Annotated in this window: 39 protein-coding genes and 10 pseudogenes (1 of these 49 only partly in view); 26 read left to right on the plus strand and 23 right to left on the minus strand. The window is 68.4% G+C overall.

Features of this window, described 5'->3' with window-relative positions; translation table 11 throughout:
- From ACFY0K_RS06025 to ACFY0K_RS06040, 4 genes are all read right to left on the minus strand, one after another.
- Positions 1-589, minus strand: the 5' portion of a protein-coding gene (locus tag ACFY0K_RS06025) for a DUF899 domain-containing protein (protein ID WP_390638788.1). The gene continues 179 nt to the left of window position 1, outside the view; the window shows 589 of its 768 coding nt (coding positions 1-589); the start codon lies at positions 587-589; the stop codon falls past the left edge of the window.
- A 68-nt stretch (positions 590-657) separates the two neighbouring features.
- Positions 658-1,326 (minus strand): DUF2182 domain-containing protein, encoded by a 669-nt coding sequence (locus tag ACFY0K_RS06030; RefSeq protein WP_390638789.1) that lies wholly within the window; start codon positions 1,324-1,326, stop codon positions 658-660.
- Positions 1,327-1,352: 26 nt separating this feature from the next.
- Positions 1,353-1,703, minus strand: a complete 351-nt coding sequence (locus ACFY0K_RS06035) for a metalloregulator ArsR/SmtB family transcription factor (protein WP_351231065.1) — start codon at positions 1,701-1,703, stop codon at positions 1,353-1,355.
- The gene (locus ACFY0K_RS06040) at positions 1,690-3,033 is read right to left on the minus strand and encodes an ATP-binding protein (RefSeq protein WP_390638790.1); all 1,344 of its coding nucleotides are present in this window, start codon (positions 3,031-3,033) and stop codon (positions 1,690-1,692) included. Before ACFY0K_RS06040 ends, ACFY0K_RS06035 begins: the two co-directional genes overlap by 14 nt.
- A 37-nt stretch (positions 3,034-3,070) precedes the next feature.
- On the opposite strand from ACFY0K_RS06040, the gene ACFY0K_RS06045 reads away from it, so the two are divergent.
- Positions 3,071-3,547, plus strand: a complete 477-nt coding sequence (locus ACFY0K_RS06045; RefSeq protein ID WP_390638791.1) for a hypothetical protein — start codon at positions 3,071-3,073, stop codon at positions 3,545-3,547.
- A 12-nt stretch (positions 3,548-3,559) separates the two neighbouring features.
- Here the strand turns inward: ACFY0K_RS06045 and ACFY0K_RS06050 are convergent.
- Positions 3,560-5,040 (minus strand): annotated as a pseudogene (locus tag ACFY0K_RS06050) (transposase).
- A 234-nt stretch (positions 5,041-5,274) separates the two neighbouring features.
- On the opposite strand from ACFY0K_RS06050, the gene ACFY0K_RS06055 reads away from it, so the two are divergent.
- Together ACFY0K_RS06055 and ACFY0K_RS06060 are read left to right on the plus strand one after the other, a co-directional pair.
- Positions 5,275-5,958: a maleylpyruvate isomerase N-terminal domain-containing protein gene (locus tag ACFY0K_RS06055; protein ID WP_390638792.1), complete on the plus strand. Its 684-nt coding sequence runs from the start codon at positions 5,275-5,277 to the stop codon at positions 5,956-5,958.
- A 109-nt stretch (positions 5,959-6,067) separates the two neighbouring features.
- Positions 6,068-6,328 (plus strand): annotated as a pseudogene (locus ACFY0K_RS06060) (transcriptional regulator); the annotation flags it as partial.
- Positions 6,329-6,418: 90 nt separating this feature from the next.
- Here the strand turns inward: ACFY0K_RS06060 and ACFY0K_RS06065 are convergent.
- The 4 genes and pseudogenes from ACFY0K_RS06065 to ACFY0K_RS06080 all read right to left on the minus strand — a co-directional run bounded on the left by ACFY0K_RS06065 (position 6,419) and on the right by ACFY0K_RS06080 (position 8,795).
- A complete protein-coding gene (locus tag ACFY0K_RS06065) occupies positions 6,419-6,853 on the minus strand; it encodes a LysE family translocator (protein ID WP_390638858.1) in 435 nt (144 codons plus the stop codon).
- Positions 6,854-7,029: 176 nt separating this feature from the next.
- Positions 7,030-7,688: pseudogene (locus ACFY0K_RS06070) on the minus strand (IS5 family transposase); the annotation flags it as partial.
- A 117-nt stretch (positions 7,689-7,805) separates the two neighbouring features.
- Positions 7,806-8,039 (minus strand): hypothetical protein, encoded by a 234-nt coding sequence (locus ACFY0K_RS06075; RefSeq protein WP_390638793.1) that lies wholly within the window; start codon positions 8,037-8,039, stop codon positions 7,806-7,808.
- A gap of 132 nt (positions 8,040-8,171) precedes the next feature.
- Entirely contained in the window at positions 8,172-8,795 is a 624-nt protein-coding gene (locus ACFY0K_RS06080) for a TetR/AcrR family transcriptional regulator (protein WP_351961843.1), read from the minus strand.
- Positions 8,796-8,919: 124 nt separating this feature from the next.
- Here ACFY0K_RS06080 and ACFY0K_RS06085 point away from each other — a divergent pair, with 124 nt between their 5' ends.
- The 5 genes and pseudogenes from ACFY0K_RS06085 (at position 8,920) to ACFY0K_RS06105 (ending at position 14,313) form a co-directional block, all read left to right on the plus strand.
- Complete coding sequence (locus tag ACFY0K_RS06085; RefSeq protein ID WP_390638794.1) at positions 8,920-9,594, plus strand: DUF998 domain-containing protein; 675 nt, start codon at positions 8,920-8,922, stop codon at positions 9,592-9,594.
- Positions 9,595-9,664: 70 nt separating this feature from the next.
- Positions 9,665-9,877, plus strand: coding sequence for a DUF4287 domain-containing protein (locus tag ACFY0K_RS06090; RefSeq protein WP_351961845.1), 213 nt, complete (start codon positions 9,665-9,667; stop codon positions 9,875-9,877).
- Between the two features lie 143 nt (positions 9,878-10,020).
- A pseudogene (locus ACFY0K_RS06095) lies at positions 10,021-10,350 on the plus strand (transposase); the annotation flags it as partial.
- 668 nt (positions 10,351-11,018) lie between these two features.
- Positions 11,019-11,720, plus strand: coding sequence for a transposase (locus tag ACFY0K_RS06100; RefSeq protein WP_390638859.1), 702 nt, complete (start codon positions 11,019-11,021; stop codon positions 11,718-11,720).
- 967 nt (positions 11,721-12,687) lie between these two features.
- Entirely contained in the window at positions 12,688-14,313 is a 1,626-nt protein-coding gene (locus ACFY0K_RS06105; protein WP_390638795.1) for a hypothetical protein, read from the plus strand.
- Here ACFY0K_RS06105 and ACFY0K_RS06110 read toward each other — a convergent pair.
- Positions 14,273-14,752: a hypothetical protein gene (locus ACFY0K_RS06110; RefSeq protein ID WP_390638796.1), complete on the minus strand. Its 480-nt coding sequence runs from the start codon at positions 14,750-14,752 to the stop codon at positions 14,273-14,275. The two genes, ACFY0K_RS06105 and ACFY0K_RS06110, sit on opposite strands and share 41 nt — an antisense overlap.
- An 886-nt stretch (positions 14,753-15,638) precedes the next feature.
- On the opposite strand from ACFY0K_RS06110, the gene ACFY0K_RS06115 reads away from it, so the two are divergent.
- A complete protein-coding gene (locus ACFY0K_RS06115; RefSeq protein ID WP_351560326.1) occupies positions 15,639-15,890 on the plus strand; it encodes a hypothetical protein in 252 nt (83 codons plus the stop codon).
- 782 nt (positions 15,891-16,672) lie between these two features.
- Here ACFY0K_RS06115 and ACFY0K_RS06120 read toward each other — a convergent pair.
- Both ACFY0K_RS06120 and ACFY0K_RS06125 read right to left on the minus strand, forming a co-directional pair.
- Complete coding sequence (locus tag ACFY0K_RS06120; RefSeq protein WP_390638797.1) at positions 16,673-16,987, minus strand: helicase associated domain-containing protein; 315 nt, start codon at positions 16,985-16,987, stop codon at positions 16,673-16,675.
- Between the two features lie 229 nt (positions 16,988-17,216).
- A pseudogene (locus ACFY0K_RS06125) lies at positions 17,217-17,864 on the minus strand (helicase associated domain-containing protein); the annotation flags it as partial.
- A 383-nt stretch (positions 17,865-18,247) separates the two neighbouring features.
- On the opposite strand from ACFY0K_RS06125, the gene ACFY0K_RS06130 reads away from it, so the two are divergent.
- From ACFY0K_RS06130 to ACFY0K_RS06150, 5 genes are read left to right on the plus strand one after another with little or no spacing between them, the layout of a single operon-like run.
- A complete protein-coding gene (locus ACFY0K_RS06130) occupies positions 18,248-19,255 on the plus strand; it encodes a DUF6192 family protein (RefSeq protein ID WP_390638798.1) in 1,008 nt (335 codons plus the stop codon).
- A gap of 3 nt (positions 19,256-19,258) precedes the next feature.
- Positions 19,259-19,669 carry a hypothetical protein gene (locus ACFY0K_RS06135; RefSeq protein ID WP_390638799.1) on the plus strand — a complete coding sequence of 137 codons (411 nt, stop codon included), beginning with the start codon at positions 19,259-19,261 and terminating at the stop codon, positions 19,667-19,669.
- Positions 19,670-19,707: 38 nt separating this feature from the next.
- Positions 19,708-20,595 (plus strand): IS5 family transposase, encoded by an 888-nt coding sequence (locus tag ACFY0K_RS06140; protein ID WP_390638800.1) that lies wholly within the window; start codon positions 19,708-19,710, stop codon positions 20,593-20,595.
- A gap of 29 nt (positions 20,596-20,624) precedes the next feature.
- Complete coding sequence (locus tag ACFY0K_RS06145) at positions 20,625-21,227, plus strand: winged helix-turn-helix domain-containing protein (RefSeq protein WP_390638801.1); 603 nt, start codon at positions 20,625-20,627, stop codon at positions 21,225-21,227.
- Entirely contained in the window at positions 21,224-22,507 is a 1,284-nt protein-coding gene (locus ACFY0K_RS06150; protein WP_390638802.1) for an MFS transporter, read from the plus strand. The genes ACFY0K_RS06145 and ACFY0K_RS06150 overlap by 4 nt, the downstream gene beginning before the upstream one ends.
- Positions 22,508-22,519: 12 nt before the next feature.
- Here the strand turns inward: ACFY0K_RS06150 and ACFY0K_RS06155 are convergent, their stop codons facing one another.
- Positions 22,520-23,518, minus strand: a complete 999-nt coding sequence (locus ACFY0K_RS06155; protein WP_390638803.1) for a recombinase family protein — start codon at positions 23,516-23,518, stop codon at positions 22,520-22,522.
- 194 nt (positions 23,519-23,712) lie between these two features.
- The gene (locus tag ACFY0K_RS06160; RefSeq protein ID WP_390638804.1) at positions 23,713-24,723 is read right to left on the minus strand and encodes an Lrp/AsnC family transcriptional regulator; all 1,011 of its coding nucleotides are present in this window, start codon (positions 24,721-24,723) and stop codon (positions 23,713-23,715) included.
- 97 nt (positions 24,724-24,820) lie between these two features.
- Between ACFY0K_RS06160 and ACFY0K_RS06165 the strand changes: the two genes are divergently transcribed.
- Entirely contained in the window at positions 24,821-26,296 is a 1,476-nt protein-coding gene (locus ACFY0K_RS06165) for an MFS transporter (protein ID WP_390638805.1), read from the plus strand.
- Positions 26,297-26,411: 115 nt separating this feature from the next.
- On the opposite strand, the gene ACFY0K_RS06170 is transcribed toward ACFY0K_RS06165, so the two are convergent.
- Entirely contained in the window at positions 26,412-29,378 is a 2,967-nt protein-coding gene (locus tag ACFY0K_RS06170; RefSeq protein WP_390638806.1) for a Tn3 family transposase, read from the minus strand.
- A gap of 519 nt (positions 29,379-29,897) precedes the next feature.
- On the opposite strand from ACFY0K_RS06170, the gene ACFY0K_RS06175 reads away from it, so the two are divergent.
- On the plus strand, positions 29,898-30,740 hold the full coding sequence (locus ACFY0K_RS06175) for an IS5 family transposase (RefSeq protein WP_390638807.1): 843 nt from the start codon (positions 29,898-29,900) through the stop codon (positions 30,738-30,740).
- 55 nt (positions 30,741-30,795) lie between these two features.
- Here ACFY0K_RS06175 and ACFY0K_RS06180 read toward each other — a convergent pair.
- The 5 genes and pseudogenes from ACFY0K_RS06180 to ACFY0K_RS06200 all read right to left on the minus strand — a co-directional run.
- A pseudogene (locus tag ACFY0K_RS06180) lies at positions 30,796-31,056 on the minus strand (transposase family protein); the annotation flags it as partial.
- Between the two features lie 132 nt (positions 31,057-31,188).
- Complete coding sequence (locus ACFY0K_RS06185; RefSeq protein WP_390638808.1) at positions 31,189-31,506, minus strand: hypothetical protein; 318 nt, start codon at positions 31,504-31,506, stop codon at positions 31,189-31,191.
- A gap of 100 nt (positions 31,507-31,606) precedes the next feature.
- Positions 31,607-31,748: pseudogene (locus ACFY0K_RS06190) on the minus strand (ATP-binding protein); the annotation flags it as partial.
- Positions 31,749-31,887: 139 nt separating this feature from the next.
- Positions 31,888-32,442 (minus strand): dihydrofolate reductase family protein, encoded by a 555-nt coding sequence (locus ACFY0K_RS06195; RefSeq protein WP_390638809.1) that lies wholly within the window; start codon positions 32,440-32,442, stop codon positions 31,888-31,890.
- 95 nt (positions 32,443-32,537) lie between these two features.
- Entirely contained in the window at positions 32,538-33,173 is a 636-nt protein-coding gene (locus ACFY0K_RS06200; protein ID WP_390638810.1) for a helix-turn-helix domain-containing protein, read from the minus strand.
- 486 nt (positions 33,174-33,659) lie between these two features.
- Between ACFY0K_RS06200 and ACFY0K_RS06205 the strand changes: the two genes are divergently transcribed.
- From ACFY0K_RS06205 to ACFY0K_RS06235, 7 genes and pseudogenes are all read left to right on the plus strand, one after another.
- Entirely contained in the window at positions 33,660-34,229 is a 570-nt protein-coding gene (locus ACFY0K_RS06205) for a transposase (RefSeq protein ID WP_390638860.1), read from the plus strand.
- A gap of 85 nt (positions 34,230-34,314) precedes the next feature.
- Positions 34,315-35,328: an IS30 family transposase gene (locus ACFY0K_RS06210; protein ID WP_390638811.1), complete on the plus strand. Its 1,014-nt coding sequence runs from the start codon at positions 34,315-34,317 to the stop codon at positions 35,326-35,328.
- 24 nt (positions 35,329-35,352) lie between these two features.
- A pseudogene (locus tag ACFY0K_RS06215) lies at positions 35,353-36,102 on the plus strand (IS256 family transposase); the annotation flags it as partial.
- 27 nt (positions 36,103-36,129) lie between these two features.
- Positions 36,130-36,956 (plus strand): IS5 family transposase gene (locus ACFY0K_RS06220; RefSeq protein WP_390638861.1). Its coding sequence is split into 2 segments (ribosomal slippage): positions 36,130-36,481 and positions 36,481-36,956, totalling 828 coding nucleotides; the frame shifts between segments, so codons are not numbered across the junction.
- A 297-nt stretch (positions 36,957-37,253) separates the two neighbouring features.
- A complete protein-coding gene (locus tag ACFY0K_RS06225) occupies positions 37,254-37,580 on the plus strand; it encodes a hypothetical protein (RefSeq protein WP_390638812.1) in 327 nt (108 codons plus the stop codon).
- A gap of 136 nt (positions 37,581-37,716) precedes the next feature.
- Entirely contained in the window at positions 37,717-38,031 is a 315-nt protein-coding gene (locus ACFY0K_RS06230) for a hypothetical protein (protein WP_390638813.1), read from the plus strand.
- Between the two features lie 138 nt (positions 38,032-38,169).
- Entirely contained in the window at positions 38,170-39,093 is a 924-nt protein-coding gene (locus ACFY0K_RS06235) for a S41 family peptidase (RefSeq protein WP_390638814.1), read from the plus strand.
- Between the two features lie 72 nt (positions 39,094-39,165).
- On the opposite strand, the pseudogene ACFY0K_RS06240 reads toward ACFY0K_RS06235, so the two are convergent.
- Together ACFY0K_RS06240 and ACFY0K_RS06245 are read right to left on the minus strand one after the other, a co-directional pair.
- Positions 39,166-39,471: pseudogene (locus tag ACFY0K_RS06240) on the minus strand (transposase); the annotation flags it as partial.
- Between the two features lie 48 nt (positions 39,472-39,519).
- The gene (locus tag ACFY0K_RS06245) at positions 39,520-39,786 is read right to left on the minus strand and encodes a nucleotidyltransferase family protein (protein WP_390638815.1); all 267 of its coding nucleotides are present in this window, start codon (positions 39,784-39,786) and stop codon (positions 39,520-39,522) included.
- On the opposite strand from ACFY0K_RS06245, the pseudogene ACFY0K_RS06250 reads away from it, so the two are divergent.
- Positions 39,780-40,845: pseudogene (locus ACFY0K_RS06250) on the plus strand (MerR family transcriptional regulator). The gene ACFY0K_RS06245 and the pseudogene ACFY0K_RS06250 sit on opposite strands and share 7 nt — an antisense overlap.
- Positions 40,846-40,888: 43 nt before the next feature.
- Here ACFY0K_RS06250 and ACFY0K_RS06255 read toward each other — a convergent pair.
- Positions 40,889-42,135 (minus strand): IS3 family transposase gene (locus ACFY0K_RS06255; RefSeq protein ID WP_390638816.1). Its coding sequence is split into 2 segments (ribosomal slippage): positions 40,889-41,794 and positions 41,797-42,135, totalling 1,245 coding nucleotides; the frame shifts between segments, so codons are not numbered across the junction.
- 91 nt (positions 42,136-42,226) lie between these two features.
- Here ACFY0K_RS06255 and ACFY0K_RS06260 point away from each other — a divergent pair.
- Positions 42,227-42,736, plus strand: coding sequence for a hypothetical protein (locus ACFY0K_RS06260; protein ID WP_390638817.1), 510 nt, complete (start codon positions 42,227-42,229; stop codon positions 42,734-42,736).
- Positions 42,733-43,734 carry an IS481 family transposase gene (locus ACFY0K_RS06265; RefSeq protein WP_390638818.1) on the plus strand — a complete coding sequence of 334 codons (1,002 nt, stop codon included), beginning with the start codon at positions 42,733-42,735 and terminating at the stop codon, positions 43,732-43,734. Before ACFY0K_RS06260 ends, ACFY0K_RS06265 begins: the two co-directional genes overlap by 4 nt.
- Positions 43,735-43,881 lie beyond the last annotated feature (147 nt).

Raw genomic sequence — 43,881 nt, forward strand, 5'->3', positions numbered from 1 at the left:
CTCGCCGGTACGTCTGCCAGTCCGTGTCTACGATCGACTGGGTGAAGGCGTCGCGGGAACCCTTCTCGTCGGCCGTCGCCGGCCGCAGGTCCTGCTCACCGAAGTTGTACGCGACGGCTCCCGCTTCCCACTCCTGCTCGGTGTGTGCCACCCCGAAGTCGAAGTTGAAGTCGCTGCCGTGGGACGACGCCCACGGGAAGCCCCAGCCCATCCGCTGCCGGTACGCGTGGAGCTTGGCGAGCGGGGCCCGTGACACCGCCCAGAACGCGACGTCGTGATGGGTGAGATGGACCACGGAGCCGTCGAAGCCGTCGGCGATCGCCGAGCAGGACGGGCATCCGGCGGTGTAGTCGGGCCCGAACATGAAATGGTAGACGAGCAGCTGCGAGCGTCCCTGGAACAGGTCGGCGAGTGACACCGTGCCCTCGTCGGTCTCGAAGCGGTAGTCCTTGTCCACCCGGACCCAGGGCAGCTCCTGGCGTTGCCGGGCCAGCTCGTCACCGCGCCGGGTCAGCTCCTTCTCCGCCTTGAGCAGTTCCAGCCGCGCGGCCAACCATTCCCCGCGTGTCCCCGTCTTATGAGTCGTCATCGTCTGTCTCCTTATCTTGTTTCTTGTTTCTTGTTTCTTTTCGATGCACTTGTCTTGCTTTCCTGCCGTCACATCGGTGGTGGTGCGAGCCCCGGGACCAGGAAGGGGGCGATGACGACCACCAGTCCGAGCCCGATGATCGCCAAGGCCGCCGGAACGTCGATCGCGCTCTTCGCGGGCAGCAGCTTCTGGGCGCACATGAGGACGGCGACCACCGACATCCACAGCGGGCTCATCACGTCCAGTGCCAGCAGCATCGCCATCAGCCCGATGCCGGAGCCGACGCAGTACAACCCGAACCTGAGTCCGCAACCGGCGTCCTCGTGGCAGCGTTGCCGGAAGTGCCGCTTGACCGGCGTGAGTTCATAGGCGCCCGCCGCGATCACCACCACGCCGGCGGCCGCCGACCCGTGTGGCCGGTCCAGCGCGTACGCCACCACGCCTGCGAGTACCCAGAGGGCCAGGTAGGACCCGGTGAACGCCAGCGCACCACGCAACCCGCCGTTCCGGCGGACACGCCTGGCGAGGGCCGGGGCCGCGCCTGGCAGCATCATCGCCGCCATCATCGTCGTCCACGTCGCGGCGAAGAGCCCCGACGACCCGGGCCTGGTCGCGAGCCCCATGTCCATGCCGCGCATCAGCCAGAGCGAGACCGCCCAGCAGGCCGCGGCGAGCCCGAGTGCCACCCCCGCCGCGATCGCCGGCTCGGCCGGCCGCTGGGATTCGGCGTGCGCCATCGGATCTCCTTCCGCGCCGGTCCCGGTCACGTGGATCCGCGCGCCTGGTCGTCGAGGTGGTCCTTCAGCGCGCCGAGCGGGCCGTCCCAGTCACGCGCCAGCGCGGCCAGGAACTGTTGCGCCACCTGCATCGGCGCGGAGCACAGCCGGTACCGCACCCGGCGCCGCTCGCCCGGTTCGGCCGTCACCAGGCCGGCCTCGGCCAGCAGGGCCAGGTGTTTGGCGATCGCCTGCCGGGTGATCGGCAGCCGCGCGGCCAGGTCCGTGGCCGTGGCCGGCCCTCCCGAAGCCAGCGCGGCCAGGATGGCGCGCCGGCTCGGGTCGGCCAGGGCGGCGAAGACCTGTTCGGCGATCGCCTCGGTGTCAGGCCGCGGCATCGAGGTGGTCGACCAGTTCGCCCAGTTCGTGCTTCCAGCCCTTGGTGTGGTCGTCGTACTCCTTGCCGCGGACCTCGTCCGGGAGCTGAGCGAAGCCGGTCTCGACCACCGTCAGCCGGGTGCCGGAGGCGACCGGTTCGAGCGTGAACTCCACATAGGTGCGGCGCGGGTCGTCCTCGGGCAGCCCTGGGACCTTCCAGGTGTAGCCGAACACCGTCGGCTCCTCCACCCGTTCCACCCGCATGTCGGCGGTGTGGCCGCCGTCCCATTTCATCCAGGCCGAGCCGCCCGGGCGCAGATCGATCCCCGCCTGCTGGCCGAACCAGGCGCTCAGTCCCTCGGCCGTGGTGAGCGCCGCCCACACCTTGGCCGGTGCGTGCGCGATCTCGATGGTCCGCTCGATGCGATCAGGGAATGCCATGACTACCTCCATAGGTATAGCAACCACCTGGTTGCGATGGTATGGCAACCAGGTGGTTGCGTCAACCTGGACCGGCGTGCGCGGGCGGAGCCCCGTCGCGGCTGCCGGGCGGCTGTCGAGGGTGTGTGCTGCGGGAAACCCGCGACATGATCGGCTGGACATCGCGGAGCCATGCCCGCTGGCTGACCGGCACGCTGAGCCGCCTGTGTCAAGGGACAGTAGGACTCCCCCGGGGGCGGACTTTTGATCTCCCCACCGGCGGACAGCAGATGTCCCCGGTGGACAGATGATCTCCCCGGTAGGGGGTCGGCCGAGCGGCACGACGCCTCGACCGGTGGTGGCCTCTGCGAGACGGTGGCTGTCGCCCTGCGTGACGACCACGTGGGCGTGATGCAGGAGCCGGTCGACGGTGGCCGTGGCGAGGGTCTTCGGCATGATCTCGTCGACTCCTGAGGGGTGCAGGTTGCTGCTGACGGCGAGACTACGGCGTTCGTATGCGGCATCGACCAGGCGATAGAAGCCTTCGGCCGCGTCGGGCGAGACGGGCAGGAGCCCAATGTCGTCAACGATGATCAGGTCGGTTCTGGTGATCCGGCTGATGGCCTTCGAGACGGAGTCGTCGACTCGGTGTCGTCGCACAAACGCGCTGAGGTTCTCGATGGTGAACCAGGTCACGGTCATCCCGGCGTCCACGGCTGCCTGTCCGAGCGCCTCGCAGAAGTGCGACTTCCCGGTGCCGGACGGCCCGACCACGCAGAGGTTCTCTCTCCGGCCGACCCACTTCAGCGTCCGCAGGGAGCGCCGTGTCAGGGCGATCGCCTCGTTGAACGCGGCACCGGTTGCGGCCGCGACGGCGGAAGCCGGGGCAGCCAGCCTGCGCCGGGCAGGTGCGGTTGCGGTGTCAGTCATCAAGGACTCCTTCTCTGCGGTTGGCTAGATTGAGCGAGTGTTCGAACGAGTCGGCGCTGACGAGTCCGCAGCCCTGGAGGCGCTCGCCCGGAAAGTCCGCAACGAGCTGGCGGCCGCGGGGCTGCCCGTGCTTTCCCCGGGGCTGGACCCGGTCCTGGCCGGTGGCGCCGAAGTGGACATCGACGACGGTGCGGACGCGGCAGGCGGCGTGTTCGTGGCCTGGCAGGCAAGCCCTCGCCTGCGGGCCTGCGCGCGCCGCGCGTTCGGGCTGAAGCAATTGGACGAACCGGTCCTGCGGCACTCCAGTGCGGTCGGGGCCGCGATGATGCAGGCGATGGCCGCGGTGTTGGCCTCGGCGGGCTTCAATGTCGAGGACGCGCGCGACGAATACCGCCCGCAGCAGTTGCGGGTCCTTGCCGGACCGTCGTCCAAACAGCAGCCGATCTGGTCGATTCGCGACGACGAGCTGGCCTTGCCCGGCTGGCAGGACACTCCCACCGGCGGTGCCGACTGAGACCACCGCGGATCACGGTGTCGTGAACCCCGACCAGGCGGAGGTGCCCGGCTGCAGGCTGTGGGTCTCACCGTGGCAGATCGGCTCGACCCGGTCGTGCTCACCCTGATGGTGCAGGATCGACAGCAGGTCGCCTTCGGCGAAGCGGCCCACCGTCGCCGCGGTGCCCAGAGCCCGGCCGACGTCAGTTGTCCCGCGCAGCTTCGCGAGGGTGACGGCGTCGGCCATCTTCACCCGGATCCGGCGGACGCCAGTCGCTGCGGCCTCGACCAGCCAGGCTGCCGCCCCCGGGCCGATCGCCAGGAACTGGGCCTCGGCCGGGTTCGTCGCCCGGGGTGTGCGCTCGCCGCGTGGGGCGTCGGGGTAGTGCTCGTCGGCACTTCGCGGGCTGCCCGGCGTTGAGCGCAGGTGGCGGGCGACCTCGATTGCGTTGCCCGCGACCATTGCGGTCACGATCAGTTCGTCGCCGTGGAAGCGGACCCAGACGCTCTCCTCGATGAGCTCGTGCGGGACCGAGTAGCGGACCGACTCGACCGAGATCGTGGAGTCCTTGCCGACTCTGCGGGTCTCGCCGAACGCGGCCTTGAACGGCTCCTCAGGCAGCGGGTGCAGCCGCAGCCGGTCCTCGGCCAGCAGCTCGGCCGGGATCCGGCGGGTCTCGCGGTGAACGCGGCCGTTCACCTCGGTCATGAAGTCCGCGCAGGCGTCCTGTAGTTCGGCGAAGTCGGCGTACTCGGGCCGAAGGCTTACCGCGGTGGGGACCAGGTCCCGCTTCGTGATCCGAACCGTCGCCTCCGTCCCGCCTTTCGACGCCGGATCGGCAGGCATGCACGACCGCACCACCGTGCCGTAGTAGCGGGCGATCGGAACCAATTCGGGGTTGCGGACCGCGATCCGGGCCACGTGTTCGACCGTGACGGTCTTCTCGTTGTCGGTCAGGCAGTAGGTCGGCACCCCGCCCAGCGTTCGGAAGGTCACATCCAGGCAGGCTGCCACCGTCGGCAGGGTCTTGTCGAAGACCGGGATGATCACCCGGAACCGGGACCAGGCCGGCCACGCGCACCACAGACTGGTACGTCTGCCCTCGATGCGTGGGCCTTCGCCCCAGTCCCACTGCAGCCACATCACCGGCTCGGGTATCCAGGGCCGGAAGACCCTGCGGTTCCCTGCCCGGTAGGAGTCCTTCACCGCGGCGACGGCCCGGCGGGTCCTGCGGTCGGTGCCAGTGAAGCCCATCGCGACGATCTTCTTGTGGACAGCGTCGGCACCGCCTTGCCGCGAGACCGCTCGACCAGCTCCTCGACCTTCGGCAGGAAGTCGTCGATCAGCTTCGATCGCACGGGCCGCTCGGTCGGGTCGACCCCCTGCCCGCGCAGCTGCACGTAGCGCCGCACCATGTGGTGGTCGCAGCCGACCAGCTCGGCCGTCTTCCGGTAACTCCCGGTGAGGCCGTAAGCCTCGAGAATCTCCATGATCTCCTCATCGCTCTTCACCGCGCCCACTCTGTGTCATGGCCTTGGTGGGTCTGCGGGGAGATCAGCTGTCAGTCACCGGGGAGGTTTCCTGTCCACCAGCGGGGAGGCCAACTGACCGCCAGCGGGGAGTCTGCCGTGTCCTCTGCCACGCCGCCTCGCTGTGTCCTCAAGCCGCTGACATCACGGTGTGCGACGAGGGACGCAGATCGCCCTCTGACGTGCTGGGTAGAAGCCATTGGTAACTTGATCACCATGAATCAGGGCCAGGTACTGGAAGCCTTTCGCCTCGAAGCCGGGGCGCTGTCCCGGGCGGTTGCCGGTCTGTCGGAGGCGGAGTGGGATCTTCCGACGCGGTGTGAACCATGGTCCGTGCGGGAACTGTTGGGACACGTATGCGTGGTGATCGCGTGGTTGCCGGGCATGCTGGATGCTCCGCCGCCGGACAAGGCCGAGGTGTCCGCGGTGGATTACTACCGGCCCGACGACCGTTTCGCTCCGCAGACCAACACGGCCCGCCTCGCCTTGGCCCAGGACCACGCGGCCGGACAGGCCAGCGGTGCCGCGCTCGTCGGCGACTTCGCCGCGACCTGGCAGCGGGTGTATCGGCTGTGCCGCGCCGAGTCCGAGGACCGCGTCGTGCGTACTCGTCACGGGGACGCGATGCTCCTGTCGCAGTTCCTGGTCACCCGGGTGGTCGAAGTCGCCATCCATGGCCTGGACCTGGCCGAAGCGCTGAGGCGCGAGCCGTGGCTGACCCCGCAGGCCGCAGATGCCGTGCTGAACCTGCTGCTCGGCCCGGACCAGATGACCGCGACGCTGGAACTCGGCTGGGACCAGTCCAAGTTCCTGCGCAAGGTCACCGGGCGCGAGCCGCTCGACGCGGCGGAGACCGCGCAGGTCGAACAGCTTGGCATTCAGTGGCTCACGCTGGGCTGATGCCACGACCACGGACCCGTAGTCACCTGCACGACTCGACGACAGCCGTCCTCGCGGCGGGAAGGCGGGCGACGCGGCTCGCCCCGTCGGCAGCAGAGCGAATCCTCAGCGTGACGAGCCGGGCCCACTGTGGGTGACGGAGCCGACCCTGCGCCTGCCGCTGCGGCTCCCTGGCCCGAAGTACGGGCTGTGTGAAGCGCCGTTGATCCACGAGTCGTGGACGTCCGGGGCCACCGAGGGCCTGCTGGAGAAGTTCCGCATCACGCTGAAGGACGCCCGGGACCGGGCGATCGCCGAGGACGACGAGGTGACGGGGGAGTACGTCAAGGCCATGTACCCCAAGTTCGTCTCCACCATGGGCGAGTCGAGCGCCTACCAGCGTCCGCATGATCTCCGCCCCGTCGCTGCGGCCGTGACGTGCAGCGCCACGGCGACCGTGACGTTCTGTGCCTTTGAGGTGTCAGGAGGCTCCGGCGACGCCGATGCCGATGGCGATGAACAGCCAGCCGGTCGTCAGCTCCCAGCGGTAGCGGATCTTCGGACGGGCGAGCAGGGCGCGTAGACGTGCGGCGACGGCGACCAGAGCGAACCAGTAGACGACGCCGATGAGGACGTCCAGGGTGCCGAGGAAGAAGATCTGCCGCGTTGGCGAGCCGCCGCCGTGGACGAACTGCGGAAGGATGCTGAGGAAGAACAGCGCCGCCTTGGGGTTGAGGACGTTGGTGAAAAAACCCTGGGTGAAGCCGGACCGCCATCGGCCGCGGGTCGGCCCGTCTCCCGTCGAGGCCCGCAGCGCGCTCGTGTCATGCGGCCCGCCGGTCACTTCTCTTCCCGCGCGCCGTTCGTGGGCCGCGCGCCGGGCTGCCAGGACCGCCCGGACCCCGAGGTAGACCAGGTAGGCCGCGCCCCGGCTGGGACCTGTCTTCCGTCGATCAACGCGTCGCGGCCCCGCAAGATCCGGAAGACCAGCCCTGAGGGCCGGTCAGCTGTCAGCCGGCGTCGGTTTCCTGGCCAACTGGGGGTGGCGCCTTTCCGGGCGAGGCGGCGGGGCATGAGGGTGATGGCGGCTCAGGTGATCAAGGTTTCGGAGTGCTGGATGAGCCGTTCATAGTCCCTCGCGTGGCGGCGAGCGTGCATCATCCAGGCGAGCGACCTCTCGACGACCCAGCGGCGGGGCAGCACGACGAAGCCGGAGGCGTCCTTGGGACGGCTGACCGGCTTGATCGTCAGGTTGAGGTGCTGCTTCGCCCAGTCGACGAGCTTCCCGGCGCAGGCGGAGTCGGCCCACACGATCGTGATCTCGGGGTGCATCAGGCTCAGGCGGAAGAGGACTTCCTTGGCGGCTGCGGCGTCGTGCAGGTCGGCCGGGGTCACCATGACCATCAGAGGCAGGCCGCGGGTGTCGACGACCAGGTGGCGCTGCGGCCGTTGATTTTCCTGCCCGCGTCGTAACCGCGGGTGGCCTTGGAGACGGTCTCTGCGGCTTTCACACTCCGGGAGTCGATGACGGTGGCCACCGCGCGGGGGCCTTTGCCCAGGTCCCGACGGATCCGGCCGGTGAGATGGTCGCGGATCTGGCCGATGATCCCGGCGGCGGCCCAGCGGGCCATGAACCCCCAGACTGTGCGCCGGGGCGGGAAGTCCGCAGGCAGGGCCCGCCATTTGCAGCCGGTGTCCACGACGTAGCGGATCGCGTCGACGATCTCGCGGCGGGGATGTTGCGCTTGCCGTCGATGGACACGCCCCTGGTGGTCCGACGTGACCTCGTGGCCGTGGCGCTCGATCGTCAGGCGGGCCTGCCCGCTGCGGGCCTGCTCGCGGTCGCGGACCGGGGCGAAGTGCGGCCCTTACGGATCCCTACGGCGGCGGGCCGCGCGCCGCCCCTGCAGGTACTCGCGACGGTCCTTCCACCAGGCGAGCCGGTCCCGGGACTCCTGCGGGAACACCAGTTGCAAGGACGTGACGATCAGGGTCAGGCCGAGGCAGAGCACCGTAGTCCACCAAGGCGCCCCCGCAAGGGCCGTGGCCAGCCCGCCCACGCCGGACACCACGGCTGGTACCAGGTTCTGCGTGACGGCCATCGTCCTCCTCGCCTCATGCTGCGGCTTAGAGTCTGCGCAGATAGGCGGTGGGCGGGGCCATCTGGAAGACAGGACAGGCGCCCCGGCGACGTGCACGTCGCCGGGGCGGGTCCGGTCCGGTGGGTGGCGGCGTCAGCGGTAGGCGGCGAGGAAGGCCCGGACGCCGGCGTCGGCGTAGTGGTCGAGTTCAAGCTGGGTGTGCTGCGGGCTGCCGTGGAACATGGCCTTGTTCACCGGGATCCACAACAGCAGGCCGGAGAAGTGATTGGCGGCCAGGAGCGCGTCGTCGATCCGTAGCAGACCCTGGTCGGCCAGGCATTGGAAGGTGTCGGCCAGGGTGGCCAGGACCCGCTCGAAGCCCTGCTCGTACCAGGCGGCGCCCAGGTCGGGGAAGGTGTCGGCGTTGGCGATGATGAGGCGCCGCAGCTGGAGCACCTGGGGCTGGGTGAGGGTGGTCAGGAACTGGCGGGCCAGCCGGAGCAGGTTCTCCTCCAGCAGGTCTGCGTCGGCGGGGATGCCGGACACCAGGTCGATCATGGCCTCGATCCGGTCGGTGGTGGCCAGGACGATCTCGGCGAACAGCTTCTCCTTGTCGGCGAAGTGCTTGTACACGGTCTGCTTGGACACGGCAGCCAGCCGGGCGATGTCGTCCATGCTCGTGCCGGCGTAGCCCTTCGCCATGAACACCGCTGTCGCGGCCTCCATGATCGCCTGGTGCTTGCGGGCCGAGCGCCCGGCAGGTTCGTTCGCTTCCATGCTCCTCCTTTGCGCCAGCAGAGTACTGGACAGTCTAGTTTCTCGGTGAGTACTGTATCGTCCAGTTTCTCGGTACTGGACAGTCCAGTTCTGAGATCGCGTTTCGACTCGAGGGGGATCTCGCATGACGCAGGCGATTCGCACGCCGTTCACCAGCCACGCTGCTGCCTCAACTCCGCTCGCCACCCGCGCGCTGCTCGCCTGCGGGGCTGCGGCAGGGCCGCTCTTTCTGGGAGTGGGGGTGATCGAGGGCCTCACCCGCACCGGCTTCGACTTCACTCGCAACGCCATCAGCCAGCTCAGCCTCGGCTCGCTCGGCTGGATCCAGGTCGCCAGCTTCCTGGTCACCGGCACACTGCTTCTCGCCGGCGGGGTGGGACTGCGGCGGACGATCGGCCGCACTGTCGGCGGCACCTGGGCGCCGCGTCTGGTCGGCGTGTTCGGCGCCTCCTTCCTGCTCGCCGGGGTGTTCACGGCGGACCCCGGCGCGGGCTTCCCGGCCGGTACGCCAGACGGTCCTGCCACGCTGAGCGGGCACGGAACGGTCCACATGCTCAGCGGCACCGTGGGCTACCTCGCGCTGTGCGCCGCGTTCCTCGTGCTGGCGCGGCACTTCGCCGCACAAGGCCGGCGTGGCTGGGCCCTGGCCTACCGTCTCCTGCCGCTGGGGATCATCGCCGGGTTCGCCGCCTCCGCTACCACGGTCCTGGCCTTCACCGCCGCAGCCGGCCTGGGCCTGCTCGCGCTCACCGCGGCCATCGCCCAGCTGGCCGACCTCACCCCGATCACTCGGAGGTAGCTCCAGCTCCCGCGCGTGCGGCAGCAACCCGAGACCAACCCACCCACCCAGACAGACAGGACGCCACGTCATGACCGCACCGGTGAAAGGCCCCGCCAGCTACTTCCCGTCGATCGAGAAGAAGTACGGCTGCCCGATCGACCAGTGGAAGGAGCTGATTCGCACCTCGTCCCTCACCAAGCACATGGAGCTCGTCGCCTGGCTCAAATCCGAGCACGGACTCGGCCACGGGCACGCCAACGCCCTTGTCGCCCACACCCTCGCCGAACGGAGCGAAAACTGACCCGGACAAGGGAGCCGCACGGTCGATCTGCCCGCAGAATCCATGCCCGGCTCGTGTGCTGCCAGTTCTCGTGAACAGAACCAGCACAGGCACGGGTCCTGTGATCACGAAGTCGCGACGCTCTGTGAACACCGAGGAGACCTGTGCCTGTGCTGCCCTCCTGGCTGACCGAACCGCTCTGGGGCCAGTTCGCCGCCTTGTTGCCGCAGCGGCCCCAGTTCGATCCGGCTCATCCGTTGGGCTGCCGCCGACTCCGGATCAACGACCGTATCGTCTTCGACAAGTTGCTGCAGGTCCTTCGGTTCGGCTGCTCGTACGAGGCGATCGCGGACTCCACCTGCTCGGCCACCACGATCCGCAACCGCCGCGACGAGTGGATACAACTCGGGCTGTTCACCAAGTTGAAGCAGATCGCGCTAAACGCCTACGACCGGACTGTCGGTCTCGCCCTCGACCAGATAGCCATCGACGGTGTGGCTTTGTTCACGAGAACGGGCAGCACCTGTTCACCGAATCGGGAGGCACCCGCTGATCCCTGGTATTTCGAACGTTCACAAGGTTCTCAGCAGCACACGGAGCGCCTCGCCATCGGCAGCTGCGGAGGGCTCAGGGAGACTCGTGCCGTGACCACCACCGATGATGTCGCCCGCCAGACCCTGCTCCGCCGCGGTTTCGCCCTGGAGTACGCCACACTCGCCTGGAATGTGATCGGCATCGTGGTGCTCGCCGTAGCCGCGATCACGGCGAGGTCGGTGGCCCTGGCCGGGTTCGGCCTCGACTCCCTGATCGAGATCGGTGCCTCCACCGTGGTCATCTGGGAGCTGTCCGGAAGCGGTGAGGGCCGGCAGAGTCGGGCGCTGAAGCGGATCGGGATCGGCTTCGCCCTCCTCGCCGCCTATCTCCTGGTCCAGTCGACGTGGGTGCTGGCTGCTGGCTTCCGCCCGCACCACTCGCCGCTGGGTATCGTCTGGATCGCCATCACCGCAGCGTTGATGTTCACGCTCGCGGCGGGCAAGGCCCGCACCGGGGCCGCGTTGGACAACCCAGTGCTGAGGACCGAGGGCCGGGTCACCCTGATCGACGGCTTGCTCGCAGCTGCCGTCCTGGCCGGCCTCGCCCTCAACTCACTGGCCGGGTGGTGGTGGGCGGACCCGCTCGCCGGATACGTCCTCGTGTACTACGCGGTCCGCGAGGTGAAGGAGATTTTCTTCGGCAAGCACTGACCGGGCTGGGTGCTGTCGATTCTCGTGAACATCGAACATTTCACGGCCAGGGTGCCTCCCGATTCGGTGAGCAGGTGCTGCGCGTTCTCGTGAACAAAGCCAACGGTGCCATCACCAAGGCCCCCGGCGGAGGTGAAGTGGCCGGACGCTCACCGGTCGACCGGGGTAAGCAGGGCATGAAGCGGTCGAGCATGACCGACGGCTACGGGATCCCGCTCGGCCGCATCCTGGCCGGCGCCAACTGCCACGACTCACCGCTCCTGGCCCCCACCCTCGACCTTCTGCCCGAACTTGGCCCGTTGCCGGACAAGATCACCGTGCACCTCGATGCGGGATACGACTCGGCCAGGTCACGTGCTCTACTCGGCGAGCGGGGTCTGTGTGGTCGGATCGCTCGCAAGGGGACCAAGGCGCCGGTCCAGGCCACTCAGCGGTGGCACGTCGAGCGCACCCACGCCTGGCAGAACGCCTTCCACCGGCTCGCGCGGTGCTACGAACGGCGGATCAGCGGCATCGAAGCGTTCTTCGATCTCGCCGATACAATCATCACCGTCCGTAGCTTGATCCGTCGTGCCTGGACCACCCACCGCTGGGATACACGCCCTCGTCACCAACCATGACGGCCGCCTATCTGCGCTGGCTCTTATGCGCAGGCATTGCGCGCCGCCCTGCAGAAGAGCGGGGCGACCCAGGCGGACCCTGCCACGTCGACCCATGTGGTGCGCTCCACCGTCTCGCGTTACCTCAATCCGGACCCTGACAAGAATCGGATCGCACCTGAGGGCTTCCTGGACAAGTTCGCTGCCTTCCTGGGCGAGCACGGCTTCCCGCTGTCCCCGCAGGATTTGGCTGGGCTTCACGGCCTGCGCCGCGCCGCACAGCACGCGAGTACTTCGCCGGAGATCCGGACTCTGTACTTACGGGAGGAACTGGCACGCATCCAGGAGGAGCCGGCCGGAGGCTGGCCAGGATGCCCTGCAGGCAAGGGTCGAGGCACAAAACCACCCGTTGGGCCACGCCCAGAACTACGCCCGCCAGATCGAACGCGAACTGGCCGAGCAGCAGGAGCACGTTCGCCGTCTGCGTGCCGAGGCCGAGGTTTTGCGCGGCCAGGCGGTGCGCCTGCAGGAGGAACCAGCCCCACCCGCCAAGGAGGCCATTTCCAGGGTTGCAACACAGGTCAGCAGCGTGACGACTGCCTGGGAGCAGGCAGCCCTCCGAGCCGACCCGCTACGCCGCCGGCTCAGCGGCGCTCCCTCGCCGCCCCTGCCTGCCGACCGGGCCGACAGCCCCCTGCTGCTCAACAGTGCCCTCGAAGGCCAGGGCGTGGTTGAGGGGGGGCGGGGCTCCTGCTTCCAGGTGAGGGTGTGGCCGCGGTCGGCGACCTGGGTACTCATGTGCTGCTCGGCGAGGGTCCCCAGGGTCGCCGTGCCGACGGCCGTCCCGACGACCTGGGCCCCCCGCGAGAGCCTGCGGGGCCCGTGCGATGATCGGCCACCTGTTCGTTGGCTTGTTTGTTGGCTTGTTCATTGCCTTGTCCGTTGACCTGTACGTTTCCGAGTCTCGACGATTCTTCTGGAGCCCCCTGTGCGTCGGCCTCTCATCGCACCGCTCTCGCTCATCGCCGCCCTGGTGAGCATCCCGGCAGCCGGCCCCGCCTTCGCCGACACCGCCGACACCGTGCTGCCCGTCGTCTCCTCGGTCGGAGGTGACCCGGACGACGCCGGCTACCTGGAGTTCCACGCGACGTCCGACACCGCGATCGACGCCGGCTCCATCACAGCGCAGCTCACCCTGCGCGTCTCCGGCGACCGGCCGGTGACGACCGTCACCGGGTTCACCCTCGTCTCCGGTACCGCGCAGGACGGTACGTGGCGCAGCTCCGACCGGATGGCCCTGGGCACCCACGGCGTCTACGACACCACCGTCGACCTCGCCGACGCGGACGGTGACCACCCCGACTACCTCGGCCAGGGCGTCGTCGCCTACGAAGACCTGCCCGTCTTCACCGATTCCGCCCTGGACCGCACCACGGTCGACTTCGAGCACCAGACGGTGACCGCCACCGGAAAGGTGTCGACGTTCGACCCGGCCACCGGAGTCACCGCCCCCGGCTGGACCGACAGCGGGGTCTACCTCACCGGGACGCGGGGATCGGGAACCTGGGAGGTCGCGGCCGACGTCCAGGCCGATGGCAGCTACCGGGCCACGGCCGCTGTCCGCAGTTACGTGTACGTGTACGCGGTGCAGAAGGACGTGCAGACGGTCAACACGGACCCCGTACTGGTGTCCAGGACGATGAGCCCGACCCGGATCGTCTTCGACAAGGCCGCCGGCACCGCCGTGTACGGCGGCTCCTACACGGTCAGCGGCACCGCGCAGTACCTGAGCCCGACGACGAACACCTGGACGCCGCTGACGGCCGCCGACCCGGACACCGAGGTGCTCCTGACCGGCCCGAACGGCACCCACGCCTACGAACTCGGCACCGGAGGCCGGTTCAGCCAGACGCTCGCCACGGTGACCGGTGACACCAGCTGGACGGCGGGCGTCGGAGGCTTCGCCTTCCTCCAAGGCGGCAACGCGCAGGCCACCCTGCACGCCCTCTCGCACTCCACGCTTGCCTGGTCCGACCACACCTTCACCGGCGCCGGGGCGGTCCGGGTCAAGGGCCGCCTCAGCGCCTCGGCGGGCCCGCTGCCCACCGGCCGCGTCCAGCTCCAGCAGTCGGCGGACGGCCGTACCGGCTGGACGACGGTGGCGACGCTGACCCCCGACGCTACGGGCGCCTTCGACGCCTGGCAGACACTGCACAAGCCCACCGGCTACCTGCGCCTGTACTACCCCGGCAACGCGGACGCCATCGCCGCCACGACCGGCGTCGTGCACCTGACCCGTGCGGTCACCCGCATCACCGGCTTCAACGCCTCGCCGGAGCCGGTGCGCAAGGGCCGGACCCTGACCGTGACGGGGACCCTGCAGCGCCAGAACGGCTCCACGTGGACGGGCGTGTCCGGCCAGCACGTGACCATCCGCTTCCGCGTCGCCGTAGGCAAGACCATCACCGGCATGGCGACCGTGACCACGGGCAAGGACGGCAGGTTCACCCTCGCCTTCACCGCGAAGCAGGACGGCACCTGGAGCGCCGCGTACACGGCGACCAGTGCGTACCTCAACAGCACGTCCGCCGGCGACTACGTCGACGTACGCTGACCGCTTCTCCCGCCCGGGAGCCATTGCAGGGCGAACCAGAGTTCCGTGCGGGGCTGCCCGTGCAGGGTGAGCCAGGTCCGCAGGGTGTCCAGGAGGACCGCGGCACCCTGCGGGCCGGCTCGGTCCAGGCGGCGAAGCGGGTGCGGGCGAGTTCGCGGGCGTTGGCCGGAGCGACGAGCGCGTGCAGGGTGAGCGGGTCGGTGGTGCGGACGACGGCGGGTGACCCGGCGGCGAGGGCGCGTTCGGCCTGGGTGTCGGCGTGCGGCAGCGCACCCGCGGCCGCGGGTGCGCTGTAGCCGAGGACCCAGCCCAGCCCGGCCGCCCGGTCGGGGACGACGGGCCGACGGCGCGCGTCCTGCACCAACTCCCACTGCCGCTTCCACTTCCGCTCGGCGGCCGGGAAGTTTGACCCGTCAGGGGCCGCTGGGGGTGCTGCCATCACGGCACAACCCCAGCGGCCCCACACCACCACAAGATCCAGAAAATCAACGGGTGAAAATTGAGAACCAGGCAGTTCGGATTCATCCTCGCACTTGCTGTCACCCTTCTCGCCGCGCTCATCGGCTACCAGCGCAACGGCGGCCACCCAAGCATTCCCTGGGCGCTCTCAGGAGCCGTCGCGGGAACGGTGATAGCCGTCGCGATTCGACTGAGCCGAGGCAAATGAAAGGAGCGCCGCGGAGCTACTCGCATGGAACACGTAGCGTGGGGCACGACCGGCCATGGCGCCTCATCGGCCTGCCCACAGCCAGGATCTGATGCGCTCCGGGTGCCGCCATCACGGCAGCGCCCCGAGTGACCCACCGCCCCCGCCACCGCACTCACCACCGGCTCCACAACCGCCCACGGCGGCTCGGCCGGCACCTCGGCCACCTTCACGCGGACATCCGCCCGACGCAGAAGCGCCCGTTCCGCCTCGCCGAGGCCAGCCTCCACCTGCTCGGCCTCCTCCCGCGGTCCTGTGACCTCTCCTGAGTTCGGAACCAGCCGGACAGTGCAGGGACCATGACAGCCTCTGTGCGCCCCAATCGTTATCCCGCAGTCGCTGGCGGCGGACCCCGGGACCGACACAAGCCGCTCTGCACTGCACTGCACTGCACTGCACTGCTCTGCACTGCTCTGCACTGCTCTGCACGGCACCGGCACAGCCGCAGCCAGTCCCGCTTCCCGACCACCCGCGTGGGAATGCCCGGCCGTCTGTCCGTGTTGTGACGGACGTGGTTGTGGAGGGGACAGTGTCCCCGGGCCGCATGATCCGTGACGAGAACCGCCCACAGCCGGCCCCCTAGAGGGCCGTCCTACGGGGCCACCGGATACTTGCCGTCATGTCCCTTACGCCAGATGATGAGATCCGCAGCCGTGAGGAACTGGCCACTTTCGTCCGCACCCTGCACCAGGACTTCCTGCGGCAAGGCGATGCGTGGGAGAACAACACACTCGCCAACTTCCTGGAAGCCCTCGCCGCGTGGGTGGACGACTCCCCAGGCTGGTATCAGAACTTCGGCAAAGAGCTCCCAGCAGATGGTGACTGGACCTTCATCGCCCGCGCGCTCCAAGCAGCCAAGGTCTACGAGTAGTCCATAGCCAGACTTCCGTCGGCTTACCTCGCGCCAACTACATGCCTTACGTCCCTCACGCTGCCACGGGTCTCTGAGCTGCGGCGAAGGCGCCGGAACACAAGATAACCGTCGTAGTTGTCGCTTACATCGAAGTCTGACGACCTGCTCGGGAGCGCCGGCCGTACGCTGGCACCTCCGCTCGCGCGGAGCCCGACGACAAGAGCCGCAACGGCGGCGGCAGCGAGCCCGGGGCACCTCCGCTCGCGCGGAGGTGTCCCGATCACCCAGCCGATCGCTCAGCGAGCCAGCGTGTCCGCTCCGCGCCCGCGGAGGTGTCCCGGGTCCGGCCACGTCCTACCCTCCCTGTGCCGCATCCGCTCCGCGCCTGCGGAGGTGTCCCGTCGATCGGCGGGCCGGTGCGCAGCTTCCCGAGGTCCGCTCTGCGCCTGCGGAGGTGTCCCGGACGCCGGGACTTCGTCTGCTTCGTGCTTGCGGAGTCGTCCTGCAGCGAGGCGTTACGTCGATGGTGGGGCGGGCCACCTCCTGCTGAGCGGCGGTGTACCTTGCTCGCTTTGTCTGCTCGGGGAATGCCCAGCCGTCCGTCCGTGTTGTAACAGACGTGGTTGTGGAGGGGACAGTGTCCCCGGGCCTCACCTATTGCCCATGAGGATGATCGTTCGGCTGAAGCCTCGTGGAGCCTTTCGCCGCGTAGGCGACCGCCCTTCACGACCACGCAGACGTCGGTGGGCCCGCCCTGGATCTTTCGGGGCGGGCCGCATCCGTGCGCAGGGCCGTGCCGGCTACCAGCGCATGCCGAGCTCGTCGAGTTCGGCGCGGCGCTGCAGGCTGAGCTTGGCGGCTCTGCGGCGGGTGTTGTCGAGCCATGCCCCGAGCTTCACGGCCGCCCGCCCGCTGTCGCCGTTGCTGTCGCTGGTGATCTCGACGTGTTGCCGGGGTACCTGGAGATGCCCCTCGCGGGCGTGGAATTGGCGGGCGGCGGCGAGGTTCGCGGCCCACCGGGCGTCCTGCGACCGGGGCGCACCCGCCGCCGGTGCCCCGTCCTCGGCGGCGGGCTCGACGCCGACCGATTCCAGGAGCCACTGCTGTGCGGGCATGAGCCGTTCCCATCCGGCCCGCTGCCCGGCCCCCCACCCCCCCCAAGTCTGCGCCTTGGACGATGAGTTCACCGGGCTCGGCCGGGAGCACGCCGCCAGGTTTCACATGAGCGAGCACGAGCCGGTAGCTGCGCTGCCAGCCGATCTCCCACACCGGGCACCATCCAGGGTCGAGGTCGGCCAGGGCTTCCATACGGGCCTGTGACAGCTCTCCGGCGTAGGAGACGTCCGTTTCCCCGTTCTCCCGTCGTTCGGCGTTCTCAGCTGCCTTGCGGGCCGCTGCGCGCTGGTTCTTCAGCCAGACACCGATGGGGGAGTTGTCGCCGCCCCACACCGACGTGGTCGGCGGGAGCAGATGCCCGTGCACCGCGGCGTAGGACCGGGCGACGGCGAGGCCGGCGTCCCACGCGGATGCCTGCACCGACCACACCATCCCCAGGGTCTCCAGCTCGGCGACGCGGGCCGCTTCCAGGGTTCCGGCCGCGTAGTAGCGGCGCTGGTCGGCCACCCACACCCCGAGCGGATGCCCGCCGATCGCCGGCCAGTCCTGCGGCGTGACGTACGTGTACGGCACCCGCAGTTCGGTGTTGCCGGTCTCCAGCCGCCACCGGGTGGCGGCCTCGATGCCGCGCCGCCAGTACGCGGCTTCGGGGTCGATGACCCGCAGCCGGACGAACTGGGCGAGGGCGGCCGGGTCGCGTTCCTCGCTGAACCTGAGTGAGTGTTTTTGAACGCTGGCCGTGAGGTGTGTACGGCTGGATGATCTGGTTCGTGACTGCTGGCGAGGTGACTCGGCGGTACTACCGGGAGTGTGGTGATCCGCTGTCGGTGACGATGGCGGCGGAAGTGGCGTTCTGCTAGGGCCGGTGCAGGTCACGGCGGTGGCGGCGGCTGCGGCGGACTCGACAGCGAGTGATCGCAATGCAGCGGGGCGAGCAGGCGGAGTGCCCGGTGTGCGGCCGGTCGTGGACGGTGGGGGTGGGACGCTCGGCCTCGGCGGTGTATTGCTCGAACCGCTGCCGGGTACGAGCTTGCCGTCAGCGACAGGCGTTACGGAAACGCCGTAGGCGAACGCCTCGCCATCACCGTCAACTCCCCTTGTTTTTCAGGAGGGTTGGTGGCGAATGGCAGGTGCTTCGAGCGCCCCCGGTTCACGCTCTGCCTTGGCGTGTCGCGCCCGCGCCACCGTGAGTGGTGACCGGGGCCGCCTGCCCCTCTTGGTCACGCGTGGGTGACCGGGCCGGACCCAAGGCAAGGGCGGTGACCATCCTGACCGACCGGATCGGAAACGTCACCCGGCAGCGTTACGAACAGCTCGTCGCCCAGGCCAAGGAACTGATTGCGCAGATAGCCCGCGCGCAGTTCGGCCTGGGGGACATGGCGTTGGAGATCGAGCCCATGAGGGCGGTGGGCGGGTCGATGCCGAACGGGGTCGACGATCTGTTCACCGTGACGGAGTCGCTGCAGATGTTCGCCGACGACATAGGCGTCGAGCGGCGGACGGTGGAGGACTGGCGATACACCGCCAACCGGTGGCCGAAGAAGTGCCGGAAGGAGGGCGTGTCATACACCGTTCACCGCATCCTCGCGTCGGTCGTGGACGACGACGAGCGATGGGCGGCGATCGAGGACGCCCCGTTCAACCCGCGCACCGGGGCGAGGCAGTGGACGCCGGACGGCGCGAAGCGGGTCGTCGGGCAGAGGGTGGAACGTCCCGTGACGGTCGACGAGAAGGTCCAGGCCGTCGCCGACCTCACGCGGGACGACGAGGTCGCCGCCCGGGTGGGAGCCGATCTGTTCACCCGGCCCGCAGTCACCGAGCACGTCACGCCAGCGGAGAAGATGAAGGTCGTCACCGAGCTGACCAGGGACGACACCGTCGCCCAGCAGGTGACCACCAATCTGCTGCGCAGGCCGACGGGGGCCCGCACGGTGATGCGGGACGACACCGCCCGCATGCTCGTCAACCGCGCTCAGTTCGACAACTCCGAGGAGACTCGTGAGCGGATCAGGGAAACCACTCCGGCCGTCCGCAAGATCGAGCACACCATCGAGTACCTCGACCTGGTCGGTTCCTGCCACAGCTTCGTGGCCACCCTTGGCCGGCTGGTCCCCCAGATGCGGGGGCAGGAGTTCACCGACGACGAGCGCGAGACCGTGCGCCGGCAGATCGGCCGTGTCCGGGCGACGGACTGGCTCGAAGGAGCCCTCGACAACGGCGAGTTCACCCTGGACGAGCAGCTGACCCAGCTCCTCAAGGGCGAGTAGGCGATGGCCCGTCGCACCGGCCGGCCGCTGGATGAGCACTACGGCGACCTGGCCCGCGTCGCGCTGATGGAAGCCAGGCCAGCTGGCCTGCACACCGTCCAGCTCGTTGCCGCCACCCGATTGAAGAAGTCCCAGGTCCAGCGTGGTATCCGGCACCTTCGCGACGTCGGCGCCGCGGAAAACCTCACCCCCATCATCTGGCGGCGCAAGGACGGCTACATGTTCTCCGACGACCCCGCGGACTGGATCGAGTACGAGAAGAAGCAGCTCGCCCAGGTCCTCGGCCGCCTCACCCGGATGATCACGGGCACGCTCGCCCCGCACCTGGCCCGCTGCCCCGACGACGAATGGGCCCAGCTGGTGGCCGCCCAGCTCACCGGGGTGTCCGTGACCCTCGCCCAGCTCTCGAAGTAGCCCCCGTCCACTCCTTCCGCGTCATCGCCGAGTCCGCCATGCCCTGTCCTGCCCGCCAACGGCGCTACCCCTCCGACACCACGATCGCCGAGCGGGCCCTTCTTGAACCGCTCCTGCCCGTCCCGGCCTGCCAGACCAAGACCGGCGGGCACCCCGAGAAGTGGCCCCGCCGGCAGATCGTCGATGCCATCCGCTACATCGTCGACAACGGCGCGAAGTGGCGCGCGCTGCCCGCCGACTACCCTCCGTGGGAGACGGTTTACGGGTTTTTCGCCCGCTGGAACCGCCGGGGCGTCGTCACCTACATCCGCGACCAGCTCCGCCGCCGTCTGCGCACCGGCCTGGGGCGGTGCGCCTATCCGGTCACGCTGATCGTCGACGCGCAGTCGGTCAAGGGAGCGTTCACGGTGAGCCGGGCGACTCGCGGGTTCGATCCCGCGAAACTGATCAACGGACGCAAGAGACACCTCGCGGTGGACACGAAGGGCTTTCCCGTGATGATCATGGTGACGCCCGCAGACATGCAGGACCGGGATGCCGCACGCGAACTCCTCTGGAGGCTTCGCCTCACGCATCCGCAGATCACTCAGGTCTGGGCCGACTCCGCCTACGCCGGCCAGCTCGTCACATGGGCCGAGGACTTCCTCCACATCACCCTCAAGACCGTCTCCCGGCCAAAGGGAGCGAAAGGGTTCGTCGTCCTCCCGCGCCGCTGGCGTGTCGAACGGACGCTGGGATGGATCATAAACGCCCACCGCAACGCATGTGATTACGAACGCCTTCCGCAGCATTCCGAGGCGCACCTGAACTGGTCGCTCATCACCCTCATGAGCAGGCGTCTGACCCGGAAGAAGCCTGCCTCCAGCTGGGCGAAGAAGTCGAACTGTCGGCCTGAGCCTGCCTTAGGGAGGAACGGAGTCTTGTAAAGGTATCTTTAGAAAGATACCTTTACATCATGAACCGGCGACAGCTCACCGACCCGCGCGCGCTGCGGGCCTACGCCCATCCGTTCCGCCTGACACTTATCGGGCTGCTGCGCAGGGAAGGCGCGATGACGGCCACCAGGGCTGCTGAGCTGACCGGGGAATCGGTGGCCAGCTGCTCATATCACCTGCGCATGCTGGCCAAGTACGGGCTCGCAGAGCAGACGGGGGAAGGCCACGGACGGGAGAAGCCCTGGCGGGCGACGTCGGCGTTCACCTCCTGGCCCGGCTATGCCGCAGACCCCGAGGTGCAGGAGGCCGCGACCGCGCTCAGCCTCGCGGTCGTCGAGCGCTACTTCACCGAGGCCACCCGCTGGCTGGAGAACCGGCACACCGAACCAGCGGACTGGCAGGAAGCGGCGCCCCTGGGAGACGCGACCATCTTCGTGACCGCCGCTGAGCTCAAGGAACTCGACGAGAAGGTATGGGAGCTGCTCCAGCCGTACATCCGCCGCGCTGACGATCCAGAACAGCGTCCAGCCACCGCCCGCCGGGTGTCGTACGTGCACTTCGGGCACCCGGCGCGGGAGTTCGACGGGAAGACGCAGGACGAGGCAGAAGAGCCGCGCTCGTGAGTCCGGCCGGGCGGTTACCCGCCCTGCTGCGCGAGCCGTCCTTTCGCCGGTACTGGACCGGACATACCGTCTCGCTCTTCGGAGACCAGATCACACAGATCGCCCTGCCGCTGCTCGCCGTCCTGGCTCTGGACGCGGGTGCCGCGCAGATGGGGTGGCTCACGGCCGCCGGACTCCTGCCGAGCCTGCTGTTCTCGGTGCACGCCGGCGTCTGGGCCGACCGCCGCGGCCGACGGCGCCACATGATGATCACCACCGACCTCGGGCGCGCCGTGGCCCTTGTCTCGCTCCCGGCCGCCTGGGCCCTCGGCTGGCTCGGCCTCGGCCAGCTCTACGCGGTCGCGTTCATGGTCGGCACGCTGAGCGTGCTGTTCGACGTGTGCAACGCCGCGCTGTTCATCTCCCTGGTCCCCGCCGAGCGCTACGTGGAGGGCAACTCGCTGCTCAACGGCAGCAGGGCCATGTCCTTCATGGTCGGCACCAGCGCCGGAGGAGCGCTCGTGCAGCTTCTGTCGGCCCCGGTGGCACTGCTCGCCGACACCGCCTCCTACCTGGCATCGGCCTGGCAACTGTCCCGGATCCGTCCCACCGAACCACCGGCCGCCGCTCGCGCCAAGGGTGATCTGATGGCCGGCTTCCGCTACCTCATCCGTTCCCGGATCCTGCGCAGCTTCTACGGCGCGGTGACCACCCTCAACCTGTTCAACTTCGCCTTCCAGGCCGTCTTCGTCCTCTACGCCACCACCGGCCTCGGGCTCAGCCCTGGCCTCCTGGGTGCCGTGCTCGGCAGCGGCGCCGCCGGCTCAGTGATCGGATCCCTGCTGACCGGCCGGATCGTGCGCCGCATCGGAATCGGACGGGCCACACTCCTCGGCCTCTTCGCCTTCCCCGCACCGCTGGTGCTGGTCCCGCTGGCGCAGGGCTCCGCCCTTCTTGCGGCAACGTGCCTGTTCCTGGCGGAGTTCGGCTCCGGGTTCGGCGTGATGCTCCTGGACATCGCAGGTGGATCACTTACAACGTCACTGATACCCGACACGCTGCGATCTCGTGTCGCAGGAGCCAGCCGCCTGTGCAACTACGGCATCCGCCCCATCGGCGCACTGGCAGGCGGCTGGCTCGGTACAACGATCGGCCTGCGCCCCACCCTCTGGATCGCGACCCTGGGCGCGCTGCTCGGCCTGGCGTGGGTACTGCCCTCCCGGATACTCCTGCGCACCATCACGTCCGTGCCGTCTCGGCCCTCGGGGAGTATCGGAACGGAAATTAGCGGTAGCCGCTAACGTGGTACGACGTCATCGAGCGGGCTCCGTCGTCGCCGTACGAGGCGCTGGGAGTTCGCCGGCCTGGAGGGCGGCGAAGTCGGCGTGCGCCTGCTCGACGGCTTCGGGGTACGCCTCGCGCTTGGCGTGCTCGGCGAGCGCCCGGTAGATGCTCGCCACGGAGGGGTTCTGTCCCTTGCGCTTTCCGGTGGGGATGAGCAGGTCGGGCTGGATCTGCTCGACGGACTCGCCGTTCGCTCTCCGCCGGAGCACGGTGTGGAGCATGTCGTCGGTGATGACCGGCGGCCGGCCGCCGTGCTTGCCCTTGCGGGCCGCGGTGTCGAGCCCCTCCAGCGTCGACTCGCGGATGTTCTCCCGTTCGGTCTCCGCCATCGCCGCGAAGAACGCGAACAGCAGCGGCGCCGCGCCGGTGGGGTCGTAGATGCCGGGCAGGGGCCCGGCGAGCATTTCCAGGACCAGGCCGTGGGCGGTGAGGTGGTCGGCGAGCGCGGTGAGTTCGGCGGCGTCGCGGCCGAGGCGCTTCATCTCGTACACGGTGAAGATGACCCGGCAGTGCGGGGCGTGCGCCTTGATCTCCCGCGCCGTACGGAGTGCCGCCTCGAACTGGGGGCGGACCCGCACCCGGGTGCTGATCTTCCCGCTGAAGATCCTGTCGCGGGGGATGCCGTGCGCGGTGAGCGCGTCGAGCTGGGAGCCGAGTTCCTGGCCGAGGGTCGAACAGCGGGCGTAGCCGATGCGGATGTCCGCCCCCGGGATGTCCGCGGCGGCCGGGGCGGGCGGCGGGGTGCCGGGCCGCCAAGGCTTGCCGGGGTTGCGGTCCGCGGGGGTCGGCACCCGCAGTGCCTTCTTCAGGCGGGGTACCTGGGTGAAGCGGCGGGTGTGGTAGGCGGAGGCGACCGCGCCGCCTCGCGAACGGCACGGCGAGCCCGGCTGTGCGTCACACTTCGGACAGGCGTGCTGCTCGATGTCGTCCGCGTCCGACCGCGCGGAGGGCTGCTGAGGGCCCGTCATGCGTCGGCATTTTCGCACAATGCAACTCTCAGAAGGAGGTTCGTCCACCTTTTGAGTGAGAACAGGTTCTGAGAACCCATTCAAGATCGACGGGGATTCTGCGGCCGGTACTTGATCTTCCTCGGACAAAGGACCGTTTATGAGAACCGAGGGGCGGTCGAGGCCACGTGCTGAGCGCCGCCTGGCCCGAGTTATTAGCGGCGTCGCACGGGCGGCTTGCCGGTGGTCGGGAGCGGTCCGGCCATCTTGATCGTGCGCAGGACGGGCGCGGTCTCCAGGGTGGTGATCGCCTTCAGGGTGCCCAGGCGTTCGGTGAGGTAGCGGTGCAGCGCCGCCGGGTCGGGGCATAGGGCATGGGCAGTGAGATTGTGAGGGCCGGTGACGGCGGCCACGTAGGCCAGCTCGGGGTGTCGGGCCAGGGTACGGGCGACATGATCGAGGTGGGCGGGGGCGACGGCCATCCACAGGAGCGCCTGCGTGGTGACGCCCAGCAGGGTGGAGTCGAGTTCGACGTCGAAGAAGAGCTGTCCGTCGGCCCGCAATTGCTCTAGCCGGCGCGCGACGGTGGCGGGCGACCAGCCGGTGGCCGCAGCAAGGCTGCTCAGGCTCGCCCGACCGTCGCGCTGGAGGGCAGCGAGCAGGTCGGAGTCGGCAACGCTGAGGTCCGCCCGCACTCCAGAGGCGGCAGTGACAGGCGCCGCCTCGGCTACGGCGGTGCGTAGGCGGCGCTGCTGCGTGGCGTCGAGGGCCTGTTGATGGCCGGACCATGCGGTGGGCCCACCGAGGTAGGTGTGTAGCACGCAATGCGCGGAGACCGCGGTGATACCGGCGGTGCGCGGGATGTCGTGCAACAGCAGCGCGTGCCCGTCGGCCCCGGCGGCGGTGGAGGTGTGCACGATCGCGACGATCTCGGTGCCGCCCGAGGCGAGCTTGACCCAGGATGTGTCGGCGCGGCGGGCCAGCGCGTCGGCAAGGTCCTGAGCGGCGCGAGGGCCCGTGGTCAGTCGCAGCAGCCATTGGGTGCGGTCGCTGCGCTGCGGCTCGGCCAGGCCGACCACCCGCAGCCCGGCGTCTGCGCACAGCCGCCGGTAGCGGCGGGAGATCGTCTGCGCCGAGACGTCGAGGACGTCGGCGATCGCGCTGAACGGCGCCCGCCCGTCGATGCGCAGGGCGTGGATGAGACCACGGTCGATGTCGTCCAGCATGTGAAAATCATGCACCACAGACATTCAGATGGAATGATTCACCAATTTAGCCACTCAAAGTGGAGGTGTCCCGGCAGCGGCGCGCACTGTCGAGCGCATGTCGTACTCCACCATCACCCCGCCGCTGCAGCGGCGCTGGGCCGCACTCGGCGTGTTGCTGATCGCCGAGGCCATGAACCTCCTCGACGCCACCATCATGACCGTCGCCGCCCCCGTGATCCGAGCCGGTTTGGGCGGTCCGGCTACCAGCATCCAGTGGTTCAGTGCCGCGTACACCTTGCCGTTCGCCGTCTTCCTGATCACCGGTGGGCGGCTGGGTGACATCGTCGGTCGGCGGCGGGTATTCCGCCTCGGCATGGGCGGCTTCGTCCTGGCCTCGCTGGGGTGCGCGCTCGCGCCGTCCACGGCGGCGCTGATCGCCCTGCGGGCGGTGCAGGGCGCCGCGGCCGCACTGATCATCCCGCAGACCATCGGCATGATCCGCGCCATGTTCACCGGCTCAGCACTGGCCCGAGCCATGGGCACCATCGGGCCGGTCATGGGGCTCGCCGCGGTGACCGGCCCGATGGTCGGTGGCGCGCTGACCCAAGCGGATGTGCTGGGTTCCTCCTGGCGGGCGGTCTTCCTCGTCAACGTCCCCCTCGGCGCCGCCGTGCTGGCGGCCACGCCGCTGCTGCGCGAGGACCGTGCCGCGCTCCAGCCGCGGCTGGACCACGCCGGCACGGCGCTGGCGGTCCTGGGCAGCAGCCTGCTGATCTATCCGCTCATCGAGGGCGGCGCGTATGGCTGGCCAGGCTGGTGCTGGGCCATGCTCGCCGCTGGCGGCGCGGTGCTGGCGGGCTTCGCCGCACATCAACGGCGGCGGGCCCGCGGCGGCCGAAGTCCGCTCATCGAGCCGGGCCTGTTCGTCGACCGCGGCTTCACCGCCGCGCTGGTGTCCAGCGTGCTGTTCTTCGCGGTGGTGGGCGGTCTGATGCTGGTGGCCGTGCTGCAGATGCAGCTGGGTTTGCACCGCGACGTCCTCTCGGCCGGCTTCACACTGCTGCCGTGGTCGGCGATGATGGCGCTGTCGTCCTGGGTCGCCGGCGCCTGGCTCGTACCCCGTTACGGGGCCCGGGTCATGAGCGTCGGCCTGCTGGCCCTGCTCGCCGGAGTCGTATCGGCCGCCGCTGTGTACGCCACCAGCCCGCCCGCTTCCTACCCCCGGCTGCTGCTGCCCGCACTGGCCGTGGCCGGGATCGGTCAGGGCCTGTACGCCGTACCGTTCTTCACCACCGCCCTGCACCGAGTCCGCCCACACGAGACGGGCTCCGCCGCCGGCCTGCTAAACGCGGTACAGCAACTCGGCGGCACTCTCGGCGTCGCCCTGCTCGGCAGCCTCTTCTTCCATGCCGCCGCGACCGGCGACCCCACCCCGGCCGCCGCCGCGCTCACCGGCGCCCGCAACGCCTTCTGCCTCGCCGCCGCGCTCATCCTCGCCACCGCAGTGACCACGGCCATGATGCTCCCGCGGCGGCGCTCATCGCCCACGAGCCCGGATCAGCCCTTCGTTCCCGATGCCACGGCCAGGTGAAACCTTTGGAGCGGAGCGCCGTCACCCCATGAGGGCTTAGGGATCAACTCATCGCCCCGTTGAAACGTATCTGGGTCGCACATCACCGAACCCCGTTCGTTTGTACGGGCTGCGGCTACTCGTCCTCACCGTCGTCGTCGCCGTGCGGGTCGCGCAGCTGCCGCAGGCCCGGCGCCGGCGGCGGGGTGAAGGCGTAGCGGCCGAGGAAGTTGATGTGGTCGTACTGGAGCGGGGAAAGGCGGGCGAGTAGTTCGTCGGTGACGGGGAAGCCGTCGGCGGCCAATTGCTTGACCGCGGCGTCGATGTAGAGGCTGTTGAACAGCACCACGGCGTTCAGGGCCAGGCCGAGCGCGCCGAGCTGGTCCTCCATGCCTTCGCGGTAGTGCTGGCGCAGTTCGCCGCGTTGCCCGAAGAAGATCTTCCGGGCGAGGCGGTGGCGGGCCTCGGTGACGTTGAGCTGGGCGCCGATCATGCGCCGGTATCCCTCGTCGGAGACGAACTGGAGCAGGTGCAGGGTCTTGAAGATCCGCCCGTAGTGGGCGAACGCGTCGCCCAGCCCGGTGGGCTTGCCGTCCCGGGAGAGCATGCGGATCAGGTCGTGGCCGCGGACTTCCCCCAGGGTGAGCGACCCGGCCACGCGGAGCATGTCCCCCCAGTGCGCGCGTATCCGGTCCAGACGGATGGCGTGGTTCGAGACCGGCTGGAGCGGACCGTAGTCGGCAGCGGTGTTCGTCCGCCACAGCCGGGCGTCGGAGATGTCGGCGATCCGAGGTGAGAACTGGTAGCCGCAGATCGCGAACAGGCCGAAGACGATGTCGGAGTACGACGCGGTGTCCGTGATGACGGTCTCCGGCCTCGGGCCGCCGTCGCGGGCATGGATGGCGTCCAGGATGAACAGCGAGTCGCGCAGCGTGCCCGGCACGACCACCCCGCCCAGCCCCATCACCTGGTCATTGACCACGTTCAGCCAGGTGGCGCCCTTGTACCGCAGGCCGAAGTACCGGGGGTTCGAGCCCGCGTAGAGAGTCTGCACGGGGACGGTGAAGCGCACGCCGTCAGCGGAGGCAACCAGCCCACCGCCCCACGCCCGTACGACGTCGATCTTCGCTTGCGCCTCGATGAACAGGCCGTTCGCCGCCGAGATGTTCTCGGCCCGGAAATAGCCCTGGTCGACCTGGACCAGACGCCCCCGGGTGAGCGCCGGAACGTCCGGCTTGATGACCGGGGTCATCCCGACGTTGCACGCCTCGCTCAGCAGCACGGCGCACAGGCTGGTGGTGAAGCCCTCCATGCCGGAGTCGGCGCCGGAGATGTGCGTGAACGCCTCCGGCATGCCCGTCAACTCGGCGACCTCCAGCAGCAGCTCTGGGAAGTCAACCTTCGGCAGCATGCCGTTGACCAGCTGCCTAAAGGGCGGCATGAGTTTGGGTTCCTCTGCCTTGCCGAGCTTGGCCAGCTTAAGCTTCCCGCCCACCACCTTCAGTGCCGCGTTCCCCGGCAGCCCGGCGGCGACCTGGACATACGCGGCGTGCAGGGCGGAGGCGAGTTCGGCAAGGTGTCCGGCCGGCTCGCTCTCCAGGCCGAGCGCGGTGAGGACCTTCGGCTCAGCGGCCGTCCACTTGTCTCCGGCAAGCAGCTTCGCGCGGGGCTCACCCCGGCGGTCGCCGTCCTTGGCAAACACGTCCCGTCGGCGCAGCGAGCGGTGCAGGTGCTCCAGAACGCACAACGAGTACGCCGCCTTGTCGACCAGGCCGTGCGGCACGTTGGGGTTGGCGAACACCAACCGCCGCCACGATCCCGTCACCAGCCCCGTGGAGCCCTCCTCGGCGCTGACCTTCTTGCGGCCGATCAGGTCCGGCAACTGCTTGAGCGCTTTCACGACCGGGGCGCCGGCCTCGACGGAGCCGAAGTCGATGACCTCGACCAGCAGGCGGATGAAGCCGCGCACGGTGCCGTAGCGGGCGACCAGTTCGGCCCGCCACTCCGCGTCGTCGTCCCCCTCTGTGTCCGGGACCACCGCGGCGATCGTGGCGAGCGCCTCGGCCAACTGCTCGCGCGGGACGACCTGCTCGATCGCCGACCAGGCCTCCACAACGGAGACCATCTCGCCGGATTCGGTCGCCGCAGGCGTCGTCATCAGCACGTCGACCGCCGCGGCGACCCTCTTCGCCGCCTTCCTCAACTGTGGCAGGGCCTTGAGCTTGGCGTCGTTACCCATCCGCTCGGCCTTCGCCAGCAGCTTGGTGGCCATCAGGGCGTGCAGCAGATCGAGCGCATCGTCCACCGTCGCGGTCTCCAGGTGCCGCACGGCCGCCAGCAGGGTGGCGGTCTGCCTCGTGACCTCCAGTCTCTTCAGCGTGGGAGCCTTCGAGGTCAGCCCGTACCGGGCCAGCCCGGTCATCCGCGCGGCCGGAACCCGCCCGACGTTGACCGCGCCAGCACCCAGGCCCCGCACCTCGCGGGCGCGGTCCAGGGCCACTTCCATGGCCTTGCCCGACACCCGCATCGGGCCCAGCCGCAGCCGCTCCAACTCCGACACCCGCTTCTTCTCCGGCACCTCCAGCAGCCGGACCATCTCGGTGCGCAGCTCGTACGGCACCGCCTCGTACAGCGCGGCGTGCAGCCGGTCGTTCTCCTCCTGGCGGACTGCGGCCACCATCCGTGCCAGCGTCGTCACACCGGGCAGCAGCACCCTGTTGTTCACCAGCCACACCACCGCCCGGTCGAACAACGCGCGCGGCCCCTCCAGCGACGACCACACCCGGGCAGCCAAGAACTCCCGCAGCTCCGCCTCGCCTGCGGCGAAGTCCCGGTAGCCGTACTCGTCGCGGATCTCCCACGCGTGCTCGTACGCCGTCTGCGACCGCGTCCCGTACTCGGCGAAGTGCTCGTCATCGATGCCGAGCTGCTCGGCGACGAACCGCACCACGGCGGCCGGGGCAACGGTGGGGTCCTCGGTCAGGAAGGTACCGAGCATCCGCACCGTGCCCCACTGCACCGCCCAACCCAGCCTCGTCGCCGGACGGCGCTTCGCCCGCGCCAGGTACAGGGCTCTCTTGTCCAGGCGGAAGAACTGTTCCAAGCTCCCCAGGCGACGGCTCCGTGGCGAACCGACCATAACGGGCCTCTTGCTCAGCGGACAGGTACTCAACAGGCATGCCGAGGACCGTAGAGCCCCCTGACCAGGCGAAACGGGCACGTCACCGAACCGGAATCAAGGTCGCCCCGCTACCGCTAATTTTCGTTCGGATACTCCCCGCGGGCCGTCTCACGGCGAAGCCCAGCCGGACAGGACGCCTTGACACTGGACACCACGGCAACCAGTGCCGCCCTGTCCGTCCGCCAACTGGGGATCAAAAACACTCACTTAGAGGTCGTTCTCACCTGAGTTACTACGGTATATCCATGTTTCTTCTGTCCGGCAGTCTGGTGCTGGTGGGGCCGCGGGGATGGTGGTGCATGCCGAGACGAATGGTGTGAGAGCTGGGGCGGAGGACGGCTTGAGCCTGTCTCATTCCAGGACGCCCGGGTTCGTCCCGTGCGTCGACACGGCCGCACGCACGCCTGGGCGCACGCCCCCAAGCGGCGGTATCTCCAGGTCATGGCTGACCGTCGCCCGTATCCGAGTGATCTGTCCGATGCACGCTGGGAGTTGATCGAGCCGATCCTGGCCGCCTGGCGCTACGAGCGCCACGGCCGGGCGCTGGGCTTCGGCCGGCCCGCCGAGCTCGACCTGCGCGAGATCATGAACGCGATCTTGTACGTGGACCGCACCGGGGTGCAGTGGCGCTACCTGCCGCACGACTTCCCCCACTGGAACTCCGTCTACAGCTATTTCGCCAAATGGCAGAAGGACGGCATCTTCGCCCAGCTCAACGGCCTGTTAGGGGAGTTGGTCCGCGAGCAGGAGGGCCGAGGCGCCGAGCCCTCGGCCTGCGTGATCGACGCACAGAGCGTGAAGACCTCCACCAGCGTCCCCGCCGCGAGCCAGGGCACGGACAACGCCAAGAAGATCGTGGGCCGCAAACGGAGCATCGTGACCGACACACTCGGCCTCCTCCTCGCGGTCCTGGTCACCGCGGCCAGCGTCCAGGACTCCACCGTCGGCACCCGCCTGCTCAACCAGGTCGCCCCCGACCACCCCACCATCCGCAAGACCTGGGTGGACGGCGGCTACCGCAAGCACCTCGTCGAGCACGCCGCCACCCTCGGCATCGACATGGAGATCAGCGCCCGCACCCCCGGGACCAGGGGATTCACCCCGATACCCAAACGCTGGGCCGTTGAGCGCACCTACGGCTGGCTGATGCTCCACCGCCGCCTGGCCCGCGACTACGAGACCCTCCCGGCCCGCTCCGAAGCCATGATCCACCTCGCCATGACCGACCTCATGGCCCGCCGCCTCACCGGCGAAGCCACGATCTCCTGGCGCGATCCGGTATAACAGGATCAAGTCCACATCCCGGGATGAAACAACGGGAGAAAACGACCTCTTAGGCAAGGTCGGGAGCGAGGGCGGCCAGCAGTTCGACGGCCTCGCTCACGTACCGGTGGACGGTGCTGAGGCTGATGCCGAACCCGGTGGCCAGTTGGGAATAGGTGTGTCAGCATCGCAGGTGGACCAGTACCGGCAGGGCCTGCCGGGCTCTTCCGAGCCGACGCCACCGTGTTCAGCGTTCACGGCGCAGGGCTGTCAGCTTCCCGGCCAGGAACCGCAGGGCTGAACTGGACAGATCGAGTCCCGATGGGTAGACAAGCATGCGAAGCTCCGGGCGGACAGGTTGATCTTGGTCGACAACTCGTCTACCAGGAGCTTCACTTCGTCACGCACGCGGTGCCCCGCTGCCGGGTGAACCGCCCTGGGCAGAGGGGCGAAGGCTCCGCACCAGTGTTCAGGGCGCGGGCAGCGGAAGCGCCACCCGTCGTCCCAGACCGAACTCCTCGGCCTCGTCGTTGCTGATGACCGCAACGGCTCCCGCAGGAACCCCAGGCAGCGTGGCCACGCGGGACGCCACCGCCAGAAGATCCCCCTCACCGGCTCTGGAGACGAAGAAAACGTAGACGTCCCCGTCCTCCTCTCCCTCGTCGAAGACTTCCACGTCACCTAGGAAGTCCTCGACCTCCTCGATCCAGGGAAACGGGTAGGAGCCGTCTGGCAAGCCGGGCGTCGGCAGCAACGGCACGTGGATCTCAACAACCACGGTGGGCACGAAGACATCCTGCCTTCAGAGCTTCCGCCCGGCTCAACCAGGGGCGAGCCGCGTCAGCAGCCCCAATGAGGTTGAAGAGGGCCCATTGTCGACCACGTTGTCAGGCTGCGCCGTCCCGCTCTCGCTCGATGGCGGCCAGCCGGTTCTTGAGCCGGTAGCTGGGGCCGTTGATGGAGATCGCTCGGCAGTGGCTAAGGGCGGTCGAGGACGGTGGTGGCGGGAACCTCGTCGGCGAACACCTTGAGGCGTAGCGAGTCCGCGCCGGAGTCGACCGCGTGCGACCGGGCAGCTGCGTCCACCTGTACGGCACGTACTGCCTCGGCATGGACAGGCGGCTCGATCTTCTGCCCGTCCGCGTACCGGGCCTGCGTCGAGCAGTGATCAGCGCGTCGGACGGTAGGTCGCGATGATCACTCCGCTACTGGTCGGCTGAGCGCTGGCCAACTCCAGCTTCTTCAGGGTGGCGTCGTCGGCGAACAGCTTCTTGCGGCCCTCGCCGGCAACCACCGGATGGATCAGCAGTACCAGTTCGTCCAGCAGGTCCTGCTCCAGAAGCGAACGCACCAGTGTGGGGCTGCCCGCGACGGTGATGTCCTTACCCTCTACCGCCTTCAGCTCTTCGATCGCGGCCGTCAGATCGCCGTTGATGAGCGTGCTGTTCGCCCAGTCGTCCACGCTCTCCAGCGTGGAGGAGACGACGTACTTGGGCGAGTCATTGATCCACTTGGCGAAGCCGGCGTCCTCGCCGTCGGTCACCGTCGGCCAGTACCCCGCCCACTCGGTGAAGGTCCCTCGGCCCAGCAGAATCGTGTCGGCCGTCTCCAGCGTCTTTCCCAGCGCCGCGCCCATCTCCTCGTCGAAAGCGAACTGCCACTCGTTCGGCGACTGGGCGACACCGTCGAGTGAGACGAACAGACCCGAAACGACCTTGCGCATGATTCCTCCGTGATGAGTTCGGGGTCGTGTGCCCGGTCCCGGCCGAGTAGCGCTCCGGCCCAGGCGGGCCGACCCCGTCGGCCATGTCAGGAACACTATGTGGGCACGTGGGAGGAGGGCTTGTATAGAAGCGACAGCGGCTCCTCCCTGTCCGGAGCGCCCAGCTGAGTGGCGGTCCGGCCGATGAACCGGGTCAAGGACCGCGCCAGGTGCGGCTGGTCGAAATAGCCCAGCCGGTGCACGACGTCCTGCGCCAGCGCCCCCTCCTGGATCAGTACGGCCGCCTCGCGGGCACGGTGAATCTGCCGGATGGCCCCCCGGGTGAGGCCCGTTGCCGCAACGAAACGCCGCTGGAGGGTCCGCTCGGACACATCGGGGGCCGCGCCGCCAAGCACCGCGGGCACGATCGGGTCGCAGTCCACAATGCGCTCACGCACCAGGCGCCGGACAAACGACTCCGCATTGTCGTAATCGGGCACGTGCCAGGCGGAACCCTTCAGCCACACGGAGTGCCGAGTCACGTCGGGTATCTCCGCGCTACCAGCCACAAGCCGGCTGATCGGCACGTGAGGCATCGAGGTGCCGAGAGCGAAGCTGATACCGAAGAACGTGGCGTCCTGGGGAACGGGAGCCGGACAGGCCTTGGGCTCCGGGCCCAGCACGGCCGCCTGCACCTGGCCGTCGTGCTCCCAGAAGACAAGCTCCCAGTGCGACGTCGCGATCGACGTCATCCGGCCAACCTCGGCACTGCGGCTTCGCCATACCCTCTCGATGTACGGCGACTCCGACGGCCGGCTCTCGGTCTCCAGACTCAATCGGATCGCCCCCGTTCACCGCTGCCTGAGCCGCCAGTGTGTCACGTCGAGCCGACGGCCAGAGATTCCTGCGCGATGCGCGGCGAGCACCTGAAGGGCGTGCTACTGGCCTGAGTCATTGTGGACAGAGCCCCACATAGTGGGGAAGACGCGATGCTCTCAGCAGGGTCATGGGGTACGGCAGAGCGACCCCCAGGGGAGTGGGGCAGCCCCTTGACCACCTGCATTTTCGAAAGATCAGCAGGTCGTCCTTCTGCGGGAGTGTAAATCTAACGGCGGATCCGACGATCATGGGAGAGACGTCAAGTGACTGACACCGCGGTGGAGTTGGAGACCGTGGAGCCTGTCGAGAGTGCCCAGCCTGGGCAGCCTGCGCCCGTGTCCGATGAGCAGCTGGTCGCGATGCTGGTGGAGCGGGCCCGGTCGGAGGGACTGCAGCTGACCGGGCAGGGTGGGTTGCTGCAGCAGCTGGCCAAGCGGGTCTTGGAATCTGCCCTGGAAGGTGAGATCACTGAACACCTCGGCTATGAGAAGCACGATGCCGGCGGCCGGGGCAGCGGCAACTCCCGCAACGGGAGCCGGGCCAAGACCGTGCTGACCGACGTCGGGCCGGTCGAGGTCAAGGTCCCGCGGGACACCTCGGGTACGTTCGAGCCGCAGATCGTCAGGAAGCGGCAGCGGAGGCTGACCGGAGTCGACGAGATGGTGCTGTCGCTCTCGGCGAAGGGCCTCACCCATGGGGAGATCGCGGCTCACCTGGCCGAGGTCTACGGGGCGGAGGTGTCCAAGCAGACCATCTCCACCATCACCGACAAGGTCATGGACGGCATGGCCGAATGGCAGAGTCGTCCTCTCGACCGTGGGTGGTTTCCATCGGTGGTTGCGACACCCGAGAGGAGTCGGCCCTATGCCTCGAGGTGGAGCCAACAGACTGCCGCCGACGGTGCCGAAGGAGTACTTCGAGCTGCGTAGAGGTGGCCTGAAAGGGGCAGCTGCTGCCCGCCGAGTGGGCGTATCCACCAGTGCGGGCTCGCTTTGGTTCATCAAGGCTGGACGCATGCTCTTGCCCGACAGGCCCATCGACGACCGATACCTCACCCAGGACGACCGCATCGCGATCGCCGAGGGCCTGCGTGCCGGCCGTACGGCTGCGGTGATCGCCGAGGAAATCGGCAAGCACCGCTCCACCGTCTACCGCGAGATCTCCCGCGGCCGAGGCGGGCCCGAGGGCACCTACAACCCGTGGTGGTCCCACAACCAGGCCATCCTGCGGCGCCGTCGCCCCAAACCGGAGAAGCTCCGTGCCAACGCCGAGCTGCGTGCCTTCATCAACGACAAACTCGGGCAGCGGTGGTCACCGCAGCAGATCACCCGCCACCTCGCCGCCCGGAATCGCCCCGGCAAGCCGACGATGAATGCCTGCCCGGAGACGATCTATCGCGCGCTTTACAGCGGACTACTGGACAAGCGCACCGCCCGACTGCGTACCCGCAGGACACGCCGAAAGAAGCAGCGCCGGGGCATACCCTCCAAGAACGCCATCCCGAACATGAGGCCGGTCCACACCCGGCCTCAAGAGGCTGAGGGCCGCCATCGGGCAGGGCACTGGGAGGGCGACCTGATCGTCGGCAAAGGCCAGGCGTCCGCAATCGGGACACTGGTCGACCGCGCCACCCGCTACGTGCGACTCATCCATCTGCCTGGCGGCTGGAAGGCTCCACAGGTCCGCGACGCGCTAGTGGAGCAGACCGGCACCTGGCCCGCTTCCCTGCGGCGCACCCTCACCTGGGACCAAGGCCGAGAGCTCTACTACCACGAGGAAATAGAGGACTTGACCGGCTTCCGGATCTACTTCTGCGATCCGCACTCACCCTGGCAACGCGGCACCAACGAGAACACGAACGGACTGCTGCGGGAGTACTTCCCCAAAGGCACCAGCCTCGCCCACTACACCCTCCGCGACCTCACGCAAGTCGAACAACAGCTCAACGAACGTCCCCGCCACGTCCTCGGAGACCGCACCCCGGTCGAGGCCATGAGACGCTGGTCGAGAGACCTGGCCTACCGCTAATTCGCAACGATCAGTGGAAACCGCCGTGTTTACCCCGTTTTGTTCGTTGATGCCATCAACGTCAAGATCAGGGACGGGCAGGTCGCGAACCGTCCGGTCTACGTGGTGATGGCGGTGACCGTGGACGGCACCCGCGACATCCTCGGCATCTGGGCCGGCGACGGCGGCGAGGGCGCGAAGTACTGGCTGCACGTGTTTACCGAGCTGAAGAATCGCGGCCTGGACGACGTGCTGATGCTGGTCTGCGACGGGCTCAAGGGTCTGCCCGAGGCCGTGGAGACCGTCTGGCCTCGCACGATTGTCCAGACGTGTGTGGTCCACCTGCTGCGGAATTCGTTCCGTTACGCCGCTCGTCAGGACTGGGACAAGGTCGCCAAGGCTCTCAAGCCCGTCTACGCCGCACCCAGCGAGGACGGCGCCACGGAGCGGTTCCTGGAGTTCCAGGAGGCGTGGGGGAAGAGGTATCCGGCGATCGTGAGGCTGTGGTCGGACGCCTGGGCCGAGTTCGTGCCGTTCCTCTCCTTCGACGTTGAGATCCGCAAGGTCATCTGCAGCACGAACGCGATCGAGAGCGTCAACGCCCGTATCCGCAGGGCTGTCCGTGCCCGCGGGCACTTCCCCAACGAGGCCGCCGCCCTCAAGTGCATCTACATGGCGCTGATGAGCCTGGACCCGACCGGGAAGGGCCGCAAGCGGTGGACCATGCGCTGGAAAGCACCCCTGAACGCGTTCCAGATCGCCTTCGAAGGCCGCCTGAGCCCGAGCAACAACTGACCATCAACAAACAAGATCAGCCGTTAAATTGACACACCCGGGCGGGGAACGTGGAGCTGGATCGTGCCGGACGGCTTGTGGGAGATCGCCAGGCCGCTGATCCCGGAGCAACGAACACGACCACAGGGCGGCGGAACAGCGAACGCACCTGATGAGACGCTGTTCGCGGCGATCATCTACGTGCTGGTGAGTGGCTGTGCCTGGCGGGCACTGCCGCCGTGCTTCGGCGTCTCGAAGTCGACCGCTCACCGCCGGTTCCTGATCTGGTCCAGAGCCGGCGTATGGGGCCGACTGCATGAGGCGATCCTGCACCGGCTCGACGACGCCGACCTCATCGATGTCTCTCGCGTAGTCCTAGACTCGGCCCACGTGAGGGCTAAAAAGGGGGCGAACACACAGGTCCGAGCCCCGTGGACCGAGGCAAGCCTGGTTCCAAGATGCACATCCTGTCGGACGCGAACGGACTGCCCCTGGTCGTCGGCGTCTCGGCCGCCAACGTCCACGACAGCGAAGGGCTGAAGCCCATGGTGGCGGGTCACCAAACGAAACACGACCCTCACCGCGGCCGGTACTTCAAGCCTCAGCGCCTGCATGCGGACAAGGCGTACGACCGTCCTGATCTGCGCAAATGGCTGCGCGGCAAGCGGATTGGCGTGCGCATCGCCCGCAAGGGCATCGAGTCCAGTCAGCGATTAGGGCGTCGGAGGTGGGTGATCGAGCGGACTATCTCCTGGCTGTCCGGCTATCGCAGACTCAGCCCGCGTTACGAGCGCCATTCCCGCAACTACCTCGCGTTTCTCGGACTTGCCGCGGCGCTTTGTTGCTACAAGCGGCTCGTCCGCCTCACCACGTAGGACACGGTCTAAGCCGCCGCCTCACCCGCGAATCCACCCTCAACTGGCGCGACACCTGAACCTCTGACCAAACGCACTCACCAGGGCAAAACGCCCTTTCAGGTCTATGGGGCCGGTCACCGTCTCGGGAGCGAAGAACGGCAGCCCCGCGACAGGGTGCCCGGCCAGCTCGGCCACCAGCGCCGCTGGAGCGCGGGGGTAAGGTCATTCCGTTTCCGGTTGGCGTGCCCTGCCCGTGCCTCTGGAAACGCTCAAGTTGCTTGGCAGCCAGGGCGTCTGGCCACCAATTTAATGTGCATGGGAATCCTGGGACCGTCAAAAGAAGCCACCCTCCTACTGCGCGATGCGGATGTGATCACGGCCGTCCTGCGCCAGGCGCTGGCCGATGCCTCGCCCGAGGAACGCGGGGGTTTGGAACGCGCCGTTGCGATCGCCGAGTCCATCGCCGCGGCCACCGGGGCCGAGGTACGCGCGCGCTGGGTCCGGTCCCAGCTGGCCGCCGTCGGCTTCACCGGGGATGTCGCCTCCGTCGCAGCAGTGAAGGCACTGCGGCAGGCGGAGCCGGGTCTGAGCCTGCTGGCGGCGGTGCAACTGCAGAAGGAAGCCGTGGCGCACCCGGAGTGATCGTCAGCCATCGACCGAGACGGGGGCGGCGCTCTCGCCGAGTGATGGACGGTACTTCGCGGAAGGCGGTGTTGCGGGATCCGGCGCGCTCTACAGTGCTGACCACAGCGTTGGGGCGAGTTCGGGGGCGCGGGGCGTGGCGCGTGTGGTGGCGGTGCACGGGATCGGCAAGCAGCGGCTGGGTGAGGAGACGTTGCTCCGGCAGTGGTTGCCGGCGTTGAACGACGGTCTGAAGCGTGCCCAGGCGCCGGAGCGGCTGGCGGACGCGGATGTGGCGATGGCGTTCTACGGGGATGTGTTTCGTCCGGACGGCGAGTATCTGGCGGTGGGTGAACCACCGTACACGTCGCAGGATGTGCAGGCCGGTTTCGAGACGGAGCTGTTGCTGGCGTGGTGGCAGGCGGCTGCTGAGTGCCTGTGTCTGAACTGGCCCGCATTCCAGGGGAGGTGACGGGGCGGCGTTAAGGTTGTTCGTGGTCGCAGAGTGGGGGATGGGATGGGACGGTCGCTGCGTTTGGCTACCTGTGTTGGGCTGGCGAGTGTTCTTGTTGCCGGGACAGGATGTACAGCACGCTCGGAGGGGGCAGCCATGTCGGATGGCGCCCGGTCCTACCTGTCGAAAGTGCTGGACATCATGGAGAAAAATGCGCTTCTCCGTCATCAGGTGGATTGGGCAGAGGTACGTCGCCAGGCATTCTCGCAAGCCGAGGCCGCACAGAAGCCGTCAGACACCTACGACGCGATCCGTTTCGCCCTGCGGACAGTCGGCCACGGGCACAGTGCCTTTTACGACCCCAAGCAGGTTCAGAACATCAAAGAGGCTCCGCCCTTCTCTTCCTTCCAGGGCCCCGAGGGCCGTTTTTTGGGAGATCACGTCGGCTACGTGTCGCTTCCTGCCGTGCAGGGATCTGACGCGACGTACGTGCGGTATGTGCGGGAAGGCCGCGAGGCCGTGGCGAAGGCCCACCGCCGACCGGGGGCCTGCGGCTGGGTCGTGGACCTCCGTCACAACCACGGCGGGAACTCGTGGCCCATGCTCGCCGTCGCGGGCCCGATCCTGGGCGACGGCGAGGTCGGCATGTTCGTGGATGCTGACGGCAGGACCTACCCATGGACAATTCACAACGGCAGCCCGCGCGAGAACGGCAAACCCTACAACTGGGGCGACAGCACTCCCGTGACCAACTCCCACGCCCCGGTCGCGGTCCTGACCGACGGCGGAACGGCCAGCGCGGGTGAGGCGGTGGCGGTCGCCTTCCGCGGACGGCCGCGGACGCGGTCCTTCGGGGAGAGCACCTTCGGCGTCCCCACGGGGAACAACGACCACCGCCTGCCCGATGGTGCCGTGCTCCATCTCACCGAGGACAAGGACGCCGACCGCACCGGCCGTAGCTACGACGGGCCGATCCCCCCCGACTACGAAATCCCCACCATGGGGCTCAGGATGGGAGCCGCGGACCAAGTCCTGGAGGCGGCGAAGAACTGGCTGCTCAGGCAGGCTGCATGTCGGTGACATCGGGCCTCGGGCTCTTCAGGCAGCCTGCGCAGGGTAGTACGGAGTGACATTTTGCCGTTCGGCAGGACGGGGGTTGCGGCGGGTGAGTCGCCTGGTCATGAGTGTGATGGCCGCCCAGGTGATCATTGACTCGCTCACCTCGCGGAGGCGTTCGTGGTCGCGGCAGTGTCGGCGGGCGCGCATGATCCACGACCAGGAGCGTTCCACGACCCATCGGCGGGGAAGGACGACGAAGCCCGTTGCCTCCGGTGGCCGGCGGACGGTCTTGATGGTGATGTCGAGGTAGGTTTTGGCCCAGGTCACCAGTTTCCCGGCGTAGGCGGAGTCGGCCCAGACGATGGCGATCTCGGGGTACGTCAGGGCGAGGCGGAACAGTGATGGCGCTCTTTGAATCTGGCTCTGTCCGCAGTTCCGTGAAGGTCATCAGTTTGGCCATGGCAGGACCGTGAGCTCCGGCCACTCGTTCTTCCAACGCGCCGCTTTGGTCTCATAGCCCTCCCGCGGGGCAAGGACCGGATTGGGTCGAACGACTAGGTTGAACACGTCGGAGAGCCCGTGAGGTGCGTAGACGCGCCATCCGCCATCGGACTCCAGCCGGACGCCTAGATGTTGCTGGCCATGAGGTTGGTGTCGCCGCTCGTCGGTGTTGACCTTCGAGTTGGTTGAAGCTCGATGATGGCGCGGTGCCAAATGATGAGCTGATGCCGATCGGGGCCTTCGCCCAACGCAGTGGTCTGACCTCCAGCGCGTTGCGGTTCTACGCCGACTCCGGGCTGCTGTCCCCTGCCGAAGTCGACCCGGTCTCGGGCTACCGCTACTACAGCGCCGACCAGGTGGCGCGGGCGACCGCGCTGCGTCGGCTCCGCGAGCTCGCTATGCCCCTCGCCGCTGTCGAGGCGGTACTCGGTACCGGGGCTGACGAGGCATCCCGGCTCCTCGATGAGCATGTCGCAAAGGTCGTTGGGAATGCGGCAGTCGTGCAGCAGAAGGCTGCTGTCATCAAGTCTGCGCTCGGCAACGTGCCAGGTCTCCCCATTGGGGTGGTGAAGGACCCCGTGCTGGCGGATGCGGTCGAGCAGGTCCTGACCGCGACCGCGCCCGGGATGCCAGCACTCGCCGGCCTACGCATCGAGGCACGTCATGACGCGGTCACCCTGACCGCAACGGACCGATACCGGCTCTCCACTCGAACCCTGGTGCCAACTGAACCACCGAGGCAGACGTGGGCCGGCACGGTCAACGGCGACGAGTTGCGGGCCGCGGTCGCCGAGAGCCGCCGCAGTCCGCTGGTGCGGCTGGAAGCGGTCTCAAACGGGGTCTGGTTCCGCGTGGCAGACCGGGAGGACCGGCACTGTCGGTTGCTGCCCGAGGAGTTCCCCGACTATCGGCTGATGCTCGCGTCGCTGGGGGAGGTCACCACCCGCGCGACAGTCTCGAAGGATCTGCTCCTAGCGAGCCCTGGAAGAACACCCCGGCGAGCGCATCGCGCTGCACGTTGCCGACCACGGAGTGAACGTCGTGTCCGCGGATGACGAACACCCCAACATCCCAGTCTCGGCCACTGCGACGGGCCAGGCCCTCCAGATTTGGTTTGAGCTGACCACGCTCTATCCCGCAGTGAGCACCGCGATCGGCCCCGACGTAATGCTCGACCTGCGGGGACACGACCAGCCCGTCACGATCCGCTCCGCCGACCGCGGCGATCTCACCACCCTGGCCATGCCCATCAAGCCCGACCACTCCGCCTGAGAAGGAGGGCCTTCCCCCGTGATGGTGGACACGCGTTCGTTGATCAGGCGGTGAGCGTGAGCTTAGCGGCGTGGTGTCGGTGTTCGTATTCGTTGGGGCTGAGGTGGCCGTTGGCGGAGTGTCGGCGGCGGGTGTTGAAGCGGGATAGCCAGGCGAAGACCGTCTTTCTGCAGGTGGTGGCATCGCCGTAGTCGTGGGCGCCCTGGAGGGTCTCGCGTTTCAGGGACGCGTGGAAGCTCTCGCAGGCGGCGTTGTCCGCGCTCGTGCCGACCGCGCCCATTGACCGGGTGACCCCCAGCTGGGTGCAGAGGTCGGCGAAGGCCCGGGATCCGTATTGCGCTCCGTGATCGGAGTGGAAGAGCGAGCCGTCCAGACCACCGCGGGTGCGAGCGGCCATGCGGAGGGCGTCGGCGACCAGATCGGTGCGCATGTGTTCGGCGATGGACCAACCGACGACCCTGCGGCTGAAGCAGTCCAGGACGGTCGCGAGATAGAGGAACTCCCCGTTTCCCAGGGGGAGGTAAGTGATGTCCCCCATGTATTTCCAGCCCGGTTCCGGAGCGGTGAAGGCCCGCTGGAACAGGTCCGGAACCAGCGTGACTGCCGGGTCGGGGACGGTGGTGCGGGCGCGTCTGCGCAGACGGATGCCTGTGATGGAGAACGCCCGCATCACCCGGGCGACGCGTTTCTCGTTGACCGGCAGGCCCTTCTCCCTCAGCTCGGCGGTCACCCTGGGTGAGCCGTAGGCGCCGCCCGACTCGCCGTGGACCTCGCGGATCTTCTCGGCCAGGGCCCGGTCCCTGTGCTGCCGGGCCGCCCTGGCCCGCCGGCCGGAGAGCCACTTGTAGTAGCTGGACCTGTTGAGTTCCAGGACCTCGCAGAGCCGCTTCACCTCGTAGGTGGCCCGGTGGTCGTCGACGAACTGGAAGCGGCTGATCACCAGTTCCTCTCTCCGGCGAAATACTTGGCCGCCTTGCGGAGTATGTCCCGCTCGGTCGCCAGCTTGCGCTCACTCGCCTCGAGCTCGGCTACCCGGGCCTCGAGCTGCCGGATCCGCTCGTCCGGATCGGCCGACGATGGTGCCGCCCCGGCCCGGACCAACGCCTTACCGGCCGTCGTAGGCGCAGCGGCGACGCCGCGGCGTTCGCGGTCTCGCAGTACCCACTCGCGCAAGGTGGCCCGGTTGATGCCCAGGTCGGCGGCGATGCTCTTGTACGTCGCCTCGGGCGTGGACTCGTACAGGGCCACAGCATCGGCCTTGAACTCGTCCGAGTAGTCCTTCATCGCCATCGGCGGTGGTCTCGCTTTCTCCGGATCAAGGAGATCCAGTATCAGCGTGTCCACCACTCAGGGGGAGGCTCCGGACGACGAGGAACAGTCCATGACCACCACACCCGCCAACCCCGACCTGACCATGGAAGCCATCGGCCACGCCGTCGCCGAGGGCCGAGCCGGTGACAGCGCCTCCGCCCGCCAGAAACTGCTGGGCCTGTGGTCCGCGATCGGTGTCACCGGCGACCCGCTGCACCGCTGCTCCCTCGCTCACTACCTGGCAGATCTCTACCAAGATCCCGCCCAGGCCCTCGCCTGGGACATCCGGGCCCTGGACGCTGCCGACGCCGTGACCGAGCAGCGTGTCCAGGAGCACCACGCCGGCCTCCACATCGCCGGCTTCTACCCCTCCCTGCACCTCAACCTCGCCGACAACTACCGCCGACTCGGCTCCTTCGAAGCCGCCACCGAGCACATCAACGCGGCCAAAGCGCACGCCCCCAGCCTTCCTCAGGATCCCTACGGTGACCTTCTTCGTGGCGCCATCCAAGAGGTCGCCGAGGCCATCGCAGGGCGGGACCGGTCGCGGCGAGCCTCTGCGCCTGGTTCCGCTACGTGACGCACAAGAATGCACCCCTCACTGTGGAGGGACGGCGTCGTCTCGTCGAGCGGTGTCGCACGAGGCCCATCGCCCACGTCGCAGCCGAGATGGGGATCTCCCGTGCGTGTGCATCGAAGTGGGTCAACCGATACCGGCGCCACGGTGAACTCGGGCTTGAGTTCCGATCTTCCACACCGCAGCACCAGCCCACCGCGACACCGTCCGAGGTCCTTGACCTCATAGAAGAACTGCGCCGCACCCACAAGTGGTCCGCGGCCAGGATTGCCTTCGAGCTGTCCCAGGCCGGAACGCCGATCGGCCGAAGGACCGTGAGCAGGCACCTGGTCGAGATCGGCCTCAACCGACGCCGATTCATCGACCCCGACGGTGAGGCCAACCGACAGCCGAGGAGAATTCACGCCCGACGACCGGGCCACATGATTCACGTCGACGTGAAGAAGGTAGGACGTATCCCCGACGGCGGAGACTGGCGCGCGCACGGACGCGGCAGCGACCAGGCGAAAGCCGTGGACCGGCGGAAGAAGAAAACCGAGCGCGGTGGTTACGTCTATCTGCACTCGGCTGTCGACGGGTACAGCCGGCTCGCCTACAGCGAAGCACTGCCCGATGAGAAGGCCGCTACGGCGATTGCCTTCCTCCATCGTGCGCGGGCTTGGCTCGCAGCACATGGGATCACGCGCACCGAGCGGATCGTGACAGACAACGGCGCCTGCTACCGAGCCGAGAGCTTCTCCCGAGCTCTTCTCGGCGCCAGACACCAGCGCATCGCCCCCTACACTCCACGGCACAACGGCAAGGTCGAGCGATACAACCGCATCCTGGCCGAGGAGTTCCTCTACGCCCGGACGTGGACATCGGAAGCCCAACGCTCCCATCTGCTGAAACGCTGGAATGTCCACTACAACTACCACCGACCCCACACCGCGATCGGAAGCCAACCACCGGCAGCACGCCTACCAGGCGGCGTCACCAACGTCCTGGCCTCCTACACCTAGTGTGCTGCGCCAGAAATCCTGAGGGTTAGTTCTGCTCTGCTTTCTGGTCGGTGGGGAGTGTCTTTTTCTTTGTGTAAGCCCTGGTGCTGACGCTTCTTCTGTGTGGTGTGGCGGTGCTACTGGTTGTCGGTGACGCGGTCGCCGTAG

It is taken from the genome of Streptomyces sp. NPDC001507 (genome assembly GCF_042894765.1).
Lineage (GTDB): Bacteria > Actinomycetota > Actinomycetes > Streptomycetales > Streptomycetaceae > Streptomyces.

What these genes read in the sequence shown, in the direction of transcription:
- ACFY0K_RS06030 (WP_390638789.1), bottom strand. Translation starts at nt 1,326, where the DNA reads ATGGCGCACGCCGAATCCCAGCGGCCGGCCGAGCCGGCGATCGCGGCG.
- ACFY0K_RS06035 (WP_351231065.1), bottom strand. Translation starts at nt 1,703, where the DNA reads ATGCCGCGGCCTGACACCGAGGCGATCGCCGAACAGGTCTTCGCCGCC.
- ACFY0K_RS06040 (WP_390638790.1), bottom strand. Translation starts at nt 3,033, where the DNA reads ATGACTGACACCGCAACCGCACCTGCCCGGCGCAGGCTGGCTGCCCCG.
- ACFY0K_RS06055 (WP_390638792.1), top strand. Translation starts at nt 5,275, where the DNA reads ATGAATCAGGGCCAGGTACTGGAAGCCTTTCGCCTCGAAGCCGGGGCG.
- ACFY0K_RS06075 (WP_390638793.1), bottom strand. Translation starts at nt 8,039, where the DNA reads ATGGCCGTCACGCAGAACCTGGTACCAGCCGTGGTGTCCGGCGTGGGC.
- ACFY0K_RS06080 (WP_351961843.1), bottom strand. Translation starts at nt 8,795, where the DNA reads ATGGAAGCGAACGAACCTGCCGGGCGCTCGGCCCGCAAGCACCAGGCG.
- ACFY0K_RS06085 (WP_390638794.1), top strand. Translation starts at nt 8,920, where the DNA reads ATGACGCAGGCGATTCGCACGCCGTTCACCAGCCACGCTGCTGCCTCA.
- ACFY0K_RS06090 (WP_351961845.1), top strand. Translation starts at nt 9,665, where the DNA reads ATGACCGCACCGGTGAAAGGCCCCGCCAGCTACTTCCCGTCGATCGAG.
- ACFY0K_RS06110 (WP_390638796.1), bottom strand. Translation starts at nt 14,752, where the DNA reads ATGGCAGCACCCCCAGCGGCCCCTGACGGGTCAAACTTCCCGGCCGCC.
- ACFY0K_RS06115 (WP_351560326.1), top strand. Translation starts at nt 15,639, where the DNA reads ATGTCCCTTACGCCAGATGATGAGATCCGCAGCCGTGAGGAACTGGCC.
- ACFY0K_RS06120 (WP_390638797.1), bottom strand. Translation starts at nt 16,987, where the DNA reads ATGCCCGCACAGCAGTGGCTCCTGGAATCGGTCGGCGTCGAGCCCGCC.
- ACFY0K_RS06135 (WP_390638799.1), top strand. Translation starts at nt 19,259, where the DNA reads ATGGCCCGTCGCACCGGCCGGCCGCTGGATGAGCACTACGGCGACCTG.
- ACFY0K_RS06140 (WP_390638800.1), top strand. Translation starts at nt 19,708, where the DNA reads ATGCCCTGTCCTGCCCGCCAACGGCGCTACCCCTCCGACACCACGATC.
- ACFY0K_RS06145 (WP_390638801.1), top strand. Translation starts at nt 20,625, where the DNA reads ATGAACCGGCGACAGCTCACCGACCCGCGCGCGCTGCGGGCCTACGCC.
- ACFY0K_RS06155 (WP_390638803.1), bottom strand. Translation starts at nt 23,518, where the DNA reads ATGACGGGCCCTCAGCAGCCCTCCGCGCGGTCGGACGCGGACGACATC.
- ACFY0K_RS06160 (WP_390638804.1), bottom strand. Translation starts at nt 24,723, where the DNA reads ATGCTGGACGACATCGACCGTGGTCTCATCCACGCCCTGCGCATCGAC.
- ACFY0K_RS06165 (WP_390638805.1), top strand. Translation starts at nt 24,821, where the DNA reads ATGTCGTACTCCACCATCACCCCGCCGCTGCAGCGGCGCTGGGCCGCA.
- ACFY0K_RS06175 (WP_390638807.1), top strand. Translation starts at nt 29,898, where the DNA reads ATGGCTGACCGTCGCCCGTATCCGAGTGATCTGTCCGATGCACGCTGG.
- ACFY0K_RS06195 (WP_390638809.1), bottom strand. Translation starts at nt 32,442, where the DNA reads ATGCGCAAGGTCGTTTCGGGTCTGTTCGTCTCACTCGACGGTGTCGCC.
- ACFY0K_RS06200 (WP_390638810.1), bottom strand. Translation starts at nt 33,173, where the DNA reads ATGACGTCGATCGCGACGTCGCACTGGGAGCTTGTCTTCTGGGAGCAC.
- ACFY0K_RS06205 (WP_390638860.1), top strand. Translation starts at nt 33,660, where the DNA reads ATGCTGGTGGAGCGGGCCCGGTCGGAGGGACTGCAGCTGACCGGGCAG.
- ACFY0K_RS06210 (WP_390638811.1), top strand. Translation starts at nt 34,315, where the DNA reads ATGCTCTTGCCCGACAGGCCCATCGACGACCGATACCTCACCCAGGAC.
- ACFY0K_RS06225 (WP_390638812.1), top strand. Translation starts at nt 37,254, where the DNA reads ATGGGAATCCTGGGACCGTCAAAAGAAGCCACCCTCCTACTGCGCGAT.
- ACFY0K_RS06235 (WP_390638814.1), top strand. Translation starts at nt 38,170, where the DNA reads ATGTCGGATGGCGCCCGGTCCTACCTGTCGAAAGTGCTGGACATCATG.
- ACFY0K_RS06260 (WP_390638817.1), top strand. Translation starts at nt 42,227, where the DNA reads ATGACCACCACACCCGCCAACCCCGACCTGACCATGGAAGCCATCGGC.